We start from the raw sequence: 53,534 nt of genomic DNA, 5'->3' as shown, positions 1-53,534 counted from the left end.
AGCGCGTGCGGCAGACCGTCGGCGATCTCGCGCAGATGCAGAACCGGCCGGTGCTGATCGTTTCCATGGATATCCGCCGCTACGTGCGCAAGCTGGTGGAGAGCGACTATGCCGGGCTGCCGGTGCTGTCCTACCAGGAGCTGACCCAGCAGATCAACATCCAGCCGCTTGGCAGGATCGTGTTGTGAGCGCCGATCCGCTGATTCCCTGGTTTCTCGCCCGCGGCCTGGTGGTGCGTCCGCACTGCCTGCGCGACACCTCGATCGCGCTCGGCTGGCAGGTCCTGACCCATGGCTGCGAACTGGCCTGGCGCTGCGACGGCGAGCGGGTCTGGATCGTGATGTTGCGTCGGCGGCAGGCGCGCAGCGGATTGGCCAATCCATTCGCCGCGCTGTACCTGCTGGCGGAGGCCACGCTCGATACGCTGGGGCCGCGCCAGCGTCTCTACGGCAAGGTCCTGGCGCTGGCCGGCAGCCCGCTGCCTGGCGAGCGCATGGCGCGCTTCTATCGCCGCTGGACCGGCGCCGCCGAGCCCGCCGACGGCTGGTTCGAGCTGGAGGCCGGGCGGGTGGTGACGCAGCGAAGCCTGCGAAAACGACAAAAACCCGACCGTGCCTGACAGGCTCCGGCGACGTCGATCCCTACCATGGGCGACATGAACGAATACACCGAAGACACCCTGCGGGCGACCGTCCAGGCCGCCGAACTGGCGATTCGCGACAGTGAGGAACGCGGCCGCCTGCTGGCGGAAATGTGGCAAGGCCTGGGGCTTGCCGCGGACGCCGGCGAGCTGCTGTTCCAGGCGCCGGAGCGAGAGCTGGCGCGAGCCGCCGAAGAGGAGCTGCTGGCCGAACTGCGGCGCATGCGCAGTTCCCAGCCGACGCAGGGCGAGCAGGGTACCCGGCCGCGGCGTCCGACGCCGATGCGTGGCTTGTTGATCTGAGGAATCACGATGGAAGTCAGAAACTTTAATGCCAGTCGCGAGCTGTTCCTGGACGAACTCCTGGCCGCGCCGGCGGCGCCTGCCAGTGCCGAGCAGGAGGAACTGCTGGCCTTGTTGCGCAGCGAGCGGATCGTGCTGGCCCACGCCGGCCAGCCGCTGAGCGAGGCGCAAGTGCTCAAGGCGCTCGCCTGGTTGCTCGCGGCCAATCCGTCCGCGCCTCCGGGGCAGGGCCTCGAGGTACTCCGCGAAGTCCTGCAGGCACGTCGGCAGCCCGGTGCGCAGTGGGATCTGCGCGAGTTCCTGGTGTCGGCCTATTTCAGCCTGCACGGCCGTCTCGACGAGGATGTCATCGGTGTCTACAAGGATGTCCTGCAGACCCAGGACGGCAAGCGCAAGGCGCTGCTCGACGAGCTCAAGGCGCTGACCGCGGAGTTGAAGGTCTACAGCGTGATCCAGTCGCAGATCAACGCCGCGCTGTCGGCCAAGCAGGGCATCAGGATCGACGCTGGCGGTATCGATCTGGTCGACCCCACGCTCTATGGCTATGCCGTCGGCGATCCCAGGTGGAAGGACAGCCCCGAGTATGCGCTGCTGAGCAATCTGGATACCTTCAGCGGCAAGCTGTCGATCAAGGATTTTCTCAGCGGCTCGCCGAAGCAGAGCGGGGAACTCAAGGGCCTCAGGGATGAGTACCCCTTCGAGAAGGACAACAACCCGGTCGGCAATTTCGCCACCACGGTGAGCGACCGCTCGCGTCCGCTGAACGACAAGGTCAACGAGAAGACCACCCTGCTCAACGACACCAGCTCCCGCTACAACTCGGCGGTCGAGGCGCTCAACCGCTTCATCCAGAAATACGACAGCGTCCTGCGCGACATTCTCAGCGCGATCTAGAGGTATCCATGAACCAGCAAGCGACCCCTTCCGACACCGACCAGCAACAGGCGCTGGAGGCCTTCCTGCGCGACGGCGGCACCCTGGCGATGCTTCGCGGACTCAGCGAGGACACCCTGGAGCAGCTCTATGCGCTGGGCTTCAACCAGTACCAGGCGGGCAAGTGGGACGACGCGCAGAAGATCTTCCAGGCACTGTGCATGCTCGACCACTACGACGCCCGCTACTTTCTCGGCCTGGGCGCCTGCCGCCAGTCCCTCGGTCTCTATGAACAGGCCCTGCAGAGCTACAGCTACGGCGCGCTGATGGACATCAACGAGCCGCGCTTTCCCTTCCATGCCGCCGAGTGCCACCTGCAACTGGGTGATCTCGACGGAGCCGAGAGTGGCTTCTACTCGGCCCGGGCCCTGGCCGCGGCACAGCCGGCGCACGAGGCCCTGGCCGCGCGTGCCGGCGCCATGTTGGAAGCCGTAACCGCGAGAAAGGATCGAACATATGAATCCGATAACGCTTGAACGCGCCGGACTGCCCTACGGGGTGGCCGACGCCGGGGATATCCCGGCGCTCGGCAGGCCGGTCGCGAGGGATGTCGAGAGTCTGCGGGTGGAGCGCCTGGCGGCGCCGGCCGCGGCTTCCGCGAGCGGTACGGGGGTGGCGCTGACGCCGCCGTCCGCAGCCAGCCAGCAGCGCCTGGAGGTCGCCAACCGTGCGGAGATCGCCAGCCTGGTGCAAGCAGTGGGCGAGGATGCCGGACTGGCGCGGCAGGTTGTGCTGGCCGGCGCTTCGACGCTGTTGTCCGCCGGCCTGATGTCGCCGCAGGCGTTCGAGATCGAGCTGGCGAAAATCACCGGCGAAGTCGAGAACCAGCAGAAGAAACTCAAGCTGACCGAAATCGAGCAGGCGCGAAAGCAGAACCTGCAGAAGATGGAAGACAACCAGCAGAAGATCAGGGAATCGGAAGAAGCCGCGAAAGAAGCCCAGAAGTCCGGTCTGGCAGCCAAAATCTTTGGTTGGATCAGTGCAATAGCTTCGATCATCGTCGGCGCAATCATGGTGGCAACCGGCGTCGGCGCGGCCGCGGGTGCACTGATGATCGCGGGCGGTGTCATGGGAGTGGTCTCCCAGTCGGTACAGCAGGCAGCCGCGGACGGATTGATCAGCAAGGAAGTGATGGAAAAGCTCGGCCCGGCACTGATGGGTATCGAGATCGCCGTCGCGCTGCTGGCGGCGGTGGTCAGCTTCGGCGGCTCAGCGGTCGGCGGGCTGGCCAAGCTGGGCGCGAAGATCGGCGGCAAGGCGGCCGAGATGACCGCCAGCCTGGCGAGCAAGGTCGCCGACCTGGGCGGCAAGTTCGGCAGCTTGGCCGGCCAATCGCTGTCGCACTCGCTGAAACTCGGCGTGCAGGTTTCCGACCTGACCCTGGACGTCGCCAACGGCGCGGCCCAGGCCACTCATTCGGGATTCCAGGCGAAGGCCGCGAACCGCCAGGCCGACGTGCAGGAATCGCGTGCCGACCTGACCACCCTGCAGGGCGTGATCGAGCGCCTGAAGGAAGAGCTGAGCCGCATGCTGGAAGCATTCCAGGAAATCATGGAGCGGATCTTCGCCATGCTCCAGGCCAAGGGTGAAACCCTGCACAACCTGTCCAGCCGACCGGCAGCGATCTGAGGAGGCGTCACATGATCGATACGCAATATTCCCTGGCGGCTACCCAGGCCGCGATCCCCTCCGAGCCGATCGCTCCCGGCGCCGCCGGGCGTTCCGTCGGCACGCCGCAAGCGGCTGCGGAGCTGGCGCAGGCGCCGGCCACGCGGGCTGACCGGGTCGAACTGAACGCTCCGCGCCAGGCGCTCGACCCGGTGCGCATGGAAGCGGCCGGCAGCGAGCTGGACAGCAGCGTCGAGCTTCTGCTGATTCTCTTCCGCATCGCGCAGAAGGCGCGCGAGCTGGGCGTGCTCCAGCGCGACAACGAGAACCAGGCGATCATCCACGCGCAGAAGGCGCAGGTGGACGAGATGCGCAGCGGCGCCACGCTGATGATCGCCATGGCGGTGATCGCCGGCGTTGGCGCGTTGGCCTCGGCGGTGGTCGGCAGTCTCGGCGCGTTGAAGAACGGCAAGGCCATCAGCCAGGAGAAGACCCTGCAGAAGAACATCGATGGGCGCAACGAACTGATCGACGCGAAGATGCAGGCGCTTGGCAAGACCTCCGACGAGGATCGCAAGATCGTCGGCAAGGTCTGGGCGGCGGACCAGGCGCAGGACAGTGTGGCGTTGCGCGCGGCGGGCCGTGCCTTCGAGAGCCGCAACGGCGCCCTGCAGGTGGCCAACACGGTGATCCAGTCCTTCGTCCAGATGGCCAACGCCTCGGTCCAGGTGCGCCAGGGCGAGTCGCAGGCGAGCGCCCGGGAAGAGGAGGTCAACGCCACCATCGGGCAGAGCCAGAAGCAGAAGGTCGAGGACCAGATGAGCTTCGATGCCGGCTTCATGAAGGACGTCCTGCAGCTCATCCAGCAGTATACCCAGAGCCATAACCAGGCCTGGCGTGCGGCGGCCGGAGTGGTCTGAGCCGTCTCCGCGCGGGAGGAAAAAGGCCACAGCGATGTGGCTTTTTTCTTAAAAGAAAAGTCTCTCAGTGACAAAAGCGATGCATAGCCCGGTGCTAGCATGCGCTGAGCTTTAGGAGGCGCCCCCATGGATTTAACGAGCAAGGTCAACCGACTGCTTGCCGAGTTCGCAGGCCGTATCGGTTTGCCTTCCCTGTCCCTCGACGAAGAGGGCATGGCGAGCCTGCTGTTCGACGAACAGGTGGGCGTCACCCTGTTGCTGCTCGCCGAGCGCGAGCGTCTGTTGCTGGAGGCCGACGTGGCGGGCATCGATGTGCTGGGCGAGGGGATCTTTCGCCAGCTCGCCAGCTTCAACCGCCATTGGCACCGTTTCGACCTGCATTTCGGCTTCGACGAGTTGACCGGCAAGGTCCAGTTGTATGCGCAGATTCTCGCGGCGCAACTGACCCTCGAATGCTTCGAGGCGACCCTGGCCAACCTGCTCGACCACGCCGAGTTCTGGCAACGCCTGCTGCCGTGCGACAGCGATCGCGAGGCGGTCGCTGCGGTCGGCATGAGGGTTTGATCGGTCCCATGAAAATCGAATCGATTCCGCCGGTGCAGCCGTCCCAAGACGCAGGAGCCGAGGCGGTGGGGCATTTCGAGGGGCGTTCGGTGACCCGCGCGGCCGTTCGCGGCGACGACCGTTCCAGCGTGGCCGGGCTGGCGCGCTGGCTGGCGCGCAACGTGGCTGGCGATCCGCGCAGCGAGCAGGCCTTGCAGCGCCTCGCCGACGGCGACGGCACGCCGCTGGAGGCGCGCACGGTCCGGCGCAGGTGAGGTGCTGGATGCTGTTGCCGCTGGCGTTGCTGCTCGGCGGTTGCGTCAGCCAGCCCGCGCCGATGTCGCCGAAGGTGACGATGGGTGGTTCGGTGGGCGGCGTTTCCCTGCAGGCGCGCCAGGCGCAACTCAGGCTGCGCCTGTATGTCGTCGTTCAGGGAAGGATGCAAACGATTGCCGAGCGGCGCTACCGGGTGTCCGGGTTGCCGTTGCGCTATGCCTTCGATCTGGAGGTCGACAGGTTGGAGGGCGAGGCGTTGTACCTGCGCACCGAGCTTTCCTGGGTGGGCGTCGCGGCGGTCCAGGCGAGCGCCTGGCAGCGGGTGGCGGCGGGCGTCGATGAGCGGGTCCGGCTGGTTCGGCGCGACTGTTTTCCGAATTGTACGGCCGCTCGCCCGGAAGAAAGATCTGGCAACGATTGATACATTGCCTGTTGTTTCGGAAAGTGCAGGTGGAGATTAAAGAAGTACAAGTCTCGTTCGTTGTCAGGGAAGGCCTCGAATAATAAAACTGGTACTTTTGTTCCGCTTCGAAAGGATGCTGGATTAATTGACGGAAGCTGATTCGCTCTGCGAATCAGCGCACGTCGGATAATCCTGATTATTATAAAATCGACTCCGTGCTCATGGCTTTGAAAATCAATAAAACGGAGCGTATTCATGCCTCTCCGCTCGGCGGGGCATTCAAGGTACGACGGGAAGTGTTGGGGTTCTTATAATATGCAAGGAGCCAAATCTCTTGGCCGAAAGCAGATAACGTCTTGTCATTGGAACATTCCAACTTTCGAATACAGGGTAAACAAGGAAGAGGGCGTATATGTTCTGCTCGAGGGCGAACTGACCGTCCAGGACATCGATTCCACTTTTTGCCTGGCGCCTGGCGAGTTGCTTTTCGTTCGCCGTGGAAGCTATGTGGTAAGTACCAAGGGAAAGGACAGCCGAATACTCTGGATTCCATTATCTGCCCAGTTTCTACAAGGCTTCGTCCAGCGCTTCGGCGCGCTGTTGAGCGAAGTCGAGCGTTGCGAGGAGCCCGTGCCGGGCATCATCGCGTTCGCTGCCACGCCCCTGCTGGCCGGTTGCGTCAAGGGGCTGAAGGAATTGCTTGTGCATGAGCATCCGCCGATGCTCGCCTGCCTGAAGATCGAGGAGTTGCTGATGCTCTTCGCGTTCAGTCCGCAGGGACCGCTGCTGATGTCGGTCCTGCGGCAACTGAGCAACCGGCATGTCGAGCGTCTGCAGCTATTCATGGAGAAGCACTACCTCAACGAGTGGAAGCTGTCCGACTTCTCCCGCGAGTTCGGCATGGGGCTGACCACCTTCAAGGAGCTGTTCGGCAGTGTCTACGGGGTTTCGCCGCGCGCCTGGATCAGCGAGCGGAGAATCCTCTATGCCCATCAGTTGCTGCTCAACAGCGACATGAGCATCGTCGACATCGCCATGGAGGCGGGCTTTTCCAGTCAGTCCTATTTCACCCAGAGCTATCGCCGCCGTTTCGGCTGCACACCGAGCCGCTCGCGGCAGGGGAAGGACGAATGCCGGGCTAAAAATAACTGACGTTTTTTGAAAGCCCGGTAGCGGCTGCATGAGTAGAATCGGCCCAAATTGCAGGCTCTGACGAGCGCGCAATGTAGTGAGGAAGCCAAGGCAGAGAATGGAGCAGGAAGACGATAAGCAGTACTCCCGAGAAGCGGTGTTCGCCGGCAGGCGGGTATCCGTGGTGGGCTCGGACGCCCGCTCGCGGGGTCGGGTGCCGGGTTACGCATCGAGCAGTTTGTATCGTGAGTCCGGAATCATCAGTGCGCGGCAACTGGCGTTGCTGCAGCGGATGCTGCCGCGCCTGCGGCTGGAGCAACTGTTCCGCTGCGAATGGTTGCAGCAGCGCCTGGCGCGCGGCCTGGCACTGGGGCGCGAAGAGGTGCGGCAGATTCTCCTCTGCGCGGCGCAGGACGACGATGGCTGGTGCGCCGAACTGGGCGATCGGGTCAACCTCGCCGTGCCGCAGTCGATGATCGATTGGGTCCTGCTGCCGGTCTATGGCTGGTGGGAAAGCCTGCTCGACCAGGCGATCCCCGGCTGGCGCCTGTCGCTGGTGGAGCTGGAGACCCAGTCCCGGCAACTGCGAATCAAGTCCGAATTCTGGTCCCGCGTGGCCGAGCTGGAGCCGGAGCAGGCCCGCGAGGAACTGGCCAGGGTCGCCAAGTGCCAGGCGCGCACCCAGGAACAGGTGGCCGAACTGGCCGGCAAGCTGGAGACGGCTTCGGCATTGGCGAAGAGCGCCTGGCCGAACTGGCAGCGGGGCATGGCGACGCTGCTCGCCAGCGGCGGGCTGGCCGGCTTCGAGCCGATCCCCGAGGTCCTCGAATGCCTCTGGCAACCTCTCTGCCGGCTGGACGACGACGTCGGCGCGGCGGACGCCGTCCAGGCCTGGCTGCACGAACGCAACCTGTGCCAGGCACAGGATCACTTCTACTGGCAGAGCTGAGCGGCCGGCGAAAGCCGGCCCTACCGAGGAATCATGGATCATCTGTTGAGCGGATTGGCCACTCGCCTGGGCCAAGGGCCCTTTGTTGCCGATCGGACGGGTTCGTACCACCTGCGCATCGACGGACAGAGCGTCCTGTTGCTGCGCCAGGGCGACGACCTGCTGCTGGAAAGCCCGCTGGAGCACGCCCCCCTGGACCCGCAGCGCGACCAGCAGGGGTTGCTGCGGGCTCTGTTGTCGCGGGTCGCCAGTTGGAGCCGGCGCTATCCCCAGGCCATCGTCCTGGATGCGGACGGGCGCCTGCTGTTGCAGGCGCGGCTGGGCCTCGACGGCCTCGATCCCGAGCGACTCGAACGGGCCCTGGCCGCCCAGGTGGGGCTGCTCGAGGCGCTGGCGCCGGAGCTGGAGCCGCTGCCCCGCGGGTTGCCGCCGCAGGTTCCGGTGTGGCGTCCCTGATGCGCCGCCTGCTGATCGGCGGACTGCTGGCGCTGCTGCCTGGCGCGGTCTTGCGCGCGCAGCCGCTGGACTGGCCCAGCCTGCCTTACGACTATGTGGCGCAGGGCGAAAGCCTGCGCGACGTGCTGGCCAACTTCGGCGCCAACTACGATGCCTCGGTGATCGTCAGCGACAAGGTCAACGACCAGGTCAGCGGTCGCTTCGACCTGGAAAGCCCGCAGGCCTTCCTGCAGTTGATGGCCTCCCTCTACAACCTCGGCTGGTACTACGACGGCACCGTGCTGTACGTATTCAAGACCACCGAGATGCAGTCGCGGCTGGTGAGGCTGGAGCAGGTCGGCGAGGCCGAGCTGAAGCGCGCGCTGACCGCCGCCGGCATCTGGGAACCGCGCTTCGGCTGGCGTGCCGACCCTTCCGGGCGGCTGGTGCACGTGTCCGGTCCGGGGCGCTATCTCGAACTGGTCGAGCAGACCGCCCAGGTGCTGGAGCAGCAATACACCCTGCGCAGCGAAAAGACCGGCGACCTCAGCGTGGAGATCTTCCCGCTGCGCTATGCGGTCGCCGAGGACCGCAAGATCGAGTACCGCGACGACGAGATCGAGGCGCCGGGCATCGCCAGCATCCTCTCGCGGGTGCTCAGCGATGCCAACGTGGTTGCGGTGGGCGACGAGCCGGGCAAGCTGCGCCCGGGACCGCAATCGAGCCATGCGGTGGTCCAGGCGGAACCGTCGCTGAACGCGGTGGTGGTGCGCGACCACAAGGACCGGTTGCCCATGTATCGCCGCCTGATCGAAGCCCTCGACCGGCCCTCGGCGCGGATCGAGGTCGGCTTGTCGATCATCGACATCAATGCCGAGAACCTCGCCCAGCTGGGCGTCGACTGGAGCGCCGGGATTCGCCTGGGCAACAACAAGTCGATCCAGATCCGCACCACCGGCCAGGATAGCGAGGAGGGCGGCGGCGCCGGTAACGGGGCGGTCGGCAGCCTGGTGGACAGTCGCGGGCTGGATTTCCTGCTGGCCAAGGTCACCCTGTTGCAGAGCCAGGGGCAGGCGCAGATCGGATCCCGGCCGACCCTGCTGACCCAGGAGAATACCCAGGCGGTGCTCGACCAGAGCGAAACCTACTATGTGCGGGTCACGGGTGAGCGGGTGGCCGAGCTGAAGGCGATCACCTACGGCACCATGCTGAAAATGACGCCGCGAGTGGTGACTCTCGGCGATACGCCGGAGATCAGCCTCAGCCTGCACATCGAGGACGGCAGCCAGAAACCCAACAGCGCCGGCCTGGACAAGATCCCCACGATCAACCGCACGGTGATCGATACCATCGCCCGCGTGGGCCATGGCCAGAGCCTGCTGATCGGCGGCATCTACCGCGACGAACTGAGCCAGAGCCAGCGCAAGGTACCCTGGCTCGGCGACATTCCCTATCTCGGCGCGCTGTTCCGCACTACCGCGGACACCGTGCGCCGCTCGGTGCGGCTGTTCCTCATCGAGCCGCGGCTGATCGACGATGGCGTCGGCCATTACCTGGCGCTGAACAACCGTCGCGACCTGCGCGGCGGCCTGCTTGAAATCGACGAGTTGTCGAACCAGAGCCTGTCGTTGCGCAAGCTGCTCGGTAGCGCCCGCTGCCAGGCGCTGGCGCCGGCCAGGGCCGAACAGGAGCGCTTGCGCCAGGCCGGCCAGGGATCGTTCCTCACGCCCTGCCGGATGGGTGCGCAGGAGGGCTGGCGGGTGACCGACGGCGCCTGTCCCAAGGACGGCGCCTGGTGCGTCGGCGCGGAGCGCGGGAATTAGCATGGCCTGGAAGATCCGCTTCTACAGCGGGCTGAACCAGGGCGCCGAAGTCTCACTCGGAGAGGGCCGGGTGGCGCTTGGCAGCGATCCGTTGCAGGCCGACCTGGTGTTGCTCGACGAGGGCATCGCGGCAGTCCACCTGGTGCTCGAGGTCGATGCCCAGGGCGTGCGCCTGCTGGAGTGGGCGGAGGGCTGCGAGCCTCGCCAGGACGGCCAGGCGCAAGTCGCCGGAGCGATCCTGCAGGCGCTTGCCGGGCAGACCTGCGGCCCGCTGCGCTGGGCATTCTGCGACCCGCAGCGGAGTTTTCCCGAGCGTTTCCCCGAAGTCGAGGCGCAGACCGCGCCAGTGCGCCGCAAGCCGTCCGCCCGTGCCGGCGGGGCCTGGCTGCTCGGCATCAGCCTGGCGCTGGCCCTGTGCCTGCTGGGCATGCTCGTCGAACCCTGGTCGGCCCGCCAGCACGGCATGGCCGGCGAGGAGCCCCTGGCGAGGGTGCGCGCCTACCTGCGCGAGCAGGGCATGAGCGAGGTGGATGTGCAGCGCCAGGGCGACAGTCTCCTGCTCGGCGGCTACCTGGAGGACAACGCACGGCGCCTGGCGCTGCAGCGCTACCTCGATGGCAGCGGCGTGGACTACCGACTGGAAGCACGGAGCATGGAAGACATTCGCCAGGGCGTGGATTTCATCCTGCAGAAATTCGGCTATCGGCAGATCCTCAGCAGCAACGCGGACAAGCCTGGCTGGGTCCGGCTCAACGGCGAACTGGCGGAACAGGACGAACGCTGGGCGCGGATCGACGCATTGCTGGAGTCCGAGGTGCCGGGCCTGCTCGGGGTGGAAAACCAGGTCCGGGTGGCCGGCTCGCACCTGCGCCGCCTCGAGCGCCTGCTGGCGGACGCCGGCCTCGACCGGCAACTGAGTTTCCGCGAGCGCGGCGAGCGCATCGAGTTGAGCGGTACGCTCGACGAGGTCCAGCTCAGCGCCTTCTACCGCCTGCAGCGCGAGTTCCAGCAGGAGTTCGGCAACCGCCCGAGCCTGGAGCTGCTCAGTCGCGGCAAGCGCGCCAGCGGCGACGAACTGGAGTTCACGGTGCGCTCGGTGTCGCTGGGGCGGGTGCCCTATGTAGTGCTCGGCGACGGCCAGAAATACCCGGTGGGCGCCTCGACATCCCGCGGTGTGCGAATCCTCGCCATCGAGCCGGAGTCGATCCTGGTGGCCCGCGGCAAGCAGCGTTTCATCATCAATCTCAAAGGGGAGGTGCTCCATGATGACAGCCTTGGAAACGCGACTGTCGGTCGCTGACGGCACGCATGCCGCAGCGCTCCGGCAGCGTCTGCAGGCGGCGCTGGCGGAGTGTCGCCGGGAACTGGCCAGAGGCGCCGGCCCGGAGCGCTTTCAATTCCTGCAACAGCAGGCCCGGGCCCTCGAAGGCGGTCTCGGCATTCTTTCGCAGCTCACAGAGGACTAAGCATGGCGCAGATATTCAACCCCAACCCGGGGAATACCCTCGATACCGTGGCCAATGCCCTGAAGGAGCAGGCCAACGCAGCGAACAAGGACGTCAACGACGCGATCAAGGCCTTGCAGGGGACCGACAATGCCGACAACCCGGCGCTGCTGGCCGAGCTGCAACACAAGATCAACAAGTGGTCGGTCATCTACAACATCAACTCGACGGTGACCCGGGCGCTGCGCGACCTGATGCAAGGCATCCTGCAGAAGATCTGAACATGGACACTTCACTGATACGCGAATTGGCGGAACTGGCGCTGGCCGGCAGCGGGCAGCACTGCCACGAAGAGGCGCTGTGCATCGCCGAGTGGCTGGAGCGCCTCGGACAGGACGAAGCGGCACGGCTGATCCGGATTTCCAGCCTGGCCAACCAGGGGCGCTATCAGGAGGCCCTGGTCTTCGCCCATGGCAATCCCTGGCCGGCGCTGGAGCCCTGGTTCGCCTTGTGCGAGTGGCACCTGGGGCTGGGCGCCGCGCTGGACCGCAGGCTGGCCGGGCTGGGCGGCAGCAGCGATCCTGCCCTGGCCGACTTCGCCGCCGGCATGCGCGCCCAGGTGCGGACATGAGCCGCATCGACACGCCGCCGGGATTCGCCGTCTATCCGTCGGCCAGTCCAAAGGCGGCGAACCTGCCGGCTGTCGATCAGGTGCTGGCTTTCGAGCAGGCCCTCGGCGGCGAGCCGCCGGCGGCCGGACGCCGCCTGGCCGGGTTGGAGAACGGCGCTCTCGGCGAGCGCCTGCTGCAGCGCTTTGCCCAGCCGCTGCAAGGGTTGGAGGCGGACCGCCTGGAGCTGAAGGCGATGCTCCGCGCGGAACTGCCGCTGGGGCGCCAGCAGCAAACCTTTCTCCTCCAGTTGCTCGGTGCAGTCGAGCATGCGCCGGGCGGCGAATACCTGGCGCAACTGGCGCGTCGCGAATTGCAGGTGCTGATCCCGCTCAACGGCATGCTCGACAACCTCGTGCGCAACAGCCACAAACTCGACCTGGAGTCATGATGGATATCTCTCGGATGGGCGCCCAGGCGCAGATCACCAGTCTCGAAGAACTCTCCGGCGGCCCGGCCGGCGCGGCCCACGTCGCCGAGTTCGAACGGGCGATGGGCGGTGCCGGCAGCCTGGGCGGCGACCTGCTCAGCGAACTGGGGCAGATCAGGGAGCGTTTCAGCCAGGCCAAGCAGGAGTTGCAGGTGGAGCTGTCGACGCCCGGCGACGATCCCAACAGCCTGATGCAGATGCAGTGGTCGCTGATGCGCATCACCATGCAGGAAGAGCTGATCGCCAAGACCGTCGGGCGCATGAGCCAGAACGTCGAAACCCTGATGAAGACCCAATGAGGCGAACGGTGAAAGGTCTGTCGCGCATGGCGCTCCTGGCGCTGGTCCTGGCGTTGGGCGGGTGCAAGGTCGAACTCTATACCGGGATCAGCCAGAAGGAAGGCAACGAGATGCTGGCGCTGTTGCGTTCGGAGGGCGTTTCCGCGGACAAGCAGGCGGACAAGGATGGCACCGTGCGCCTGCTGGTGGAGGAGTCGGATATCGCCGAGGCGGTGGAGGTGCTCAAGCGCAAGGGCTATCCGCGGGAGAACTTCTCCACGCTGAAGGATGTGTTTCCCAAGGACGGGCTGATTTCCTCGCCCATCGAAGAGCGCGCGCGGCTCAACTACGCCAAGGCCCAGGAGATTTCCCATACCCTTTCCGAGATCGATGGCGTGCTGGTGGCGCGGGTCCATGTGGTGCTGCCCGAGGAGCGCGACGGACTGGGCAGGAAGTCCTCGCCGGCATCGGCCTCGGTGTTCATCAAGCACGCCGCCGACGTGCAACTGGATGCCTACGTGCCGCAGATCAAGCAACTGGTGAACAACGGCATCGAAGGCCTCAGCTACGACCGCATCAGCGTGGTGCTGGTGCCGTCGGCCGGGGTCCGCCAGGTCCCGCTGGCGCCACGCTTCGAGAGTGTCTTCTCGATCCAGGTGGCGGAGCACTCGCGCGGACGCCTGCTCGGTCTGTTCGGCCTGCTGCTGGCGTTGCTGCTGGCGAGCAACCTGGCGCAGTTCTTCTGGCACCGGCAACGGGGCTGAGCGGCGCGATGCCATTGACGGCCTACCAGCTGCGCTTCTGCCCGGCCCGCTACATCCACGAGTCGCACCTGCCCGCGGTATTGCTGCGGTTGCTGCCGGCGCTGCCGGACTGGCGGCGACAGAGCGTTCTCAACGCCTGGCTGCTGGAGCAGCTGGAACTGGACTGCGCGTTCCGCATGCCCGCGCAACTGGGCGGGCTGGCCCTTTACCCGCAGGCGGCGCTGGAACGGACCCTGGGCTGGCTCGGCGCGCTGCTGCACGGCCAGGCCTTGCGGCAGGTGCTGGACGGTGCGCGGGTACGGCGCATCCGCGCGCAGATCGGCGAACAGGGCCAGCGTTTCTGCCTGGAGCAGCTCGACCTGCTCATCGGTCGCTGGCCGCCCGGCTGGCAGCGGGCCTTGCCGGAAAACCCGGAAGACGGCTATTTCCGGCGCTGCGGCCTGGCTTTCTGGCTGGCCGCCTGTAGCGATGCCGACTGCGGTTTCTCGCGGCGCCTGCGCCTGCGCCTGGAGGCCATGCCGGCCCCGGCGGACTTGACCTTCGACGAACAACGGCGATCCCTGGCGCGGACCCTGTGCCTGAAGGTCGCCCGACAAGCGAGCGATGAATGCTTCCATTTGTTGAACTAGACGCCAGTCGCGTGCGGCTGGCACCCGGGCAGGCCCTGTTGCGCGCCCGCGACTACCAGGACTACCTCAGCGCCAACCGCCTGGTGGAAGCGGCACGCGAGCGTGCCGCCGAAATCGAGCGCGAGGCCCACGAGGTTTACCAGGAGCAGAAGCGCCTGGGCTGGGAGGCCGGACTGGAGGAGGCGCGTCTGCGCCAGGCCGGGCTGATCCAGGAAACGCTACTGCGCTGCAATCGCTACTACCGGCAGGTCGATCGCCAGCTTGGCGAGGTGGTGCTGCAGGCGGTGCGCAAGGTGTTGCGCCACTACGACGCTGTCGAGCTGACCCTGGCGGCCACGCGCGAGGCACTGGCATTGGTGAGCAACCAGAAGCAGGTGATCCTGCACGTCCAGCCGGAACAGCTGGTCGCGGTGCGCGAGCAGGTCGCCCGGGTGCTCAAGGATTTCCCCGAGGTGGGCTACCTGGAAGTGGTCGGCGATGCGCGGCTGGACCAGGGCGGTTGCATCCTGGAAACCGAGATCGGGATCATCGACGCATCGCTCGACAGCCAGTTGGCGGCGTTGCAGGCCGCATTGACGGAGGGCGTGGCGCGGAGCGGCGAGGAGGAAGGGGACGCCGGTTGAGGGAACCAGGTGCCGCCCCCGGCCCGGGCGTTGGCTCCGGGCCGAGGGCTGAGGCGCTGCCGTTCGCCCGCGGCGGCGACGCTGGCGGTGCGGTCGGCGCCTTCAGAGCAGGGTGAAGCTGCGGCTTTCGGTTTGCGCCGAATCCAGGCCGACGAAGACCTTGAACTCGCCCGGCTCGGCCGTGTGCCTGAGCTGGCTGTCGTAGAACTTCAGGTCTGCCTCGCCGAGGCGGAAGACGATCTCCCGCGATTCGCCGGGCTCCAGCATCACCTTGCGGAACCCGCGCAGTTCCTTCACCGGACGGCTGAGGCTGGCGACCGGGTCCTGCAGGTAAAGCTGGACCACCGTGGCGCCGGCGCGCTTGCCGCTGTTGCTGAGCGTGACCCGCGCTTCCAGGGTAGCGCCGCGGGCCAGCCGTTCGCTGGACAGGCGCAGGGGCGAGAGACTGAACTCGGTGTAGCTGAGGCCGTAGCCGAACGGGTAGAGCGGGCCGTTGGCTTCGTCGAAATAGCGCGAGGTGTATTTGCCGGGGTTGTCGTGGTCCATCGGCCGGCCGGTGTTCAGGTGGTTGTAGTAGACCGGTACCTGGCCCACCGAGCGCGGGAAGGACATGGTCAGCTTGCCGCTGGGGTTGTGCTCGCCGAACAGCACGTCGGCGATGGCGTTGCCGCCTTCGGTGCCACTGAACCAGGTTTCCAGGATCGCGTCGGCGTTTTCCTGCTCCCAGCCCAGCGACAGCGGTCGGCCGTTCATCAGCACCAGCACCAGCGGCTTGCCGGTGGCCTTCAGTGCCTTCAGCAGCCGCCGCTGGCTGGCCGGGATGCGCAGGTCGGTGCGACTGGAGGCCTCGTGGGCCATGCCCTGCGATTCGCCGACCACGGCGACCACCAGGTCGGCGTCGCGCGCGGTGCGCAAGGCCTCCTCGAGCATCGCCTCGGCGGAGCGCGGATCGACCTCGACTTCCGGGTTGTAGCTGTTCAGGTAGTCGAGGATCGCCTGGTCGCCACTGACGTTGGCACCCTTGGCGTAGAGCAGGGTGGCACGCTCGCCGACGGCATTGGCCAGGCCCTGGTAGACGGTTACCGCCTGGCGTGGCACGCCGGCTGCCGACCAACTGCCGATGACGTCGCGCTGGCTCTTGGCCAGGGGGCCGATCACGGCGATCCGCCCCTGTTTCTTCAGCGGCAGCAGACCGTCGCGGTTCTTCAGCAGGACCAGTCCTTCGCGAGCCACCTCGCGGGCGGCCTGGCGGTGCAGGCGGCTCTCGGCGTTGGTGTCGAACGGCGGGTCGTCCGGCTTGCCCAGGCGCCGGTAGGGATCGGCGAACAGGCCGAGGTCGTACTTCGCCGCCAGCACGTCGCGGCAGGCGCGATCGATGTCGGCCTGGTCGATCTCGCCGACCGCCAGCAGCTTCGGCAGCCAGGTCGAGTAGAGATCGTCGTTCATGTTCATGTCGACACCGGCCTGGATCGCCAGGCGCGTGGCGTCCCGCTCGTTGCCGGCGAGGCCGTGCTTGATCAGTTCCTTCACCGCGCCATGGTCGCTGATGGTCAGCCCCTTGAAGCCCCACTGCTGGCGCAGCAGGTCGGTCAGCAGCCAGCGGTTGGCGGTGGCGGGCACGCCGTTGATGGTGTTCAGCGAGACCATCACCGCGCCGGCGCCGGCGTCCACCGCGGCCTTGTAGGGCGGCAGGTAGTCCTGGAACATGCGCGGCAGGCTCATGTCCACGGTGTTGTAGTCGCGGCCGCCTTCGGCCGCGCCGTACAGGGCGAAGTGCTTGACCGCCGCCATGATGCTGTCCGGAGCGGCCAGGTTGGAGCCCTGGTAGGCACGGACCATCACGCCGGACAGCAGCGAGGTCAGGTAGGTATCTTCGCCGAAGCCTTCCGAGACCCGCCCCCAGCGCGCGTCGCGGGTGATGTCGACCATCGGCGAGAAGCTCATGTCGAGCCCGTCGGCGCTGGCTTCGAGGGCGGAGATCCGCGCGCTGCGGGCGACCACCTCGGGGTCCCAGCTGGCGGCGAGGCCGAGGCTGATGGGAAAGATGGTGCGGTGGCCGTGGGCCACGTCGTAGGCATGGAACAGCGGGATCTTCAGGCGGCTATGGCGGACCTGGTCCTGCATGGCGCGAATGTCCGGGCGGGTCACGGTATTGAAGATGGCGCCGACCTTGCCGGCGCGGATGTCCGCCATCAGTGCTTCCTTGGGATGGTCGGCGCCGACGCTGACCAGGCGTAGCTGGCCGATCTTTTCCGCGTTGCTCATGCGAGCCATCAGGCTGGCGATGAAACGCTCCTTGTCGGTAGCCGGTGGATTGCCGGATTCGCCCTGGCCAGCCGCCAGTGCCGGGCTCCCGCTCAGCCCGATGAGAAGCCCCAGTACACACAGCCTGTTCATGCATGTTTTCTCGTTATTGGATAGACGCTCGTCGTGGCGGCGTGACATGTCGCGGCATGCCGCCCGGCGGGCGCGACATAAGGTGTTCGCAGCGCGGGCGGAAGTCAACGAGACGGCGATGGGCGAATCTGCCGCTTCTGACAGGTCCCGTGGCGCGCCGCTGGCGGCGCTCAGGCGACGCTGGCGAGCAACTGCTCGGCCGGCATCGGCCTGCCGAGCAGGAAGCCTTGCAGCGAATTGCAGCCGAGGCGGGTCAGGAACTCCTGCTGGGCCTCGGTTTCCACGCCCTCGGCGACGATCTTCAGGTTCAGCGTGCGGCCGAGGGCGACGATCGCCGAGACGATCGCGGCGTCGTCGCTGTCGTGGGCCAGCTCGTTGATGAAGCCACGGTCGATCTTTAGTTCGCTCGCCGGCAGGCGCTTGAGATAGAGCAGGCTGGAGTAGCCGGTGCCGAAGTCGTCGATGGATATGCCGACGCCCATCGCCGACAACTGCTCGAGGATCACCAGGCTGGCATCGGCATCGCGCATGGCGGTCGATTCGGTCACCTCGAGGATCAGGTGGCTGGGCTCCAGGCTGTGGCGCAGGAGTGCGTTGCGCACCGAGTCGACCAGGCCGGCATGGGCGAACTGCAGGGCCGAAAGGTTCACCGCGATGTTCCACTCCGCATGCCCGCCGTCCAGCCAGAGGCGCATCTGCCGGCAGGCTTCGTCGAGCACCCACTCGCCGATCTGCACGATCAGGCCGGTTTTTTCCGCCAGCGGCAGGAACTGGTCGGGGGGGATCAGTCCGTGTTGCGGATGCTCCCAGCGCAGCAGCGCTTCCACGCCGACCATCGGTCCGTTCGGCGCCAGTACCTTGGGTTGGTAGTGCAAGACCAACTGCCGGCGCTCCAGGGCCTGGCGCAGGTCATGGAGCAGTTGCAACTGCTCCTGGGCGTTGGCGTTCATCGAACTCTCGAAGAAGCAGTAGCCGTTCCGTCCCTGGTCCTTGGCGTGATACATCGCCGCGTCGGCATTGATCATCAGCTCGTGGCGGGTCTGCCCGTCGCCGGGGTAGAGCGCGATGCCGATGCTCGCCGAGATCCGCACCTCATGGCGGGATATCTGGTACGGCTGGCTGATCCGCTTCACCAGCTTCTCGGCCAGGGTCGCGGCGTCGGCGGGCTCGCGGGCCTCGATCAGCAGGACGAACTCGTCGCCGCCGAGGCGGGCGATGGTGTCCTGGGCGCGAACGTTGGCGCGGATACGCTCGGCGACTTCGATCAGCAACAGGTCGCCGAGGTGATGGCCGTAGGCATCGTTGACCGCCTTGAAGCCGTCCAGGTCCATGAACAGCACGGCGAACCGGCGATCGTCGCGGATCGCCTGCTGGATCGCCTGCTCCAGGCGGTCGTCGAGGAGCATGCGGTTGGGCAGCTTGGTCAGGTTGTCGTGCAAGGCCAACTGGATCAGCTCGCGGTTGGCTCGCGCGAGGGAGGTGGCGAGCACCGAGGTACGTGCCTCCAGGCGCGAGTCCAGCACCGAGACGATCAGGGCGATGGCGATCACCGCCAGGGTGATCACGATGACCAGCACCGCCAGCCAGCCGTTGTCGATGCCTCGGCCGGCGGCGCCGCAGAAGCTGCCCAGGGGGAACTGCGCGGCGGCCATCCCGGTGTAGTGCATGCCGACGATGGCGCAGCCCATCACCAGGGCGGCGCCGGCCCGGACCAGGACGATGCGCCGGCTGCCATGGCGCAGGCGGAAGGCGATCCACAGCGCGGCGCCGGAGGCGATCACCGCGATCAGGATGGAGAGGCCGAGCCACAGCGGGTCGTAGACGATCCCCGGCATCATCAGCAGGGCGGCCATCCCGGTGTAGTGCATGGCGGCGATGCCGCTGCCCATCAGCAGGGCGCCCAGCGCCAGGCGTTGCCAGGGGAGTTCCGCCTGGCACACCAGCCAGAGGGCGAAGGCCGAACTGCCGACGGCCAGTAGCAGCGACAGCAGGGTCAGGCCCAGGTCGTAGCCGAGCGGGATCGGCAGGCTGAAGGCGAGCATGCCGACGAAATGCATCGACCAGATGCCGAAGCCCATGGCGAAAGCGCCGCCGATCAGCCAGGAGAGCGCCTCGCGGCCTTTCGCCAGGGTCACCCGGCCGGCCATGTCGAGAGCGGTGTAGGACGCCAGGATGGCCACAATCAGGGAAAAGGCGACAAGAACCTGGTTGTAGCTGCTGATAAGCATGAAAGCGTCCGAACGGGATAGCGGGAGAGAAGTGGTTGATATCAACCTGATATTATTGCACGAGTCGCTTTCGCCAATGCCATCGGGCAGGACCAACGGTCGCCGGCGCAGGCGGAATCTTGCTCAACGGCCGGGCCTTTTGTACAGCGCTTTGTCTGCCGCCGGTCGCCGCCCGCCGGGGCAGGCGGCGGAAAGCTCGGCAGCGCTGGCAGGTTGACGCTACCCTGAAAGAAGCCATGGTCGTCCGATCCTCCTCTGGCCTGATCACAAAACTCTCATGATCGCCGACGATGGCTTCAGCTGAATGGGGAATCGGTGAATTTTCTGAATGTCTCGACAGGAGGTGCGTCTCATGGAAAAGCCCTTCTCGGATGATGTCAGCGTGAATGTCCTGCGTCGCATGAAAGAAGGCGGCTTCGACTTCGCGCGCATCCATCCCATCGACTTCTTCGCCATCTTTCCCAGTGAGCGGGAGGCCCGCCAGGCAGCGGGCCAGTTTCGCGGCGAGTCGCTCAGGGCCCAGGTCGTCGCTCGCGACGATGGCTCCTGGAACCTGCAGGTCAGCAAGGTGATGTATGCCACCCATGCCGCCATCGGTGCCTTCGAACACGACCTGGAGGAAGTCGTGGTGCCGCTGGGCGGCGTGCTGGACGGGTGGGGCGTGACCCAGGAGGTCACTTCGCTGCGTCCGTGACGGCGGCGGGACCCCGGCCGCGATCCCGGGCCGGGGCTCCTGCGTCGGGCTTTCCTTCCTCGAAGGCTTTCCTTCAGACTGGGGAAGGAGGTAAGCCATGAGCGATATTCTGATCCTGACCCATGCCGAGTTCTGTCCGCCAGGCCATCTGGGTGCCGTGCTGGCGGAGCGCGGCCTGGACTTCCGCGTGATCCGCGCCGACCTCGGCGAACTCGCTGGTCTCGACGCCGAACGCCCGCGAGCGGTGGCGATCATGGGTGGGCCGATGAGCGTCAACGACGACCTGCCCTGGTTGCGCGACGAACTGGCGCTGCTGCGTCGCTTCATCGAGCGGCGCATCCCGCTGATCGGCCATTGCCTCGGCGGCCAGTTGCTGGCCCGCGCCCTGGGCGCGACGGTGCGGCACCAGCCCTACACCGAAATGGGCTGGCAGCCCATGCAGCGGGAAAGCCGCGACAGTCCATGGCTGGCCGGGCTGCCGGAGCGCTTCTCGATCTTCCAGTGGCACGGCGATGCCTTCGACCTGCCGCAGGGTGCCGAGCGCCTGCTGTCCAGCCCGTGGTGCGAGAACCAGGGGTTTTCCTGGGGTGGTCACGTACTCGGCCTGCAAGGCCATCCGGAAATGACCGAGGAACTGGTGCGGCGCTGGATCGCCGGCTGGCCGCACCTGCTCGATCCCTCCCAGCCCAGCCAGCAATCCGCCGAGGACATGCTGGCCGGGTTGCCTGCCAAGGTTGCCGGGCTGAATCGGGTGGCCGAGGGTTTCTACCGTCATTGGCTGTCGCTGATCGATTGACCTTCCCGGCCGTGGGCGCCTCCCTGGCACTACCGCCGGTCCGCTTTATCGCTCGTTCGAGCGAGACGGCTGTCTGCATGGAAGGGAGGGGAGAAGCCGTCTCCCTTCCGGGTCTGTTCTAGACTTATAGGTCCCACAGGTCGCTTCGCGATCGGCAGGTCGATGCCGGTCCGTGGCCGCGGGGCGCGCATGCCGTCGAACGGGGCGCCCTTCCTCTCCCTGTGGGCAGGATGCACCAGACTGGGGCGAACCCGCCGCGCCGACCCTGCGAATCGCCGACGAGCCGTGATCCGCGCGCTGGCACGGGCTTTGCGAGTTCCCCATCGTTCGTGACGACAAGGAGTCCGGCATGGCACGCATGTTTTACGACGAGATGCACGATGCTGGCGGCGAATGCCGCTCGCATTATCGGGAATTCGCTCGCTGGCTGGCCGACACCCCTGAAGAGCAATTGCTGCAACGCCGGCGCGAAGCCGACCTGCTGTTCCACCGCGCCGGCATCACCTTCACCCTGTACGGCGACGAGCAGGGCACCGAGCGCCTGATCCCCTTCGACACCATCCCGCGCAGCATTCCCGCGGCGGAGTGGGCGCACATCGAGGCCGGCTGCATCCAGCGCGTCCAGGCGCTGAACCTGTTCCTCGCCGATCTCTACCACGAACAGCGCATCCTCAAGGCCGGCGTGATTCCTGCCGAGCAGGTCCTGGCCAACGACCAGTACCAACTGGCGATGCAGGGACTGGACCTGCCGGGCAACGTCTACGCGCACATTGCCGGGGTCGACCTGGTCCGCGACGGCAGCGGCAACTACTACGTGCTGGAGGACAACCTGCGCACGCCCAGCGGTGTTTCCTACATGCTGGAAAACCGCAAGATGATGATGCGCCTGTTCCCCGAGCTGTTCGTCCGCCAGCGCGTGGCGCCGATCGACCACTACCCGGACCTGCTGCTCGACACCCTCAAGCGGGCCAGTGACGTCGAATCGCCGAGCGTGGTGGTATTGACGCCGGGACGTTTCAACAGCGCCTACTTCGAACACGCCTTCCTCGCCCGCGAGATGGGCGTGGAACTGGTCGAAGGCGCCGATCTGTTCGTCCGCGACGAGCGGGTCTACATGCGCACGACGGCCGGACCGCAACCGGTGGACGTGATCTACCGAAGGATCGACGACGCCTTCCTCGACCCGCTGGCGTTCAACCCGGATTCGCTGCTCGGCGTGCCCGGCCTGCTGGCCGCCTACCGGGCCGGCAACCTGGTGCTGGCCAACGCGATCGGTACCGGGGTGGCCGACGACAAGTCGATCTACCCCTACGTGCCGGACATGATCCGCTTCTACCTCGGCGAAGACCCGCTGCTGCACAACGTGCCGACCTGGCAATGTCGCAAGCCGAAGGAACTGGCGCACGTCCTGGCGCACCTGCCGGAGCTGGTGGTGAAGGAGACCCAGGGTTCCGGCGGCTACGGCATGCTGGTCGGACCGGCGGCCAGCCGGGAGGAAATCGAGCTGTTCCGCGAGCGCCTGAAGGCTCGCCCGGAGGCCTATATCGCGCAACCGACGCTGTCCCTGTCGACCTGTCCGACTTTCGTCGAGAGCGGCGTCGCGCCACGCCATATCGACCTGCGGCCGTTCGTCCTGTCGGCGCCGGATCGGGTTCGCCTGGTGCCTGGCGGGCTGACCCGGGTGGCGTTGCGCGAAGGCTCGCTGGTGGTCAATTCGTCCCAGGGCGGCGGCACCAAGGACACCTGGGTGGTGGAGGAATAAGCATGCTCAGCCGGACCGCTTCCGACCTGTACTGGATGTCGCGCTACCTGGAGCGCGCGGAGAACCTTGCCCGCATGCTCGACGTCAGCTACTCGCTGTCGCTGTTGCCGCAGGACCGCAACGGCGGCGGCCTGGACGAACTGGCCATGCCGCTGCTGATCACCGGCACCCTCGACGCCTACCTGGAGCGCCACGGCGAACTGGCCGCCGAGCGCCTGCTGAGTTTCTTCGCCCTCGACCCGGACAACCCGGCGAGCATCTACAGCTGCCTGGCCGCAGCGCGCGCCAGTGCCCATGCGGTACGCGGGCGGATCACCCTGGACATGTGGGAGAACATCAACGCCACCTGGCTGGAAATGCGCGGCATCGCCGCCGAGGGCATCCTGCGCTATGGCATCAGTCGTTTCTGCGAATGGGTGAAGGACCGCTCGCACCTGTTCCGCGGCGCGACCTTCGCCACCAGCATGCGCAACGATGCGTTCCGCTTCATCCGTCTCGGAACCTTCATCGAACGCGCCGACAATACCTTGCGCCTGCTCGATGCGCGCTACCAGACCCAGGGCGAGGCGGCGCTCGCCGGGGCGGACGAGGGCACCGCGCGCGGCTACTACCAGTGGAGCGCGCTGCTGCGGGCGCTATCCGCCTTCGAGGGCTACACCGAGCTGTACCGCGCTTCGCCCAACGCGCGCAACATCGCCGAATTGCTGCTGTTGCGCGAGGACGTGCCGCGTTCGCTGCTGTCCTGCATCGAGGAACTGAGCGAGATCCTTTCCGGCCTGCCCGGCGTCAACGGCCGGCCGGCGCAGCGCCTGGCCGCCGAGCTGGAGGCGCGGGTGCGCTACACCGGCATCGACGAGGTGCTGGAGCAGGGCCTGCATACCTGGATCACCGACTACATCCTGCTGGTTCGCCAGTTGGCCAACGCCATTCACAGCTCCTACCTGGAGGCCGCATGAGACTCTCGATCACCCACGACACCACCTATCGCTACGAAGACCGGGTGCGCGCCAGCATCCAGTACCTGCGCCTGACCCCGCAGGACAGCGAGCGCCAACACGTGGTCGATTGGCGCCTGGACCTGCCGCGCCCGGCGCGGCCGCTGCGCGATCCGTACGGCAACATCCTGCACGTCCTGACCCTGGACGAACCGCATGAGTCGGTCCTGATCGCCGCCCACGGCCTGGTCGAGATCGACGAGGAGCGCGAGGTGGAGCACTATCGCCAGTCGCCGTTGCCGTTCCTGCGCAGCACCCGCCTGACCGGCGCCGATGCCGAGATGCGCGCCTTCGCCGAACGCGCCATGGGCGGCCGCAAGGATCGCGGCGGCCTGCTCGACCTGATGCATGCGCTGCACGAGCATATCCTCTACCAGCCGGGGGCGACCCGCGTCGACAGCACCGCCATCGAGGCCTTCGGCGCACGCGCCGGGGTCTGCCAGGACCATGCCCATGCCTTCCTCGCCTGCATCCGCAGCCAGGGTGTACCGGGGCGCTATGTCTCCGGCTACCTCTACACCGAGGACGACACGCACCTGGCCAGCCATGCCTGGGCCGAGGCCTGGCTCGGCGACGGCTGGTACAGCTTCGACGTGACCAACCGGCTCGGCCGTCCGGAGCGCCATCTCAAGCTGGCCGTCGGCCTCGACTACCTGGATGCCTGCCCGGTGCGCGGCTTGCGCCGTGGCGGCGGTTGCGAGCAGATGCATGCGCGGGTGCTGGTCAGCGCGCCGCTGCTGCAGGTGCAGCAACAGTGACGATCCATTGCGCGCCTGGCGTTATCGGCGATTGCCTTTACGCTTGAGGGGCGGGGACGGACGGAATAAGGAAGATTCGAGATGACCTACTGTGTCGCGATGCACCTGGCCGACGGCTTGGTGTTCGCCTCCGATTCGCGGACCAACGCCGGGATCGACCATATCGCCACCTTCCGCAAGCTGTTCACCTTCGGCACGCCCGGCGAGCGCCTGCTGGTGGTGCAGACGGCCGGCAACCTGGCGACCTCGCAATCGGTGATCAACCTGCTGCAGCAGCGCATCCGCCGGGACGGCGCCAGCCTGCTCAACGTGCCCTCGGTCTACGACGCCACGGCGCTGATCGCCGAGACCACCCGCGAGGTGATGGCCCGCGACGGCGGCAATCTGGCCGGCAATACCGACCTGAGCTGTTCCTTCCTGGTCGGCGGGCAGATCGCCGGCGGACCGCCGGCGCTGTACAGCATCTATCCCCAGGGCAACTTCATCCAGGCCACGCCGGACACGCCTTTCCTGCAACTGGGCGAAAGCAAGTACGGCAAGCCGATCCTCGACCGCAACCTGACTTTCGACACGCCGCTGGAGCAGGCCCTGCGCTGCGCGCTGGTGTCGTTCGACTCGACCATCCGCAGCAACCTCTCGGTGGGCATGCCGCTGGACCTGCTGGTCTACCACCGCGACAGCCTGATCCTGCCGGAGGGCTACCGGGTCACCGAGGACGACGCCTATTTCAGCGCCATCCGCCGCCAGTGGAGCGCCGGCCTGCACGACTTGCTGGAGCGCCTGCCGTCGCCGCCCTCGGCGTACAACATCTGACGCCGCTTCAGCCGGCCGCGCCCGCTTTGCGGCCGGCCATGTGGCGCAGGTAGCCGATCAGCTGGCGCAACTCCTGGTCGTCGATCACCCGTTCCGGGAACGCCGGCATTTTCGCCTGTGGCCATTGCCGCAGCGCCTGCGGGTCGCGGATGTAGCGGGCGAGGAATTGCGGCTGGAAGTACTCGGTGGGGTTGTACGGCAGGTTCAGGTCCGGGCCGAACTGGGCGTCGCCGGCACCGTTGAGACGGTGGCAGGCCAGGCAGTTCTTCTGGAACACGGCGAAGCCGGCGCGCACTTCCGCGCTGGCGTCGGCGGCCGGCAGCAGGGCCGGGAAGCGTTCGGCCAGAGGGGGCTGATAGCGGATGCGGACGACCTGGAAGGGCCATTGCTCCGGACCGATGCGTTTTTCCTCGGGTTTGCTCCAGACCAGATAGAACGGCCCGGCGGACGGCTTGCCGGCGCCCAGCGGCGGCCAGGGGCGCTGCGGATCCTCTATCGCCAGCCAGGCTTGCGAGCCCTGTTCGGCGAGCAGCGGGGCGGCCGGCAACTCGGCGGCGAAGCCGTCGCTGGCCACGGCCTGCAAATGGTCTTCGGGATGCACGCCTTTCAACAAGGCCGCCAGTGGCACGGCGCGGTAGCGCATGTTCCGGCGGTAGGCGACGTCGGCCGGGATGTCCAGGTCGCGGGCCTGCGGATGCCTGAGCAGTTCTTCGCTGCTCCAGGTCTGCGTGCCCCCCGGCAGTTCCAGGCGGAGCTCGGCGGCCCAGGCGGCAGCCACAGGGAAGAGCAGGGCACCTAGCAACGCCAGGCGCGGGAGAGTGACAGGCATGCGGGTTCCTCGTGCATCCGCCGGTTATGACATGGAGCGAGAGATTGGCACGGAACGGGGGCCTCGCGGTAGCATGCGGGCCATTGCATAGCTGGCTAACCAAGGGGTTCTCGTGCTCGCCGAGTTGTTCGCCGTGATGGCGCCCGTGCTGTTCGGCGCCGGTGTCGGTTATGTCTGGGTCCGTCTCGGACACGCCTATCCGACCGAGTTCGTTTCGCGCATCGTGTTCAACATCGGTTCGCCATGCCTGATCCTCGCCACCCTGGCGCATACCCGGGTGGACCTGCACAGCTTCGGCCGGATGGCCCTGGCCAGCGCGCTGATCTGCGTCTGCATGGCTGCGCTGGGCTGGGCGGCGGCGCGCCTCGGGCGCCAGGAGTGGCAGGTGCTGGTGCCGGCCTACAGCTTCCCGAATGTCGGCAACATGGGCCTGCCGGTGTGCCTGTATGCGTTCGGCGAGGCGGGGATGACCCTGGCGGTGGCGTTCTACCTGATCATGTCGATCGGCAACTTCAGCCTCGGCGTGTTCTGGATGAGCGGCGAGCGCTCCTGGCGTTCGCTGCTGGGCAATCCGATCCTGCTCAGCGTGCTGCTGGCCTTGTTGTTGATGGGGCTCGACCTGCAACTGCCGCGCTGGATGGCGAATACCGTCGACCTGATGGCCGGGCTGACCATTCCGCTGATGCTGATCACCCTCGGCGTGTCCCTGGCCAGCATCCGTCCGCGGCAACTGGGCAATGGCTTCTTCTATGGCGGCCTGCGTCTTCTGCTGGGCGCGCTGGTGGGCTGGTCGGTGGCGCTGGCGTTGCAATTGCCGCCGCTGGCGCAGGGGGTGCTGGTGGTGCAATCGTCGATGCCGGTGGCGGTGTTCAACTATCTCTACGCCTTGCGCGGCAATCGTTCGCCGGATCAGGTCGCCAGCCTGGTGCTGTGTTCGACCCTGCTGTCGTTCGCCTTCATTCCGCTGCTGCTGACCTGGTGGCTGCCTGCGCTGCGCTGACCGCGAGGCGGTGCGCAGCGTGCAGGCAGCAGGTGCCCTAGCGGATCAGACTGTTAAGGTTGGGAAGGATCAGGATGACTGTGGTGGCGAAGACGATGAGGCTCGCTTGCCGCCATCTTTTTGGCTGCTCGTTCAACATGGCCTGTCTGCCTTTCTTGTTGTCGGGTGGCTGCCTGCTCCGCGCTACGGCCCGGCGGAACGGCTTGCCACGCAGTGGCGTACTCTTCGGTCGGCCCGGCATCCCCGGCGTCGACCTCCCTTTCGAACGCTTGCATGAATCAGTCTAAGCCCCGGCCTGCGCGGGCTTAGACCACTTGGATACAAGCTGCTCCGGTCTAGACATATTCCCTCTATATGACAGCGTGGTGACGGCTCTGGCGTGCGTCTCGACCGTTCGTCCGGTGTCCGGGTTTCCGGTCGAAAGATGGCATGGTGCTATCTTCCCGGCGTTGCAGGCTGAGCTGGGCGGTCAATCAGCCTGAGCGGTTCGGTCATTGTCCCGCCGGCGAGCCTGTTTAAGGTAGGCGGAGGCCCGCTCGGCCGGACGAGAACAGGATAAGAGAGACCGCCATGACCGACGCATTCATTTACGACGCCGTGCGTACTCCCCGCGGCAAGGGCAAGAAGGATGGCGCGCTGCACAGCGTCAAGCCGGTGAACCTGATGGCCGGGCTGTTGCGCGCGGTCCAGCGGCGCAACGACCTGGATACCGCCCAGGTCGACGATATCGTGCTCGGCTGCGTGACGCCGGTGGGCGACCAGGGCGCCGATATCGCCAAGACCGCGGCGCTGGTGGCCGACTGGGACGAACAGGTTGCCGGCGTGCAGATCAACCGTTTCTGCGCCTCCGGCCTGGAGGCGGTGAACCTGGGGGCGATGAAGGTACGCTCCGGTTTCGAGGACCTGGTCCTGGTCGGCGGCGTCGAGTCCATGTCACGCGTGCCGATGGGCTCCGACGGCGGCGCCTGGGCACTGGACCCGGAAACCAACCTGCACACCAGCTTCGTCCCGCAAGGGATCGGCGCCGACCTGATCGCCACCCTGGAAGGCTTCAGTCGCGCCGATGTCGATGCCTTCGCCCTGCGCTCCCAGCAGAAGGCTGCCAAGGCCCGCGCCGAAGGGCTGTTCGGCAAGTCGCTGGTGCCGGTCGCCGACCAGAACGGCATCGTCCTGCTCGACCACGATGAGTTCATTCGCGCCGACTCCACCCTGGAAGGGCTCGCCGCGCTCAAACCGAGTTTCGAGATGATGGGGCAGATGGGCTTCGACGCCACCGCGCTGCGCAAGTACAGCCAGGTCGAGCGCATCGAGCACGTGCATACGCCGGGCAACAGCTCGGGGATCGTCGACGGCGCCAGCGCCATGCTCATCGGCTCCGAGGCCAAGGGCCGCGAACTGGGCCTGAAGGCGCGGGCGCGGATCGTCGCTACCGCGGTGACCTCCACCGACCCCACCATCATGCTTACCGGCCCCGCGCCGGCGACCCGCAAGGCCCTGGCCAAGGCCGGCCTGAAGGTGGAAGACATCGACCTGTTCGAAGTCAACGAGGCGTTCGCTTCGGTGGTGATGAAATTCATGAAGGACATGGGCGTGGCGGAAAGCAAGGTCAACGTCAACGGCGGCGCCATCGCCATGGGCCACCCGCTCGGCGCCACCGGCTGCATCATCCTCGGCACGCTGCTCGACGAACTGGAGCGGCGCAACCTGCGCTACGGCCTGGCCACCCTCTGCGTGGGCGGCGGCATGGGTATCGCCACCATCATCGAGCGCGTGTGAAGGGAGAACCGGAATGACTGACGCTATCCGTTACGAAAAAGGCCAGGACAACGTCGTCGTCCTGACCATGGACATGCCCGGGCAGAGCGCCAACACCATGAACGGTGTCTACCGCGAGGCGATGGCGAAGACCATCGCACGGCTGGAGACGGAGAAAGAGGGGATCGCCGGCGTGGTGCTGACCTCGGCGAAGAAGACCTTCTTCGCCGGCGGCGATCTCAACGAGCTGATCAAGGTCACCAAGGCCGACGCCCCGGCCTTCTACCAGGGCATCCTCGAACTCAAGGGCCAACTGCGGCGCCTGGAGACCCTCGGCAAGCCGGTGGTCGCCGCGATCAACGGCGCTGCGCTGGGCGGCGGCTGGGAGATCTGCCTGGCCTGCCACCACCGCATCGCCCTGGACAATCCCGGCGTGCAGCTCGGCCTGCCGGAGGTGACTCTCGGCCTGTTGCCGGGCGGCGGCGGGATCGTGCGCATGGTGCGCCTGCTTGGCCTGGAGAAAGCCCTGCCGTACCTCGCCGAAGGCAAGAAGGTGCGTCCGGCGGAAGCGCTCAAGGCCGGGCTGATCCACGAACTGGCCGACAGCCCCGAGGAAATGCTGGAGAAGGCCCGCGCCTGGATCCTCGCCAACCCGGCGGCGAAGCAGCCCTGGGACAGCGCCGGCTACAAGATTCCCGGCGGTACGCCTGCCAGTCCCAACGTGGCGCAGATGCTGGCCATCGCACCGTCGGTGCTGCGCGACAAGACCAAGGGTTGCTTCCCGGCGCCCGAGAAGATCATGTGCGCGGCAGTGGAGGGCGCCCAGGTCGATTTCGACACCGCGCAACTGATCGAGGCGCGCTATTTCACCGAGCTGACCACCGGCCAGGTGGCGAAGAACATGATCGGCACCTTCTGGTTCCAGCTCAACGAGATCAACGCCGGCAAGTCGCGGCCGCAGGGGTATCCGGTGCGGGCGACGAAAAAGGTCGGCGTGCTCGGCGCCGGGATGATGGGCGCGGGCATCGCCTACGTATCGGCGGCGGCCGGCATCGAGGTGGTGCTCAAGGACGTCTCGCTGGAAGCGGCGGAGAAGGGCAAGGCTTATTCGGCCAGGCTGCTGGACAAGAAAGTTGCGCGCGGGCACCTGTCCGCCGAGAAGCGCGACGCCTTCCTCGCGCGGATCGTGCCGAGCGTCAGCGAAGCCGACTTCGAAGGCTGCGACCTGATCATCGAGGCGGTCTTCGAGGACCGCGCGCTGAAAGGCAAGGTCACCGCCGAGGCCGAGAGGCATGCCCTGGCCGATGCGGTGGTGGCGTCCAATACCTCGACCCTGCCGATCACCGGGCTGGCCCAGGCGGTGGCGCGGCCGGAGAAGTTCATCGGCCTGCACTTCTTCAGCCCGGTGGACAAGATGCCGCTGGTGGAGATCATCCGCGGCGAAAAGACCAGCGACGAAACCCTGGCGCGCGGCTTCGACTACGTGCTGCAGATCAAGAAAACGCCGATCGTGGTCAACGACAGCCGCGGCTTCTTCACCTCGCGGGTATTCGGCACCTTCACCAACGAAGGCATCGCCATGCTCGGCGAAGGCGTGAGCGCCGCGATGATCGACAACCAGGCGCGCCAGGCTGGGATGCCGGTGGGGCCGCTGGCGATTTCCGACGAAGTCTCGCTGAGCCTGATGACCCACATCCGCAACCAGACCGCCCGCGACCTCGAGGCCGAGGGCAAGGCTCTGCCGACGCACCCCGCGTTCGCCGTGATCGACCTGATGGTCAATGAGTACAAGCGCCCGGGCAAGGCGGCCGGCGCCGGTTTCTACGACTACCCGGCGAACGGCAGGAAACATCTCTGGGCGGAACTCAAGAGCCGCTTCGAGAAGCCCGATGCGCAAATATCCGCCGAGGACGTACGCGACCGCCTGCTGTTCATCCAGGCCATCGAGACCGTGCGTTGCGTGGAGGAGGGGGTATTGCACTCCACCGCCGACGCGAACATCGGCTCGATCTTCGGTATCGGTTTCGCCGCCTGGAGCGGGGGCGCCTTGCAGTTCATCAACCAGTACGGCCTGAAGGACTTCATCGCCCGCGCCCAATACCTGGTCGAACAGTACGGCGAGCGCTTCGAGCCGCCGGCGCTGTTGCTGGAGAAGGCGGCGAAGGGCGAGCTGTTCTGAGTCCTGACGTCGCATGGAGAGCCGGCCTTCGGGCCGGCTTTCTCGTGGTCGCGTACCGCGGCGGATGACGCCACCCCGGTATGCCCAGGTTCTTGCCAGCCAGGCCGCCACGGGTAGGGCGAATAGCTCCATGGGCGCTATCCGCCGATATGCCGAGGTTCGGCGGATAACCGCGATGCGGTTATGCGCCCTACGCCGCGCGTCGGTACAGGCCCTTGCCTCCAAGCCGCCATTGGTAGGGCGAATAGCGCCACAGGCGCTATCCGCCGATATACCGAGATTCGGCGGATAACCGCGATGCGGTTATGCGCCCTACGCCGTGCGTCGGTACGGGCCAGCCTCCATGCTTGCCTCCAGGCTGCCACGGGCGCTTCCGCCGATGTGCCTACGCGGGACCTGGGTGTTCCTCGCCGGGGTAGCGCAGCAGGTCGATCACGGCGCTCAACGCCGCCGGGTGGTTGCGGCGGTTCGGATAATAGAGATGGAAACCGGGAAAGGGGGCGCACCAATCCGCCAGGACCCGTTCCAGGCGGCCGGCGGCGAGGTGCTCGGCGACTTCCTCCTCGATGGCGAAGGCAATCCCGACATCGGCCAGCGCCGCCTGTAGCATCAGGCGCGGGTCGTCGAGGACCAGCGGTCCGCTCACGGCCACCGAAAGCGCTTTCGTGCCCTTGCTGAATTGCCATTTGTACAGCTCTCCGGAAGACACCTTGCGCCAGCCGATGCAACGGTGGCCGAGCAGTTCCTCCGGGCTACCCGGCCTGCCTTGCCGTCGGAAGTAGGCCGGGGTCGCGACGATGGCCAAGCGCAGGTCCGGGCCGACCCGCACGGCGCGCATGCCGTGCTGGAGGTCTTCGCCGAGGCGGATGCCGGCGTCGAAACCGGCTTCGACGATATTGGCGAAACCTTCGTCCGCCACCACTTCCAGGGTGATGCCGGGATAGTCGCGGGCCAGTTCGCCGAAACGTGGCGCGAGGACGAGACCGATGGCGTTTCGCGGTGCGTTGATTCGTACCAGGCCGTGAGGCGTTTCGCGAAAGCGGTTAAGGCTGTCCAGCGCGGCGGCGATGTCTTCGAACGCCGGGTCCAGGTGCGCCAGCAGGTGCTCGCCGGCCTCGGTCGGCGAGACGTTGCGAGTGGTGCGGTTGAGCAGGCGGATGCCGAGCTGGGTTTCCAGTTCGCGCAGGGTGTGGCTGAGCGTCGGCGGGGTTACGCCCAGGGTGGCGGCGGCGCGGCGGAAACTGCGTTCGCGAGCGATGGCGACGAAGGCGGCGAGACCGGCGAGATCGGGCTTTTTCATTGGATTATTAAGATAACTCGATCAATGAAAGAGATTTTTCCAGGATAGTTAGCTATTCGGCAGCAATATAGCATCGTCGGGAAACCTGGCTCATGAACAGGCTGGGCCGGGGAAACCGCTCTTTTCAGAGCCTTCCGACGAGGTCGTACGATGCAGCATGTCCGTCTTGGCAATAGCGGCCTGAAAGTCTCCCGACTCTGCCTGGGGTGCATGACCTATGGCGATCCGGCGTGGCGTCCGTGGGTGCTGGACGAGGAACGGGCGCGTCCGTTCATTCGCGAGGCGCTGGAAGCCGGGATCGACTTCTTCGACAGTGCCGATATCTATTCCACCGGCGAGAGCGAGCGGATCCTCGGGCGCGCGCTCAGGGACTTCGCGCAGCGCGAGGACCTGGTAATCGCCACCAAGGCGTTCTTTCCCATGAGCGACAGGCCCAACGCCTGCGGCTTGTCGCGCAAGCACCTGCTTGCCAGCGTGGATGCCTCGCTGCGGCGGTTGGGTACGGACTACCTGGATCTCTTCGTGATCCATCGCTTCGATCCGGACACCCCGATCGAGGAAACCTGCGAAACCCTAGACAGCCTGGTGCGCGTCGGCAAGGTCCGTTACCTCGGCGCCTCGTCGATGCCGGCCTGGCGCTTCATGAAGATGCTCGCCTTCCAGCGCCACCACGGCCTGGCGCAATTCATCTCGATGCAGAGCCAGTACAACCTGATCGTTCGCGAGGACGAGGAGGACCTCGTGCCGCTGTGCCGGGAAGAGGGGATCGCGTTGACGCCCTGGTCGCCGCTGGCGCGTGGGCTGCTGGCCGGAGCGCGAAGCGCCGGCACGCTGCGGACCCGGACGGACGAACAGGCCCCGCGCTGGTACGGCGGCAGGGAGGAGGTCGAGTCGACCCTCGGCGCGTTGGAGAAACTCGCCGCTGCCCGCGGGCTTCCACCGGCGCAACTCGCCCTGGCCTGGCTGCTTGGCCGGAACGGTGTCGCCGCGCCGATCGTCGGCCTGTCCAGGCCGCATCACCTCGAGGATGCCCTCGCGGCGCTGACGCTGGACCTCGCCGAAGAGGAGTGCGCCACGCTGGAGGCGCCGCTCACGGCGCGCGCCCGGACCCCGCGCTGGTAGGGCGCACATCGACGGAGAAAGCATGATGAGACGACAGGCTTCCGTGTTGCTGCTGGTATCCATGGTATCGGCGACCGTCTTGCCGGTTTTCGCCCGTGCGCCGGGCGAGCGCGAGCCGTCCTGCGCCGCGACGAGCATCGTCCTGCCAGCGGGGGCCCGGTATCCCAACGGCATCGCCCATACCGCCGATGGAACGCTGTACGTCGGTCTGGTCACCAGCGGGCGCATCCTGCGCAAGCCTCCCGGGGGCGAGTGGGAAACCTTCTTCGCCGGCAGCCCGGCGATCTTCGCTGCCACCGCGCTGCGGCTGGACGAGCCGCGTGGCCTGCTCTGGGGCAATTCGCCGGACTTCCTACCCGCTGGCCGGCGCCGGCCGCATGGGGTGTTCGCCCTGGATCTCGCGAGCGGTGCCGTGCGCCGATATCTGACCCTGCCCGGCGACGGGATGGGTAACGATCTCGCGGTGGCGCCGGACGGAACGGTCTACCTGAGCGAAACCCGGGATGGCAGCCTGATGCGGCTGCGGCCCGGGGAACCGGCGTTCCAGGTGTTGCTGCGCGACAGCCGCCTGGCCGGCCCCGGCGGGCTGGGCGCGGCGGGCATCGTCCGGGTGGACGACGACACCCTGCTGGTCGGCAGCTTCGGTAGCGGGGCGATCCATGTCGTCGAAGGGGTCGCCACGTGTCCGCGGCTGCGCGAGATGGAGCTGCCCCGAACGCTGGAGAATCCGGATGGCATGGCGCTGGCTCCGGACGGCTCGCTGATCGTGCTGGAGAACGCCATCCGCAGCGGCGCCGGCAAGGTGCTGCGGATCGCCGAGCCGCTCGCTCCAGGGCGGCGCGGCATCGAAGTGATACGCGAGGGCCTGGAGTCGCCGGTCAACCTGACCGTCACCGGACAGGGTTGCGCCTATGTCAGCGAGTCCCGCATTCGCCACCGCCTGTTGCCGGGGCGCGAGGGCGAGGTGCCGGCGCGTTTCCTGATCCACCGGCTGCCCCTGGACGCGGCCGGGGGCCGTTGATCGGCCGCTCAGGCGTTGGCGAAACGACCTTCCAGATAGGCGATGATCTCGCTGGATTCGTACATCCAGCGCACCTGGCCGTTTTCCTCGATGCGCAGACACGGCACCTTGACCTTGCCGCCGCCTTCCAGCAAAGCCTGGCGGGCCTGCGGATCGTTCATGGCGTCCTTGAGTTGCATCGGCAGGTTCAGCCGGTGCATGGCGCGGCGTGTCTTCACGCAGAACGGACAGGCGCGGAACTGGTAGAGCGACAGGTTCCGCAGCGCCCGCTCGACCTCGGCCTGAGCCTCGGCGCTGCGCTGCAGCTTGCGGGGGCGGCTGACGAAGTCGGCGAGGATAATCGCCTGACCCAGTCCGTTACGTACTGCCTTGAGCAACATGGCGTGTGCCTCGCGGGAAAACCGCCAGTTTACGTGGCGGTTCCGGGCATGGGGAGTCCTTCCGTCTCCTGTGCAGATTTCTTTACGGCTGGGCGTCTCGGGAATCTTTCTGCCGGCTGCTTGTTTTTTGGCGAATCGTCCGGATATTCCTTTCGAGGCCAGGGCGACGGTTCCCTTGCCCGCGCTCCTGTGTTAATTAAATCAAACGAAAACGACAATAACCCCACTTCTTCAGAGAGTCTTTATGTCGCTCCGCATCTGTATCCTGGAAACCGATATCCTTCGTCCCGAGCTGATCGAGCGCTACGAAGGCTACGGCCGGATGTTCCAGCAACTGTTCGCCAAGCAACCGATCGCCGCCGAATTCGTCATCTACAACGTGGTGGAGGGGCGCTATCCGGCGGACGACGAGCGCTTCGACGCCTACCTGGTGACCGGCAGCAAGGCCGACTCCTTCGGTCCCGACCCGTGGATCCAGACCCTGAAGACCTTCCTCCTGGACCGCTACGAGCGCGGCGACAAGCTCCTCGGCGTGTGTTTCGGCCACCAGTTGCTGGCCCTGCTGCTCGGTGGCAAGGCCGAGCGCGCCAGCCAGGGCTGGGGCATGGGCATCCACCAGTACCAGTTGAACGAACGGGCCGACTGGATGAGCCCGGCGCTGCCGGACCTGACCCTGTTGATCAGCCACCAGGACCAGGTCACCCGGCTGCCGGAAAACGCGCGGGTGATCGCTTCCAGCGACTTCTGTCCCTATGCCGCCTACGCCATCGGCGACCAGGTGCTGTGCTTCCAGGGGCATCCCGAGTTCGTCCACGACTATTCCCGCGAACTGCTCGAACTGCGCCAGCAGCACCTGGGCGAGGAACTCTATCGCAAGGGGGTCGATAGCCTGGCGAGGGATCACCAGGGCACCGTCGTCGCCGAATGGATGATGCGTTTCGTCGCGCGCCAGCCGACCGGCGCCTGAGCCGGCCCCGCGCCATGCGAGCGCCGCCAGCCTCCCGGGGTTGGCGGCGTTTTCGTTTCAGGCCGGGCAGTCGAGGATGAAGCGCTCCGGGATCCAGCGCTGCGGGCGTGCCGGCGGGGTGCCGCTCTGCAGCTTCAGCGCCAGGTTGGCCGCCAGCGCGCGGACCATCGCCTGGTTGCATTCGATGGTGCGCGCCAGTGCGCCTGCCGAGCCTTGGGAGAGGCCGAGTAGCGAGTAGCCATTGGTCAATATCGCCAGGGCGGCGACGATCCAGAATTTCCGTGTTTGCCTTCTCATGCTGTTTCCCGGGAAAGAAGCCGGCGTTCAACCGGCGCGTCGACTGTTCAACCCCGAGAGCAGGCCTGGCAGGGCCTGGCCGATCTGGTTGGAGAAGGTCGTGGCGGTGTCGTTGTCCGGTGTGGCGTTCCTGGCGCTTTCGGCGCCGGCGACGAGGCTCAGCACGACCAGCATGAGGATGGCGTACAGACCCAGGGTGGCCAGGGCGGTGTTGCGGGCGTAATGGCGTGGGCTGCGACGTTTCATGGCGGCTTCCGTGATCGATACCTCGGATGGGCATAGGATCGCGGAGAAGAATTCGATTGGATAACGAATTGTCGCGCTATTAACTATCGACAGAAATGATGCTTTGGCCGAACGACCGGTACGGGTTGCGGGGCCCGGGTTCGGGCCCGATGGATCAGGACGAAGTCGGCGCGAGCAGGCGATCGACCACCTGCCGGGCTCGCTCGAAGGAGGGGTAGCCGCTGCGCGCGACCGGCAGCTCGGCGTAGGCCTGGCGATAGGTCTCGGCCTTGGGAATATCGGCGCGCGGCAACAGGAAGGGCTCGGCGTAGATCTTGTAGAGCATCGCGTTGGCCAGCGGGTAGCGTCGCTCGGCGGAACGTTCGAGGAGGCGGGTGATGCGCTCGCAATCGCTGGCCTGGCCGTCGCGGCGAGCGATCAGCACGGCCTGGTAGAAGTCCGCCTCGCCGCTGCGGTCGTCGCGCGCTGCGCGCTCCAGCAGGGCCTGGGCCAGCGGCAGGCGATCGCGGTCGTTGGCGACGATGATCAGTTTCGCCTGCAGCATGTCGTTCTCGTACAGCAGTTTTTCCCTGTCGCTGTCCTGGCGGCAGGTGGCGCAGCTTGCCAACAGCGGGATCAGGCAAAGTGCAATCCATTTCGGCATGGCGGTTGTTTCCTTGTCATGGATGAGACGGCACGAGGCTGGAATCCAATGGAGAGGCGAGGCGCCTCCAAGGTTCCCTCGCATGCAGTCTAGTCGGCCCGTAGCGGATGGGACCGGCCGTTCTTGATACGCATCAACTGGCGCCGGCGGGCAAGGCGTACGGTGAAAGATGCAGGGCGGCGCACGAAGCGCCTGTCCCGAAGCCAAGAAGGAAACGCTCATGATTCGTGAAGTTGAAGGTGACATTCTGCTTTCCGGGGCCCAGGTGATCGCCCACGGCATCGCGCCCCAGGACCATTTCGACAGCGGCCTGGCCCTCGCCTTGCGCGAACGCTGGCCGTCGATGGTTCGCGACTACCGGCATGCCGCCCATGCCAGGGCGCCCGAGCCGGGCGGCATCTGGGTCTGGGCCGGGGTCGACGAGCAGGGCAAGACCCAGTGCATCGTCAACCTGATCACCCAGGGCATGCTGCACAGCGGTCGTAGCGCCAAGCCGGGCAAGGCGAGCCTGGAGGATGTCGGCCATGCCCTGCGCGAGCTGGCCCGCTATGTGCGCAGCGAAGGGGTGAGCAGCCTGGCTCTGCCCTGCGTGGCGACGGGAGTGGGCGGGCTGGACTGGTCCGAGGTCAAGCCGCTGGTGGTTCGCCACCTGGGCGACCTGGAGATCCCGGTGATTCTCTACGAGGTCTATCGCAAGGGCGTGGCGGCCGAGGAAAAGCTGGCCTGAACGAAAAGCCCGGCGTGAGCCGGGCTTTTCAGGGTTGCGGGGAGAAGAAGAACGTTCCTGGCAGGCGGCGTTCAACCCTGCGCATCGGTGTCGCTCGCGGTTGGCGCCGTGGCCTGTTGCTGCTGGGCCTGCTCGATGGCGTGCTGGTTCAGTTGGACCATGCGGTTTTCCATCAGGCTGGATTCGTCGGCGAAGCTGGCTTGCACTGCGAGGGTGGTAGCCATGCCGAGGAGAATGGCGGCGAAGACATTGCGTTTCATGATGACCTCCGGTTTTCCTTGGGAATGTCATCAGGATAATTCGTAATAATTTTTTAAAAATAGCAGTTCTGGAGAGTTACCTTTGCGTAATAAGTAATTATTGGGCGCAAAAAAGCCCGGTATCAACCGGGCTTTCGCTGGAGCGGGCCTTAGCCCAGGTGCTTCTTGTCCAGCTCGATCGCCTGGTCGAGGGTTTCCAGCAGTGCCTTGCGCACCTTGAGCTTGGTATTGCGGTGCGCGGTCATGTTGAGTTTCTTCAACTGCTGGGCCGCCGCACGCGCGCTTTCCTGCAACTGGTCGGCGCTGACCAGGGTGTCGAGGAAGCCGGCATCCACCGCAGCGGCCGGACTGAACATCTCGGCATTGATGACCGAGCGGGTGAACGCCGACTTGCGCAGGCGATCGCGGGCCAGTTCGATGCCGACATGGTGCATGGTCATGCCGATGGCGACTTCGTTCAGGCCGATCTGGAACGGCCCGTCGACGCCGATCCGGTAGTCGGCCGAGAGCAGCAGGAAGGCGCCCTTGGCTACCGCGTGCCCGGGGCAGGCGACGATCACCGGGTAGGGATGGGAGAGCAAGCGGCGAGCCAGGGTCGAGCCGGCGGCGACCAGGTTGACGGCATTCTCCGGGCCGGAGGTCATGACCTTCAGGTCGTAGCCACCGGAGAGGATGCCCGGCTGGCCAGTGACGATGACCACGGCCTTGTCCTGCAAGGCCTGGTCGAGAGCCTGGTTGAAGGCGTCGATCACCGCCGGGGAGATGGCGTTCACCTTGCCGTTGTTGAGGGTCAGGGTGGCGATGCCGTCTTCGAACTGGTAGCTGATCAACTCGCTCATGGCAGGATTCCTTTTGGTGGAGTGGCGCAGACCTTACTGATGGCCGCCGTCGGCGTAAAGCGCTTTGGCTGACCCGCGGGTCATGCGCGATTGCGCTTGCGCGGCCTCCCGGCCAGGGCTCCAGCGACGCCTGCGCGTTCCTGCCAGAAGAAACGGTTGAGTCTGACCGGGGAAGACAGCAATATGGGCCCTATCGTTAGTCCGGCCTTGCATGCGGTGCAGGCCAGCCGTTTCGAGGATGTCCGCCAGGCGCGATCCGCCACCGGGACGAGAACGGACGAAGGTCTCCGGCGGTCCGCTGGAGGCCGGTACGCGGGGGCGTCCTCGCGAGGAACCTATCAATCAGGCGCGGGTCGGGTTACGAACCCGTTGAGGAGATCCAAAGTGAGCGAGTCCCTGTCCATCCATCATGACGTGGGCGGCCATCAATTCGAGACGACGGTGGATGGCCATCGTGCCTATCTGGCCTATATGGACCTGGGCAAGCAGACGCTGGATATCTACCGGACCTTCGTACCGGATTCGCTGCGTGGTCGCGGTATCGCCGCTGCGTTGACCGAGCACGCCCTGCAGTACGCCGACCGCATGGGCTACAGCGTGATCCCGTCCTGCTCCTACGTGGAGCGTTACATCGAGCGCCGTCAGCGTCAGGCCGATCCGGCCGCCTGAGCAGGCGCGCAATGAAAAACGCCGGGCATCAGCCCGGCGTTTTCGTTTCCGCCTCGCTCAGCCGCGCTGGCGTTTCGGCAGCACGTCCTTGAGCTTGGCGTGCATGCTGCGGATGCTCTTCTCGGTGGTCGCCCAGTCGATGCAGGCGTCGGTGATGGAGACGCCGTACTGAAGTTGGTCGAGATCCTTCGGAATCGGCTGGCTGCCCCAGCCCAGGTGGCTTTCCACCATCAGGCCGACGATCGAGTTGTTGCCTTCGACGATCTGGTTGCTGACGTTGTCCATCACCAGCGGTTGCAGGGCCGGGTCCTTGTTGGAGTTGGCGTGGCTGCAGTCGACCATGATGTTCAGCGGGATTTTCGCCTTGTTCAGGTCCTGCTCGCAGAGCGCGACGCTGACCGAATCGTAGTTCGGCTTGCCGTTGCCGCCGCGCAACACCACGTGACCGTAGCGGTTGCCCTTGGTGGTCACGATGGACACGCCGCCCTGCTGGTTGATGCCGAGGAAGCGATGCGGGCTGGAGACCGACTGCAGGGCATTGATCGCCACGGTCAGGCTGCCATCGGTGCCGTTCTTGAAGCCGACCGCGGAAGACAGGCCGGAGGCCATCTCGCGGTGAGTCTGCGATTCGGTGGTACGGGCGCCGATCGCCGACCAACTGATCAGGTCCTGCAGGTACTGCGGGGAAATCGGGTCGAGCGCTTCGGTGGCGGTGGGCAAGCCTTTCTCGGCAAGGTCGCGGAGCAGTTGGCGGCCGATGTGCAGGCCATCCTGGATCTTGAACGAGTCGTCCAGGTACGGATCGTTGATCAGGCCTTTCCAGCCCACCGTGGTACGCGGCTTCTCGAAGTACACGCGCATCACCAGGAACAGCGTATCCGCCACTTCGGCCGCGAGCGCCTTGAGGCGGTCGGCGTATTCGTGGGCGGCCTTGATGTCGTGGATGGAGCAGGGGCCGATCACCACGAACAGACGGTGGTCCTTGCCATCCAGGATGTCGCGCACCACCTGGCGACCCTGGGCCACGGTCTGCAGGGCCTTGTCGGTCAGGGGAATTTCACGCTTGAGCTGCTCCGGCGTGATCAGGGTCTCGTTGGAGGCAACGTTAAGGTCGTCGATCTGTAAATCAGCCATCGTGGTACTCAATCAGGTCACGGGCGCCGGCCGCCGGGAGGCCCCCTGCGAAAGGGCGCAGGCATGAAGTTCGCAAACGGGGAGACGAACCTTAACGTGTCGGGCCGGGCCTAGACAATGGGCGGGATGCGGTTCGCCGGTGTTTTCCCCGCTCTGCGCACGTTTTCTTCGTTGCTCCGGGCCAAGGCTGCCAGCGGAGTTGCAGGCGAGGCCGCCGCGGACGATATTGTGCAGGTGCTGCGGAGGGGCGCGCCTTGCCTGGATCCGCTGGCCGAGGAGGGCGCCAGCGCTATCGCAGGAGCCGAAGCATACGGATGATGGCCGGGATCCATTTCTTCCTTTCTATCGAGGTCAGCAGCGTGCCGTCCCTGGAACTCACCGATCTGGACGCCGACCGGCAGTTGCTTGCCCTGGAAGGGGTTTCGCTGTTGGTATTCACCAGCGAAGGCTGCGCGTCGTGCCGCTGGGCCCGGCGCCATCTCCCCGCGATGGAGCTGCCCATCGAGCGCCTGTGCTGGGTGGACGCCGGCCGCAATGGCGGCCTGGTGGAACGCTACGGCGTCTTTCACCTGCCGGCCCTGTTCATGGTCCGTGATGGCCGCTTCCATGGCGCACTGAACGTTCCGCTGCACCAGGAAGCCTTGCGGGGTGCGGTGCTGGCGGGGTCGACCGCTTTACCTGAGGAGTTGCCCTGATGGATTTCAAGCAGCAACGGATCGGCGTCATCGGTACGGGAGCCATCGGCGGCTTCTATGGACTGATGCTGGCGCATGCCGGTCACGACGTGCATTTTCTCCTGCGCAGCGAGTTCGAGGCGGTCAATCGCGCCGGACTCAGCCTGAATAGTGCGGTGCATGGCTCCCGGCGCCTGGCGCCGGTCCAGGCCTACCATTCGGCGCAGGACATGCCGCCCTGCGACTGGTTGCTGGTGGGCGCCAAGACCACCGGCAATGACGAACTGGCACCCCTGATCCGCGCAGCGGCGGCGCCGGGAGCCAAGGTTCTGCTGCTGCAGAACGGTCTGGGCGTGGAGGAGCGGCTGCGGCCGTTGCTGCCGGAAAGCCTGCATCTGCTGGGCGGCCTCTGCTTCATCTGTGTGCATCGCGGCGAACCGGGCGTGATCGAGCACCAGGCCTACGGCGGAGTGAATCTCGGCTATCATTCCGGACCGGCCGACGAGCGACGCCGGCGCGAGATCGTCGAGGAGGGCGCCGCGCTGTTCCGCGAGTCCGGGCTGGAGTCCACGGCGATGCCCGACCTGGAGCAGGCGCGCTGGCAGAAGCTGGTCTGGAACATCCCCTACAACGGACTGTCGGTATTGCTGAAGAGCAGCACCGCGCCGCTGATGGCCAACGCGGACAGTCGGTCGCTGATCGAGGCGATCATGGAGGAAGTCATCGGTGCTGCCGGCGCCTGCGGCTTCATCCTGCCTGAGGGCTATGCGGACCAACTGCTGGCGGCGACCGAGCGGATGCCCGACTATCGGCCGAGCATGTACCACGACTTCGCCCATGGGCGGCCACTGGAGCTGGCGGCGATCTATGCCGCGCCCCTGGCCCGCGCTGCTGCTGCGGGCTACCGGATGCCCAGGGTCGAGGCGCTGCACCAGGCGTTGCGCTTCCTCGAAGCACAACCGCGCTGAAGGGCCGAGCGCGGCGACCAGCCGGCGCCGCGCTCGCAGGGAGAAAAGGGATTTACCCCAACGGGCCGGAAAAAGCCCGAAACAGCAGGGAACGCTAGGAGAATGGATGCTTGCTGCTAATCTGCTAATGAGGCCCGCCGCGCAGGCTGTCGAGGAGGCCGCATGATTCGTTCGATTCTCTACGCCACCGATCTGGGGCTCTATGCTCCCTATGTCCTGCAACACGCCCTGTCGCTGACCCGCGCCTACAACGCCGAGCTCTATGTCGTCCATGTGGTGGAGCCCCTCGGGCTGTTCGCCGAGTCGGTCCTGCAGACCTACCTTGACACCGAGCGTCTCCAGGACCTGCGGGCGCAAGGGCTGGACAACGTCATGGAAAGCATCGAGAAGCGGGTCCTGGAAGGGTTTCGCGATGAACTCGGCGAGTTGCCCCAGGATGCGGCGCTGGTCAAGAGCGTGCGGGTGGTGCAGGGCGACCCGCCGCAGATGATCCTCGATGAGGCGGAAAAGCTGGCCGTGGACCTGATCGTCGCCGGCAGCCATAGCCACGGCACCCAGCTCGACACGCCGCTGGGCCGGACTGCCGCGCGTCTGGTGCAACTGGCGGAGGTACCGGTGTACCTGGTGCCGATGTTGCAGCACCGTAGTCGCGACCTGTAGGCCAGCGGTCGGCTGGTGAAAAAGCGTGCAAAATCAAAAAAAACGTCTAATTTTATTCCTCAAACCATTAATATGGTTATATACCTTCGGTTCTTGATCGCCGGTCGCGACAACCTTTTCGAGGAATCTCCATGAAGCTTCAGCAATTGCGCTATATCTGGGAGGTTGCGCACCACGACCTCAACGTCTCCGCCACGGCGCAGAGCCTCTATACTTCGCAGCCGGGCATCAGCAAGCAGATCCGCCTGCTGGAGGACGAACTGGGCGTCGAGGTGTTCGCTCGCAGCGGCAAGCACCTGACCCGGGTGACGCCGGCGGGGGAGCGGATCATCCATACCGCCGGCGAGATCCTGCGCAAGGTCGAGAGCATCAAGCAGATCGCCCAGGAATTCTCCAACGAGAAGAAGGGCACGCTGTCCATCGCCACTACCCACACCCAGGCGCGCTATGCGCTGCCCAACGTGATCAGCGGCTTCATCAAGCAGTACCCGGACGTCTCCCTGCACATGCACCAGGGCACGCCGATGCAGATCGCCGAAATGGCGGCCGACGGCACCGTCGACTTCGCCATCGCCACCGAGGCGCTGGAGTTGTTCGGCGACCTGATCATGATGCCCTGCTACCGCTGGAATCGCTGCGTCATCGTGCCCCACGGGCATCCGCTGACCAAGCTGCCGAAACTGACCCTGGAAGCCCTGGCCGAGCAGCCGATCGTCACCTACGTGTTCGGCTTCACCGGCCGTTCCAAGCTCGACGAAGCCTTCAGCCAGCGCGGACTGGTGCCCAAGGTGGTATTCACCGCGGCCGATGCCGACGTGATCAAGACCTACGTGCGGTTGGGCCTGGGGGTCGGCATCGTGGCGCACATGGCGGTCGATCCGAAGCTCGACAACGACCTGGTGATCCTCGACGCCAGCCACCTGTTCGAGTCCAGCGTGACCAAGATCGGCTTCCGCCGCGGCACCTTCCTGCGCGGCTTCATGTGCGACTTCATCGAGAAATTCGCTCCGCACCTGACCCGCGAGCTGCTGGCCAAGGCCGTGCAATGCCACAACAAGGCCGAGCTGGACGAGTTGTTCGACGGCATCGAACTGCCGGTCTACTGATCGCCTCGGCCCATGAAAAAGCCCGGCCTGGTGCCGGGCTTTTTCATGGCTGGCCCTCAGAGCATGTCGAGATTGTCGCGTCCGGCCAGCCTGGCCAGCGCTTCGCGATCGGCGTCCGCGGCCTGCTCGGCTCGCGGTTCGAGGACTTCATGGAGGAAGCTCATGAACACGGTGTAGACCTGTTCGCGCCCGTCGTCGTGGCGAACCACGAAGAACGGCGCGGTCTCTACGCCATATTGGGCGGCGACCATCCAGCCTGCGCTGTTCGGGTCGCGTTCGTCGGCCACCAGGGTGCGGTGGATGCGCGGCAGGTAGCCGCCTTGTTCCAGGCGTTGCCGGACTTCCTTGCACTTGCGGCAGTCCTCGCCGTTGGCGAGGACTTTCTTGACCATGGTGATGCGCATGCTGGGTCTCCGCTCGGGGTTCGACCCGCACTTTACCCCGATTGCATACGCTCTATCGACGGTTTCAGGCCTTGCTGATCAGGTTGCCGGCGTGCAGCCCGCACTCCTTGTGGGTGGCTTCCTCCCACCACCAGCGGCCCTCGCGCTCGTGCTGGTTGGGCAGCACCGGACGGGTGCAGGGTTCGCAGCCGATGCTGATATAGCCGCGTTCGTGCAGGCTGTTGTAGGGCAGTTCGAGCATGCGGATATAGCCCCAGACTTCCTCGCTGGTCATGGACGACAGCGGGTTGAACTTGTACAGCGGCTTTTCCGGCGTGGAAAAGGCACCGTCGATTTCCAGCACCGCCACCTGGCTGCGCGTGCCGGGGCTCTGGTCGCGGCGTTGGCCGGTGGCCCAGGCGCGCACGCCGGCGAGCTTGCGCTTGAGCGGTTCGATCTTGCGGATGCCGCAGCACTCGCCGTGGCCGTCCCGGTAGAAGCTGAACAGGCCCTTTTCCTTCACCAGGGGTTCGAGCAGGCGCGGGTCGGGGGAAAGCACGTCGATGGCGATGCCGTAGTGTTCGCGGACCTGGTCGATGAAACGATAGGTTTCCGGGTGCAGGCGACCGGTGTCGAGGCTGAACACCTTCACGTTGCGGTTGAGCTTCCAGGCCATGTCTACCAGGACGACGTCCTCGGCGCCGCTGAAGGAGATCCACAGCTCGTCGCCGAAGTGCTCGAAGGCGGCTTTCAGGATGTCCTGGGGGGATTTGTCGGCAAGGCTGGAGGCGAGGGCGGGAAGGTCGAAAGGCTGGCTCATCGGGCTGGGGTCCTGGTGCTGGGCGGCGCTGTTGCGCTCTGTGGCGGGAATGGTAGCAAAGGGCGGCATATGGCCCTAAATAACCATTTACCCCTGTCGACCTTGATTCCAGGAATAAGCCGGCGTTGCCTTGCCCTCGGCGAGGGGCTAGAGTGCCGCGTCCGTCGTCACCCCATCGTTCAGAAAATTACGAGGAGAGTCCTGTGGAAATTGCCTGTCTTGACCTGGAAGGCGTGCTGGTTCCGGAAATCTGGATCGCGTTCGCGGAAAAAACCGGTATCGACGCCTTGAAGGCGACCACCCGGGACATTCCGGACTACGACGTGCTGATGAAGCAGCGCCTGCGCATCCTCGACGAACATGGCCTGAAGCTGGGCGACATCCAGGAGGTGATCGCCACCCTGAAGCCGCTGGAGGGGGCGGTGGAGTTCGTCGACTGGCTGCGCGAGCGCTTCCAGGTGGTGATCCTCTCCGACACCTTCTACGAGTTCTCCCAGCCGCTGATGCGCCAGCTGGGCTTCCCGACCCTGTTGTGCCACAAGCTGGAGATCGACGACAGCGACCGCGTGGTCGGCTATCAATTGCGCCAGAAGGATCCCAAGCGGCAGTCGGTGATCGCCTTCAAGAGCCTCTACTACCGGGTGATCGCCGCAGGCGACTCCTACAACGACACCACCATGCTTTCCGAGGCCCACGCCGGCATCCTGTTCCATGCCCCGGAAAACGTGATCCGCGAGTTTCCCCAGTTCCCCGCGGTGCATACCTACGAAGACCTCAAGCGCGAGTTCCTCAAGGCTTCCAGCCGTTCGCTGAGCCTGTAGCCGCGCCGCCCATGAAAGAGCCCGCGGAACGCGGGCTCTTTTCTATTCCGGGGACGCTGTCCCGGCCATTCCTTCCAGGGTTTCCAGCAGCACCCGGACCTTGTCCAGGGTTTCCTGATACTCGTCCTCCCAGTGCGAGTCGGCGACGATGCCGCCGCCGCCCCAGCAACTGACCTGGCCGTCCCTGACCAGCAGGGTGCGGATGGCGATCGAGCTGTCCATCTCGCCGCGCACGTCGAGGTAGAACAGGCTGCCGCAGTAGATGCCGCGTCGGCTCGGTTCCAGCTCGTCGATGATCTGCATGGCGCGAATCTTCGGCGCGCCGGTGATCGAGCCGCCGGGGAAGCTGCCTTCCAGCAGGTCGAGGGCGTCCTTGCCCGGCGCCAGTTCGCCGGTGACGCTGCTCACCAGGTGATGCACGTTGGGATAGCTTTCCAGGGCGAACAGCTCCGGTACCCGTACGCTGCCAGGTTGGCAACTGCGTCCGATGTCGTTGCGCAGCAGGTCGACGATCATCAGGTTTTCCGCGCGGTCCTTGGGGCTGGCCAGCAGCGACGCCGCCAGCGCCATGTCCTCCTCGGGGGTCTTGCCGCGCGGGCGGGTGCCCTTGATCGGCCGGGTTTCCACCTTGCCCTTGCCGAGCTTGAGGAAGCGCTCCGGCGACAGGCTGAGGATCGCGCCGTCGGCCAGTCGCAGGTAGCCGGAGAACGGCGTCGGGCAGGCCTCGCGCAGGGCGCGATAGGCCGGCCACGGCGAGCCGCTGCAAGCGGCCTGGAAGCGCTGGCTATAGTTCACCTGGTAGCAGTCGCCTGCCTGGATGTAGTCCTGGATGCGGCGGATCGCCTGCCGATAGTCGGATGCGCTGATGCTCCGTCGGAATTTTCCCAGAAGCTTGAAGTTGCCGGCCGTGCCTTGCGTTTCCTCGCTGAACAGGGCGATCAGGCGCTGGCGTTCGCGCTCGTCCAATCGCGGGTGGAATACCAGTTGGCTGGTGCCGGCCTGGTGGTCGCTGATCAGCGCCCAGGCATACAGGCCGACGGAGGCCAGCGGCAGGCCCAGGTCATCGCGGGCGTGTTCGCCGATGCGCTCGATGCGCCGACCCAGGTCGTAGGATAAATAGCCCAGCAGACCGCCGGCGAAGGGCAGTTCGTACGGCGCTGGCAGCTGCGCGGGGCCCAGGCTTCCGGCCGCTTCGCGTAGGCGGGCGAAGAAACGGTTGGCCGATTCGTCGGGCAGCGGCGCCAGTTCTGCCAATGGCCAGGCGCTCATAAGGTCATAGCGTCCACGGGTAGCGATGGGGCGACCCGAGTCGAGCATCACCGCACCGGGCGCCTCATGGATGATGGCAAAGAGACAGCCTGGGTCGCTATGGTAGGGCAGGGGGTGAACATGACAACTGGGCATGGAAAGTGGGGGTAGTGGGACAGTCAGGAATTCTAGTTCGCCGGAATCGTCGATCCTAGAGCCATTTCTTCAGTTTACGTAAGAAGGGTGATCTGCTAATTATGGAAATATCCCACGGAGATTTGGCTCCGTACCACAATGATAATGACACAGGGATACAGGCCGTGGATGCAGTACAGGATCCAGCAGCCGGCAGCCTTTCGCGCTCCAGAATAGTGCCGCCTCAGGTGCCAGCCGAATATTCTCTTCGCCCCGCGATCCGCAACCTGCTGGATCGCAATCCCCATTCACGCGTTCTGATGTTTTCCGCACCTGCCGGCTTCGGCAAGACCTGTGCGCTCGCCGCCCTGGCCAGGGAGCGCACTGTAGCAGACCAGGCGGTGGCCTGGCTGTCGCTGGCCGAAGAAGACGACGACCCCGCCCGTTTCTGCCGGCAGCTCATCGAGGCGCTGGGCGAAGCCGTGCCGCAGCTTGGCGACGACGCCCAGACCTACCTGCAGAACACCATGCGGGTCCCGGTGGTGGCGGTGATCGAAAGCCTGCTCGGCGATCTCGATCGCTATGCGCGGCCGTTGCTGCTGGTGCTGGACGACCTGCACCTGGTTAGCAACCCGGACATCTTCACCGGCCTCAACCGCCTGGTGCAGTACGCACCGCCCGGGCTGGTCCTGGCCCTGGGCACGCGTTCGCAGCCGGCGCTGAGCCTGGCTACCTGGCGGGCCAAGGGGCTGTTGCTGGAAATCGGCCTCGAGGAGCTGCGCCTCGGCTTCGAGGAAACCCGCGAATACCTCGAGCGCAGCGGTCTCTATCTGGACGAGCCCTGCCTGAAGGCGCTCTATGGCCAGACCGAAGGCTGGGTGGTGGGCGTGCATCTCGTCAGCCTGTGGCTGCGCCAGCAACCGCAGGTGCAGGAAATGGCCCTGCTCGACGGCGACAAGCAGGCGGTCAGCGCCTATCTGCTGGCGGCGGTCTTCGAACGCTTGCCTGGCGACCTGCAGGAAGCGCTGCTGGCCCTTGGCGTTGCCAGCCAATTGAGCGGCGACCTGGCCAACGCCCTGACCGGGCGCCAGGACGGCCAGGCGCTGCTGGAGCGCCTGGAGTCCATGCAGTTGTTCCTCCTGCCGCTGGATCGCGAACGCCAGTGGTATCGCTTCCACCTGCTGTTCGCCGACTTCCTCCGCAACCGCCTGCGCGACTCCGATCCGGACCGTTTCAAGCAACTGCATTTCAACGCCAGCCTGTGGTTCACCAACCACCACATGCCGACGTTCGCCATCGAGCATGCCTGTGCGGCGGAAGACCCGGAGATGATCGCCGCGCTGGTCGACGGATGCGGACTGGAGCTGATCAACCGCGGCCAGCTCAGCCTGATCTACCGTTGGCGCAAGCATGTGCCGGACGAAATCGCCGAGCGCTATCCGATCCTGGTCCTTACCGATGTCTGGTCGCGGGCCAGCGACCTCAGCCTGGGCGAGGCCAACCGGATCATCGACGAACTGCTGGCGCGCTGGGGGGAGAGCCGCGGCGACGGGCCGATGGGCGACCAGTACCTCTCCGCGCTGGCGGTGAAGGCGGTGGTGGCGTTGCAGAAGGACGATCTGGAACTGTGCATCGCCCTGGCTCGCCGGGTCGAGGTCCAACTCGGGCAGAACGCTGCCTTCCTCGAAGTGGCGGTGTTGATCACCGCCGCGCTGGCCCAGGTGGTCCGTGGCCAGGGCGACCAGGCGCGGCGCCTGCTGGGGCTGGCGCAGCAGCGCAATCATTTCCTCGAAGGGCGCTACCTGGACATGCAACTGGCCAACGTCGAGGTGATCCTCGCACTCGAGCAGGGCCAGGTGAAGCAGGCGCAACTGCTCATCGAGCGGCTCCGCCAGCGTGCCCGGCCGCTGTTCGAGAAGTCCAGGAGCGCGCTGGCGCTGCCGACCATCACCGAGGCCCTGACCGCCTACTACAGGATCGAGCTGGACGGGCTGGAAGAGCGCCTGGGCTGGGCGCTCGGGCATGTGGATGTGATCAATCCGATCGATTTCTATGCCCAGGGACAGATCTGCCTGGCGCGCACCCAGCGCCTGCTGGGACGGCCGAAGGAGGCGCTGGCCAGCCTGGCGGCGATGCAGGCCCTGGCCTCGCGCAATCAGTCGTGGCGCTTCTTCGCCCAGGCCATGGCCGAAGAGATCAACCTGATCCTCCAGGACAGCGGCCCCGACCGCCTGAAGCGCGCCGAGCAGCGGTTGAAGAGCGTGGACTGGAACAAGATGGCGGCACACTACCGCAACATGGCCTTCAACCCGGTCAACTGGTCGCTGGGCGTGAGCCGCGTGCGCCTGTTGCAGGGGCGAGGACATTTCAGCGAGGCGCTGCACGAGATCACTCAGTTGCGCGGCACCTTGCAGCCCGGTTGGCACGGCCTGCAGCGCCTGCGCCTGGATATCCTGGCGGCGCTCAGCTATCAGCGCCTGGGCTACCAGGAACGGGCCAACAGCCTGCTCGGCGAATGCCTGATCAATGCCGAACGGGAAGGGGTGCGCAGCCTCTTCATCGAGGAAGGCGACGGCATTCGCCAGTTGCTCCAGCAACTCGAATCCACCGAGCGCCAGCCGGCGCTACAGACCTTCATTCGCGGCCTGCTCGGCATCTGGCCCGGGCAGGGCGTGCGCAAGCCCCAGGATGCGCTCGAGGAAGGCCTGACGGAGCGCGAGCGCGAAGTGGTCTGCCTGGCCGCACAGGGCCTATCCAACGAAGAAATCGGCCAGCGCCTGTCGCTGGCCCTGGGGACCGTCAAATGGCATCTGCACAACATCTACGAAAAGCTCAAGGTGCGCAATCGCACCCAGGCGATCCGGCGAGCCCGCGAGCTGAGCCTGCTCTGACCATGGGCCATCGCGACGGGGTTCCCGCCAGCACCATCCCGCTGTTGCAGACCAAGTTGTTCCCGCCAGGCGCCGGAGGGCTGCCGCTGTTGCCCCGCCAGGCGCTGATCGACCGCCTGTACGAGGCCCGCGGGCGACGCGCGATGGTGCTCAGCGCGCCGGCCGGCTTCGGCAAGAGCACCATCCTCTGCCAGTTGCGCCTGCGCCTGCTGGAGCAGGGCGCGGCGGTGGCATGGTTGTCCTGCGACGAGACCGACAGCGAACCGCAGCGTCTGATCCAGTACCTGCTGGCGAGCATCCAGCGAGTGGTCCCGGCATTCGGCGGCAATACCGCCAATCTGCTCGGCACCGACGTCGCGGTGCCGCTGGAGGGTATCCTGGATGCCTTCCTCGCCGACCTGCGTCGCCTGGAAGGCCCCTTGTACCTGTTCCTCGACGATTTCCACCGCATCCGCCACGCCGCCTTGCCGCATGGGGTTCGCTACCTGATCGAGAACCTGCCCGATCACGTGCGGGTGGTGGCCTCGACCCGCTTCCGCCCGCGCTTCCTGGTCGACGAGCCGACCCTCAAGCCCTGGACCTTCTGCCTGAGTGCGGAAGACCTGCGACTTTCGCGCGAGGAGAGCGATGCGTTTCTCCTCGACCTCAAGGGGCTGGAGCTGGGCGAGCGCGAGCTGAAGCTGCTGTTCAAGCGCACCGAAGGCTGGATCACGGCGTTGCACCTGGCGGCCCTGGCCCTCAGTCGCAATACCGACCGGGAAGGTTTCCTCCGCGGGCTCTCCGGGACCGAGCGGAACATCGCCGACTACCTGGCGGAAGACGTGCTGGCCAGCCTGCCCGCCGACCTGCAGCTGTTCCTCGACCAGACCTCGGTGCTCGACGAGTTCAATGCGGAACTGTGCAATGCGCTGACCGGACGTCGCGACGGCCTGGACATGCTCATGCGCCTGCAGAACGAGCAGTTGTTCGTCATCGCCCTGGACGACCAGCGCGAATGGTTCCGCTACCACCATCTGTTCGCCGAGTTCCTCCAGGGGCGGCTGTCCCGGCATGCCGATCCGACCCCGTTGCTGCATGCGGCGGCGCGCTGGTGCGAGGGGCGCGACCTGGCCGACCGGGCGATCAAATACGCCCTTCGCGCCCGCGACTACCTGTTCGCCGCCGAGTTGCTGGAGCGCCAGGGCGCGCGCCTGATCGCCGGTAACCGGGTGTACGGCATCCTCGGCATGCTCAACGGCATTCCCGCCGAGGTGATCCGCGAGCATCCGGTGTTCCAGATCTTCTACGCCTGGCAACTGGCGTTCGAGCAACGCTTCGCCGAGGCCGAGGCGTTGATCGAGGAGGTCAGCCACCGCCTCTTGCAGGGGCGCGGCAAGGTCATGCACTTCGGGCTCGGCGAGTTGCTCGCCGCCGCCCAGGTGCTCAAGGCCCTGGTGTTGCTCTACCAGGACAAGCTCGAAGCCTGCCTGAAGGTCGCCCGTCACTGGCTGTCCATGGTCCCGAGCAACCAGCCGGTGTTCCGCGCCAGCCTGCTCTGCGTGCAGGCTTCGGCGCATGCGCTGCTCGGCGACTACGCCGAGGCCGCCGGCGCCATCGGTTCCGCGCGGGAGGACCTGAAAGTCGCCGACAGCGAGTACCTGCAGGTGGTGACCAGCCTGATCGAATCTCTGATCTGCAAGGAGAGTGGCGACCTGGAGCGGGGCAGGGCGATCGCCGAGTCGGCGCGCAACCGGGTCGAGCAGGTATTCGGCCGGCGCAGCCGGGTCGGCGGCCCCTTGTCGCTGGCCTATGCCGACCTGCTCTACGAGCAGGACCGGCATGCCGGCGTGCTCGCCGAACTACCGCTGGCGACGGTCTGGCGGGATGTCGCGACGCCGGTGGAACTGCTCAGTCGCGGCCAGTTGGTCATGGCCAAGGCGCGCTTCTTCTCCGGTGCCGCCGAGCAGGGGCTGGCGCAACTCGACGAATGGCTGAGCGGTCTGCTCTCGCCCGGCTACGAGCGTGTCTATGCTCACGCCATGAGCTGCAAGGTGCAGTTCCTGCTGTGGCTGCGCCGTCCGAACGAGGCCGAAAGGGTCTGCCTGCAACTGGAGCGGCATCTTGCCGGGCTCTCCGGCGAGCGGCACGCCGACGCACAGACCGCCCTGGTCCTGGCGGAGGCTCGGCTGGCATTGTCCGAGCGTCACGCGGAACGCGCGCAGAGCAAGCTGGAAAGCTGTCTGGCCGGCTACTCTTCCGCTTACCAGAGGGATCGGCGGCTGCGTTTGTCCTTGTTACTTTCTGTGGCGTATTGGCAGAAAGGTAACAGCGAAAAAGCCATCGGCCTGTTCCTCGCCACGCTCGAGGAAGCCTGGAATCTCGGCTACCGCCGGCTGTTCCAGGACGACGCGTTGTGGCTGTTGCCGATGTGGGAAAGCTGGAGGGAAGCGGAACCCAAGCGTGCCGCGGCCTGGCAGGGGCTGGCCGACCTGCTCCGCGAGCAGTGCCGGAAGCTCTCCGTAGATCCGGAAAGTTTCGATGAAAATCAGGATGTTAGCCATCGCGAGCGGGAAATCCTGCGGCTGGTGGCGGCGGGCTTGTCGAACCGCGATATCGCGCAGGCGGTGCACCTGTCGGAAGCCACCATCAAGTGGCACCTGCACAACCTGTTCGCCAAGCTGGGTGTGAAGAGCAGAACGCAAGCCGTACTAAAGGGTAAAAGCCTGGGACTGCTGAGCGAGGCGTGAGCGGCAGCCGCCATCGCTCCATCCCTTGGATGGGCTGGCGGCGGAAGGGGTGGCCCAGTAGCTTGGAATCCAGGACGAGAGAGCATGAGGCTCTACCGAATCCATGTCCGGGACGCCTAGGGAAGCAGTACCGGACCTGGAGACCGGCGAGATGCCGGTCGATCTGCCGGGGACAGGATGCAAACGGCAGTGCCCTGGGGCAAACCACACCTGAACACTGGAGAAATAACAATGAAAAAGCACCTGTTCCTCGCAACTGCTGTTCTGGCTGCTCCCTTGCTGGCGCATGCCGACCTGAAAGCCATGGACGATGGCGCGCTGTCCGACGTGACCGGCCAGGCAGGCATCAGCATTTCCGGTACTTTCCAGGGCTCCGTCGGGGCCGTGACCTACACCGATACCGACACCAACGGCGGCTCCCTGCGGCTGGAGAACATCAGCCTGCCGGCGCTGACCATCGACGATACCAAGCCGCTGACCATCGACGTCG

At 66.0% G+C, this 53,534-nt stretch carries 59 protein-coding genes (2 of these 59 only partly in view); 45 read left to right on the top strand and 14 right to left on the bottom strand.

The window, feature by feature from the left end; all coding sequences use genetic code 11:
• The 23 genes from pcrD to pscL form a co-directional block, all read left to right on the top strand.
• A protein-coding gene (gene pcrD / locus AC4OR5_RS16420) for a SctV family type III secretion system export apparatus subunit PcrD (protein WP_058160691.1) crosses the window boundary here: on the top strand, positions 1-188 show its end. 1,933 nt of this gene lie to the left of the window's left edge; only the last 188 of its 2,121 coding nucleotides appear in the window; its start codon lies off the left edge, out of view; its stop codon occupies positions 186-188.
• Positions 185-619, top strand: coding sequence for an LcrR family type III secretion system chaperone PcrR (gene pcrR / locus AC4OR5_RS16415; protein ID WP_058160689.1), 435 nt, complete (start codon positions 185-187; stop codon positions 617-619). The genes pcrD and pcrR overlap by 4 nt, the downstream gene beginning before the upstream one ends.
• Positions 620-646: 27 nt before the next feature.
• Positions 647-943 carry an LcrG family type III secretion system chaperone PcrG gene (gene pcrG / locus AC4OR5_RS16410; RefSeq protein WP_003100790.1) on the top strand — a complete coding sequence of 99 codons (297 nt, stop codon included), beginning with the start codon at positions 647-649 and terminating at the stop codon, positions 941-943.
• A gap of 9 nt (positions 944-952) precedes the next feature.
• Positions 953-1,837 carry a type III secretion system needle tip protein PcrV gene (gene pcrV / locus AC4OR5_RS16405; RefSeq protein ID WP_034015647.1) on the top strand — a complete coding sequence of 295 codons (885 nt, stop codon included), beginning with the start codon at positions 953-955 and terminating at the stop codon, positions 1,835-1,837.
• A gap of 8 nt (positions 1,838-1,845) precedes the next feature.
• On the top strand, positions 1,846-2,352 hold the full coding sequence (pcrH, locus tag AC4OR5_RS16400) for a SycD/LcrH family type III secretion system chaperone PcrH (protein WP_003087708.1): 507 nt from the start codon (positions 1,846-1,848) through the stop codon (positions 2,350-2,352).
• Positions 2,333-3,505 (top strand): type III secretion system translocon subunit PopB, encoded by a 1,173-nt coding sequence (gene popB, locus AC4OR5_RS16395; protein ID WP_003087710.1) that lies wholly within the window; start codon positions 2,333-2,335, stop codon positions 3,503-3,505. The genes pcrH and popB overlap by 20 nt, the downstream gene beginning before the upstream one ends.
• Before the next feature lie 11 nt (positions 3,506-3,516).
• Positions 3,517-4,404, top strand: a complete 888-nt coding sequence (gene popD, locus AC4OR5_RS16390; RefSeq protein ID WP_023095814.1) for a type III secretion system translocon subunit PopD — start codon at positions 3,517-3,519, stop codon at positions 4,402-4,404.
• A gap of 126 nt (positions 4,405-4,530) precedes the next feature.
• Positions 4,531-4,968 carry a type III secretion system regulatory chaperone ExsC gene (gene exsC / locus AC4OR5_RS16385; RefSeq protein WP_003100769.1) on the top strand — a complete coding sequence of 146 codons (438 nt, stop codon included), beginning with the start codon at positions 4,531-4,533 and terminating at the stop codon, positions 4,966-4,968.
• An 8-nt stretch (positions 4,969-4,976) separates the two neighbouring features.
• Positions 4,977-5,222, top strand: a complete 246-nt coding sequence (exsE, locus tag AC4OR5_RS16380; RefSeq protein WP_003109506.1) for a T3SS regulon translocated regulator ExsE — start codon at positions 4,977-4,979, stop codon at positions 5,220-5,222.
• Positions 5,223-5,230: 8 nt separating this feature from the next.
• A complete protein-coding gene (gene exsB, locus AC4OR5_RS16375; protein WP_058160687.1) occupies positions 5,231-5,644 on the top strand; it encodes a YscW family type III secretion system pilotin ExsB in 414 nt (137 codons plus the stop codon).
• 297 nt (positions 5,645-5,941) lie between these two features.
• Positions 5,942-6,778 (top strand): T3SS regulon transcriptional activator ExsA, encoded by an 837-nt coding sequence (gene exsA, locus AC4OR5_RS16370; protein WP_031285634.1) that lies wholly within the window; start codon positions 5,942-5,944, stop codon positions 6,776-6,778.
• Positions 6,779-6,875: 97 nt separating this feature from the next.
• A complete protein-coding gene (gene exsD, locus AC4OR5_RS16365; protein WP_003109509.1) occupies positions 6,876-7,706 on the top strand; it encodes a T3SS regulon anti-activator ExsD in 831 nt (276 codons plus the stop codon).
• A gap of 33 nt (positions 7,707-7,739) precedes the next feature.
• On the top strand, positions 7,740-8,162 hold the full coding sequence (pscB, locus tag AC4OR5_RS16360; protein ID WP_003109510.1) for a YscB family type III secretion system chaperone PscB: 423 nt from the start codon (positions 7,740-7,742) through the stop codon (positions 8,160-8,162).
• Positions 8,162-9,964, top strand: coding sequence for a SctC family type III secretion system outer membrane ring subunit PscC (gene pscC, locus AC4OR5_RS16355; protein ID WP_003109511.1), 1,803 nt, complete (start codon positions 8,162-8,164; stop codon positions 9,962-9,964). The genes pscB and pscC overlap by 1 nt, the downstream gene beginning before the upstream one ends.
• 1 nt (position 9,965) lies before the next feature.
• Positions 9,966-11,264, top strand: coding sequence for a SctD family type III secretion system inner membrane ring subunit PscD (gene pscD, locus AC4OR5_RS16350; RefSeq protein WP_003132859.1), 1,299 nt, complete (start codon positions 9,966-9,968; stop codon positions 11,262-11,264).
• Positions 11,227-11,430 carry a YscE family type III secretion system co-chaperone PscE gene (pscE, locus tag AC4OR5_RS16345; protein ID WP_003100751.1) on the top strand — a complete coding sequence of 68 codons (204 nt, stop codon included), beginning with the start codon at positions 11,227-11,229 and terminating at the stop codon, positions 11,428-11,430. The genes pscD and pscE overlap by 38 nt, the downstream gene beginning before the upstream one ends.
• Positions 11,431-11,432: 2 nt before the next feature.
• Complete coding sequence (gene pscF / locus AC4OR5_RS16340) at positions 11,433-11,690, top strand: type III secretion system needle filament protein PscF (RefSeq protein ID WP_003087729.1); 258 nt, start codon at positions 11,433-11,435, stop codon at positions 11,688-11,690.
• Positions 11,691-11,692: 2 nt separating this feature from the next.
• A complete protein-coding gene (pscG, locus tag AC4OR5_RS16335) occupies positions 11,693-12,040 on the top strand; it encodes a YscG family type III secretion system chaperone PscG (protein ID WP_003109513.1) in 348 nt (115 codons plus the stop codon).
• Entirely contained in the window at positions 12,037-12,468 is a 432-nt protein-coding gene (gene pscH / locus AC4OR5_RS16330; protein ID WP_003100725.1) for a YopR family T3SS polymerization control protein PscH, read from the top strand. Before pscG ends, pscH begins: the two co-directional genes overlap by 4 nt.
• Positions 12,468-12,806, top strand: a complete 339-nt coding sequence (pscI, locus tag AC4OR5_RS16325; protein ID WP_003120330.1) for a SctI family type III secretion system inner rod subunit PscI — start codon at positions 12,468-12,470, stop codon at positions 12,804-12,806. Before pscH ends, pscI begins: the two co-directional genes overlap by 1 nt.
• On the top strand, positions 12,803-13,549 hold the full coding sequence (gene pscJ / locus AC4OR5_RS16320; RefSeq protein ID WP_003120329.1) for a SctJ family type III secretion inner membrane ring lipoprotein Psc: 747 nt from the start codon (positions 12,803-12,805) through the stop codon (positions 13,547-13,549). The genes pscI and pscJ overlap by 4 nt, the downstream gene beginning before the upstream one ends.
• 8 nt (positions 13,550-13,557) lie before the next feature.
• Positions 13,558-14,178, top strand: a complete 621-nt coding sequence (gene pscK / locus AC4OR5_RS16315; protein WP_023435719.1) for a SctK family type III secretion system sorting platform protein PscK — start codon at positions 13,558-13,560, stop codon at positions 14,176-14,178.
• Positions 14,157-14,801: a SctL family type III secretion system stator protein PscL gene (gene pscL / locus AC4OR5_RS16310; RefSeq protein ID WP_003087735.1), complete on the top strand. Its 645-nt coding sequence runs from the start codon at positions 14,157-14,159 to the stop codon at positions 14,799-14,801. Before pscK ends, pscL begins: the two co-directional genes overlap by 22 nt.
• 102 nt (positions 14,802-14,903) lie before the next feature.
• On the opposite strand, the gene bglX is transcribed toward pscL, so the two are convergent.
• Together bglX and mucR are read right to left on the bottom strand one after the other, a co-directional pair.
• Positions 14,904-17,198 carry a beta-glucosidase BglX gene (gene bglX / locus AC4OR5_RS16305; protein WP_058160685.1) on the bottom strand — a complete coding sequence of 765 codons (2,295 nt, stop codon included), beginning with the start codon at positions 17,196-17,198 and terminating at the stop codon, positions 14,904-14,906.
• Between the two features lie 170 nt (positions 17,199-17,368).
• Positions 17,369-19,426, bottom strand: a complete 2,058-nt coding sequence (gene mucR / locus AC4OR5_RS16300) for a bifunctional diguanylate cyclase/cyclic di-GMP phosphodiesterase MucR (RefSeq protein WP_003087737.1) — start codon at positions 19,424-19,426, stop codon at positions 17,369-17,371.
• Between the two features lie 352 nt (positions 19,427-19,778).
• On the opposite strand from mucR, the gene AC4OR5_RS16295 reads away from it, so the two are divergent.
• The 6 genes from AC4OR5_RS16295 to AC4OR5_RS16270 all read left to right on the top strand — a co-directional run bounded on the left by AC4OR5_RS16295 (position 19,779) and on the right by AC4OR5_RS16270 (position 25,244).
• Positions 19,779-20,120: a ribonuclease E inhibitor RraB gene (locus AC4OR5_RS16295; RefSeq protein ID WP_003087738.1), complete on the top strand. Its 342-nt coding sequence runs from the start codon at positions 19,779-19,781 to the stop codon at positions 20,118-20,120.
• A 97-nt stretch (positions 20,121-20,217) separates the two neighbouring features.
• Positions 20,218-20,916 carry a type 1 glutamine amidotransferase gene (locus AC4OR5_RS16290; RefSeq protein ID WP_023091976.1) on the top strand — a complete coding sequence of 233 codons (699 nt, stop codon included), beginning with the start codon at positions 20,218-20,220 and terminating at the stop codon, positions 20,914-20,916.
• 349 nt (positions 20,917-21,265) lie between these two features.
• Entirely contained in the window at positions 21,266-22,678 is a 1,413-nt protein-coding gene (locus AC4OR5_RS16285; RefSeq protein WP_003087741.1) for a circularly permuted type 2 ATP-grasp protein, read from the top strand.
• A 2-nt stretch (positions 22,679-22,680) separates the two neighbouring features.
• Positions 22,681-23,634 carry an alpha-E domain-containing protein gene (locus tag AC4OR5_RS16280; RefSeq protein ID WP_003087742.1) on the top strand — a complete coding sequence of 318 codons (954 nt, stop codon included), beginning with the start codon at positions 22,681-22,683 and terminating at the stop codon, positions 23,632-23,634.
• Positions 23,631-24,431 carry a transglutaminase family protein gene (locus AC4OR5_RS16275; protein ID WP_058160683.1) on the top strand — a complete coding sequence of 267 codons (801 nt, stop codon included), beginning with the start codon at positions 23,631-23,633 and terminating at the stop codon, positions 24,429-24,431. The genes AC4OR5_RS16280 and AC4OR5_RS16275 overlap by 4 nt, the downstream gene beginning before the upstream one ends.
• Positions 24,432-24,512: 81 nt before the next feature.
• Positions 24,513-25,244: a proteasome-type protease gene (locus AC4OR5_RS16270; RefSeq protein WP_003100716.1), complete on the top strand. Its 732-nt coding sequence runs from the start codon at positions 24,513-24,515 to the stop codon at positions 25,242-25,244.
• A gap of 7 nt (positions 25,245-25,251) precedes the next feature.
• On the opposite strand, the gene AC4OR5_RS16265 is transcribed toward AC4OR5_RS16270, so the two are convergent.
• On the bottom strand, positions 25,252-26,073 hold the full coding sequence (locus tag AC4OR5_RS16265) for a cytochrome c (protein ID WP_003087745.1): 822 nt from the start codon (positions 26,071-26,073) through the stop codon (positions 25,252-25,254).
• 112 nt (positions 26,074-26,185) lie between these two features.
• Here AC4OR5_RS16265 and AC4OR5_RS16260 point away from each other — a divergent pair, with 112 nt between their 5' ends.
• The 3 genes from AC4OR5_RS16260 (at position 26,186) to AC4OR5_RS16250 (ending at position 31,007) form a co-directional block, all read left to right on the top strand.
• On the top strand, positions 26,186-27,073 hold the full coding sequence (locus AC4OR5_RS16260) for an AEC family transporter (RefSeq protein WP_003087746.1): 888 nt from the start codon (positions 26,186-26,188) through the stop codon (positions 27,071-27,073).
• A 570-nt stretch (positions 27,074-27,643) separates the two neighbouring features.
• On the top strand, positions 27,644-28,849 hold the full coding sequence (locus tag AC4OR5_RS16255; RefSeq protein WP_003087747.1) for an acetyl-CoA C-acetyltransferase: 1,206 nt from the start codon (positions 27,644-27,646) through the stop codon (positions 28,847-28,849).
• Between the two features lie 13 nt (positions 28,850-28,862).
• Positions 28,863-31,007 (top strand): 3-hydroxyacyl-CoA dehydrogenase NAD-binding domain-containing protein, encoded by a 2,145-nt coding sequence (locus AC4OR5_RS16250; RefSeq protein WP_058160681.1) that lies wholly within the window; start codon positions 28,863-28,865, stop codon positions 31,005-31,007.
• 385 nt (positions 31,008-31,392) lie between these two features.
• On the opposite strand, the gene AC4OR5_RS16245 is transcribed toward AC4OR5_RS16250, so the two are convergent.
• Entirely contained in the window at positions 31,393-32,307 is a 915-nt protein-coding gene (locus AC4OR5_RS16245) for a LysR family transcriptional regulator (RefSeq protein WP_003087749.1), read from the bottom strand.
• Positions 32,308-32,457: 150 nt separating this feature from the next.
• On the opposite strand from AC4OR5_RS16245, the gene AC4OR5_RS16240 reads away from it, so the two are divergent.
• Positions 32,458-33,429, top strand: a complete 972-nt coding sequence (locus AC4OR5_RS16240; RefSeq protein WP_003113567.1) for an aldo/keto reductase — start codon at positions 32,458-32,460, stop codon at positions 33,427-33,429.
• 22 nt (positions 33,430-33,451) lie between these two features.
• Positions 33,452-34,450: an NHL repeat-containing protein gene (locus AC4OR5_RS16235; protein WP_058160679.1), complete on the top strand. Its 999-nt coding sequence runs from the start codon at positions 33,452-33,454 to the stop codon at positions 34,448-34,450.
• 8 nt (positions 34,451-34,458) lie between these two features.
• Here AC4OR5_RS16235 and AC4OR5_RS16230 read toward each other — a convergent pair whose 3' ends face one another.
• Complete coding sequence (locus tag AC4OR5_RS16230) at positions 34,459-34,830, bottom strand: glutaredoxin family protein (RefSeq protein WP_003087752.1); 372 nt, start codon at positions 34,828-34,830, stop codon at positions 34,459-34,461.
• 244 nt (positions 34,831-35,074) lie between these two features.
• On the opposite strand from AC4OR5_RS16230, the gene AC4OR5_RS16225 reads away from it, so the two are divergent.
• The gene (locus AC4OR5_RS16225) at positions 35,075-35,797 is read left to right on the top strand and encodes an amidotransferase (RefSeq protein WP_003087753.1); all 723 of its coding nucleotides are present in this window, start codon (positions 35,075-35,077) and stop codon (positions 35,795-35,797) included.
• Positions 35,798-35,854: 57 nt separating this feature from the next.
• Here the strand turns inward: AC4OR5_RS16225 and AC4OR5_RS16220 are convergent, their stop codons facing one another.
• The 3 genes from AC4OR5_RS16220 to AC4OR5_RS16210 all read right to left on the bottom strand — a co-directional run bounded on the left by AC4OR5_RS16220 (position 35,855) and on the right by AC4OR5_RS16210 (position 36,983).
• Positions 35,855-36,094 (bottom strand): hypothetical protein, encoded by a 240-nt coding sequence (locus tag AC4OR5_RS16220; RefSeq protein WP_033981231.1) that lies wholly within the window; start codon positions 36,092-36,094, stop codon positions 35,855-35,857.
• A 27-nt stretch (positions 36,095-36,121) separates the two neighbouring features.
• Positions 36,122-36,340 (bottom strand): hypothetical protein, encoded by a 219-nt coding sequence (locus AC4OR5_RS16215; RefSeq protein WP_003098091.1) that lies wholly within the window; start codon positions 36,338-36,340, stop codon positions 36,122-36,124.
• Between the two features lie 154 nt (positions 36,341-36,494).
• Entirely contained in the window at positions 36,495-36,983 is a 489-nt protein-coding gene (locus tag AC4OR5_RS16210) for a hypothetical protein (protein ID WP_003087756.1), read from the bottom strand.
• Positions 36,984-37,203: 220 nt separating this feature from the next.
• Between AC4OR5_RS16210 and AC4OR5_RS16205 the strand changes: the two genes are divergently transcribed.
• Positions 37,204-37,710 carry a macro domain-containing protein gene (locus tag AC4OR5_RS16205; RefSeq protein WP_003087757.1) on the top strand — a complete coding sequence of 169 codons (507 nt, stop codon included), beginning with the start codon at positions 37,204-37,206 and terminating at the stop codon, positions 37,708-37,710.
• 71 nt (positions 37,711-37,781) lie between these two features.
• On the opposite strand, the gene AC4OR5_RS16200 is transcribed toward AC4OR5_RS16205, so the two are convergent.
• Both AC4OR5_RS16200 and AC4OR5_RS16195 read right to left on the bottom strand, forming a co-directional pair.
• Complete coding sequence (locus tag AC4OR5_RS16200; protein WP_003087758.1) at positions 37,782-37,970, bottom strand: hypothetical protein; 189 nt, start codon at positions 37,968-37,970, stop codon at positions 37,782-37,784.
• Positions 37,971-38,119: 149 nt separating this feature from the next.
• Positions 38,120-38,809 carry a crotonase/enoyl-CoA hydratase family protein gene (locus tag AC4OR5_RS16195; RefSeq protein WP_003087759.1) on the bottom strand — a complete coding sequence of 230 codons (690 nt, stop codon included), beginning with the start codon at positions 38,807-38,809 and terminating at the stop codon, positions 38,120-38,122.
• A 384-nt stretch (positions 38,810-39,193) separates the two neighbouring features.
• Between AC4OR5_RS16195 and AC4OR5_RS16190 the strand changes: the two genes are divergently transcribed.
• Complete coding sequence (locus tag AC4OR5_RS16190; RefSeq protein ID WP_003087762.1) at positions 39,194-39,478, top strand: GNAT family N-acetyltransferase; 285 nt, start codon at positions 39,194-39,196, stop codon at positions 39,476-39,478.
• 57 nt (positions 39,479-39,535) lie between these two features.
• Here the strand turns inward: AC4OR5_RS16190 and AC4OR5_RS16185 are convergent, their stop codons facing one another.
• Positions 39,536-40,612, bottom strand: a complete 1,077-nt coding sequence (locus AC4OR5_RS16185; protein WP_003109525.1) for a 3-deoxy-7-phosphoheptulonate synthase — start codon at positions 40,610-40,612, stop codon at positions 39,536-39,538.
• A 317-nt stretch (positions 40,613-40,929) separates the two neighbouring features.
• Between AC4OR5_RS16185 and AC4OR5_RS16180 the strand changes: the two genes are divergently transcribed.
• The 4 genes from AC4OR5_RS16180 to cysB all read left to right on the top strand — a co-directional run bounded on the left by AC4OR5_RS16180 (position 40,930) and on the right by cysB (position 44,020).
• Positions 40,930-41,307, top strand: coding sequence for a thioredoxin family protein (locus AC4OR5_RS16180; RefSeq protein ID WP_003122849.1), 378 nt, complete (start codon positions 40,930-40,932; stop codon positions 41,305-41,307).
• Positions 41,307-42,254 carry a putative 2-dehydropantoate 2-reductase gene (locus tag AC4OR5_RS16175; protein WP_003132841.1) on the top strand — a complete coding sequence of 316 codons (948 nt, stop codon included), beginning with the start codon at positions 41,307-41,309 and terminating at the stop codon, positions 42,252-42,254. Before AC4OR5_RS16180 ends, AC4OR5_RS16175 begins: the two co-directional genes overlap by 1 nt.
• A gap of 162 nt (positions 42,255-42,416) precedes the next feature.
• On the top strand, positions 42,417-42,914 hold the full coding sequence (locus tag AC4OR5_RS16170) for a universal stress protein (protein ID WP_003087770.1): 498 nt from the start codon (positions 42,417-42,419) through the stop codon (positions 42,912-42,914).
• Between the two features lie 131 nt (positions 42,915-43,045).
• Positions 43,046-44,020 (top strand): HTH-type transcriptional regulator CysB, encoded by a 975-nt coding sequence (cysB, locus tag AC4OR5_RS16165; RefSeq protein ID WP_003087775.1) that lies wholly within the window; start codon positions 43,046-43,048, stop codon positions 44,018-44,020.
• Between the two features lie 56 nt (positions 44,021-44,076).
• Here the strand turns inward: cysB and AC4OR5_RS16160 are convergent, their stop codons facing one another.
• Positions 44,077-44,424, bottom strand: coding sequence for a hypothetical protein (locus tag AC4OR5_RS16160; protein WP_003087777.1), 348 nt, complete (start codon positions 44,422-44,424; stop codon positions 44,077-44,079).
• A gap of 64 nt (positions 44,425-44,488) precedes the next feature.
• The gene (locus AC4OR5_RS16155) at positions 44,489-45,292 is read right to left on the bottom strand and encodes a phosphoadenylyl-sulfate reductase (protein WP_003120317.1); all 804 of its coding nucleotides are present in this window, start codon (positions 45,290-45,292) and stop codon (positions 44,489-44,491) included.
• A 134-nt stretch (positions 45,293-45,426) separates the two neighbouring features.
• Between AC4OR5_RS16155 and thrH the strand changes: the two genes are divergently transcribed.
• Positions 45,427-46,044, top strand: coding sequence for a bifunctional phosphoserine phosphatase/homoserine phosphotransferase ThrH (gene thrH, locus AC4OR5_RS16150; protein WP_003098078.1), 618 nt, complete (start codon positions 45,427-45,429; stop codon positions 46,042-46,044).
• 42 nt (positions 46,045-46,086) lie between these two features.
• On the opposite strand, the gene pabB is transcribed toward thrH, so the two are convergent.
• Positions 46,087-47,448, bottom strand: coding sequence for an aminodeoxychorismate synthase component I (gene pabB, locus AC4OR5_RS16145; RefSeq protein ID WP_033942338.1), 1,362 nt, complete (start codon positions 47,446-47,448; stop codon positions 46,087-46,089).
• A 164-nt stretch (positions 47,449-47,612) separates the two neighbouring features.
• On the opposite strand from pabB, the gene AC4OR5_RS16140 reads away from it, so the two are divergent.
• The 3 genes from AC4OR5_RS16140 to AC4OR5_RS16130 all read left to right on the top strand — a co-directional run.
• Positions 47,613-50,318, top strand: a complete 2,706-nt coding sequence (locus AC4OR5_RS16140; protein WP_003120314.1) for a winged helix-turn-helix domain-containing protein — start codon at positions 47,613-47,615, stop codon at positions 50,316-50,318.
• Positions 50,319-50,320: 2 nt separating this feature from the next.
• Positions 50,321-53,044: a winged helix-turn-helix domain-containing protein gene (locus AC4OR5_RS16135; RefSeq protein WP_003087788.1), complete on the top strand. Its 2,724-nt coding sequence runs from the start codon at positions 50,321-50,323 to the stop codon at positions 53,042-53,044.
• Positions 53,045-53,275: 231 nt separating this feature from the next.
• On the top strand, positions 53,276-53,534 hold the 5' portion of the coding sequence (locus AC4OR5_RS16130) for a DUF6160 family protein (RefSeq protein ID WP_003098074.1). Its footprint extends 179 nt past the window's final position; only the first 259 of its 438 coding nucleotides appear in the window; its start codon is at positions 53,276-53,278; the stop codon falls past the right edge of the window.

This window comes from Pseudomonas sp. YA1, from assembly GCF_058680555.1.
The sequence above is the reverse complement of the archived record's forward strand: the minus strand, read 5'-3'. Positions and strand labels throughout refer to the sequence as shown.

What these genes read in the sequence shown, in the direction of transcription:
- pscJ (WP_003120329.1), top strand. Translation starts at nt 12,803, where the DNA reads ATGAGGCGAACGGTGAAAGGTCTGTCGCGCATGGCGCTCCTGGCGCTG.
- AC4OR5_RS16170 (WP_003087770.1), top strand. Translation starts at nt 42,417, where the DNA reads ATGATTCGTTCGATTCTCTACGCCACCGATCTGGGGCTCTATGCTCCC.
- popB (WP_003087710.1), top strand. Translation starts at nt 2,333, where the DNA reads ATGAATCCGATAACGCTTGAACGCGCCGGACTGCCCTACGGGGTGGCC.
- popD (WP_023095814.1), top strand. Translation starts at nt 3,517, where the DNA reads ATGATCGATACGCAATATTCCCTGGCGGCTACCCAGGCCGCGATCCCC.
- AC4OR5_RS16205 (WP_003087757.1), top strand. Translation starts at nt 37,204, where the DNA reads ATGATTCGTGAAGTTGAAGGTGACATTCTGCTTTCCGGGGCCCAGGTG.
- AC4OR5_RS16180 (WP_003122849.1), top strand. Translation starts at nt 40,930, where the DNA reads ATGGCCGGGATCCATTTCTTCCTTTCTATCGAGGTCAGCAGCGTGCCG.
- AC4OR5_RS16240 (WP_003113567.1), top strand. Translation starts at nt 32,458, where the DNA reads ATGCAGCATGTCCGTCTTGGCAATAGCGGCCTGAAAGTCTCCCGACTC.
- exsE (WP_003109506.1), top strand. Translation starts at nt 4,977, where the DNA reads ATGAAAATCGAATCGATTCCGCCGGTGCAGCCGTCCCAAGACGCAGGA.
- AC4OR5_RS16210 (WP_003087756.1), bottom strand. Translation starts at nt 36,983, where the DNA reads ATGCCGAAATGGATTGCACTTTGCCTGATCCCGCTGTTGGCAAGCTGC.
- pscG (WP_003109513.1), top strand. Translation starts at nt 11,693, where the DNA reads ATGGACACTTCACTGATACGCGAATTGGCGGAACTGGCGCTGGCCGGC.
- AC4OR5_RS16270 (WP_003100716.1), top strand. Translation starts at nt 24,513, where the DNA reads ATGACCTACTGTGTCGCGATGCACCTGGCCGACGGCTTGGTGTTCGCC.
- AC4OR5_RS16245 (WP_003087749.1), bottom strand. Translation starts at nt 32,307, where the DNA reads ATGAAAAAGCCCGATCTCGCCGGTCTCGCCGCCTTCGTCGCCATCGCT.
- AC4OR5_RS16250 (WP_058160681.1), top strand. Translation starts at nt 28,863, where the DNA reads ATGACTGACGCTATCCGTTACGAAAAAGGCCAGGACAACGTCGTCGTC.
- AC4OR5_RS16200 (WP_003087758.1), bottom strand. Translation starts at nt 37,970, where the DNA reads ATGAAACGCAATGTCTTCGCCGCCATTCTCCTCGGCATGGCTACCACC.
- exsB (WP_058160687.1), top strand. Translation starts at nt 5,231, where the DNA reads ATGCTGTTGCCGCTGGCGTTGCTGCTCGGCGGTTGCGTCAGCCAGCCC.
- mucR (WP_003087737.1), bottom strand. Translation starts at nt 19,426, where the DNA reads ATGCTTATCAGCAGCTACAACCAGGTTCTTGTCGCCTTTTCCCTGATT.
- AC4OR5_RS16175 (WP_003132841.1), top strand. Translation starts at nt 41,307, where the DNA reads ATGGATTTCAAGCAGCAACGGATCGGCGTCATCGGTACGGGAGCCATC.
- pcrV (WP_034015647.1), top strand. Translation starts at nt 953, where the DNA reads ATGGAAGTCAGAAACTTTAATGCCAGTCGCGAGCTGTTCCTGGACGAA.
- AC4OR5_RS16235 (WP_058160679.1), top strand. Translation starts at nt 33,452, where the DNA reads ATGATGAGACGACAGGCTTCCGTGTTGCTGCTGGTATCCATGGTATCG.
- pscL (WP_003087735.1), top strand. Translation starts at nt 14,157, where the DNA reads ATGCTTCCATTTGTTGAACTAGACGCCAGTCGCGTGCGGCTGGCACCC.
- pscH (WP_003100725.1), top strand. Translation starts at nt 12,037, where the DNA reads ATGAGCCGCATCGACACGCCGCCGGGATTCGCCGTCTATCCGTCGGCC.
- AC4OR5_RS16290 (WP_023091976.1), top strand. Translation starts at nt 20,218, where the DNA reads ATGAGCGATATTCTGATCCTGACCCATGCCGAGTTCTGTCCGCCAGGC.
- pscI (WP_003120330.1), top strand. Translation starts at nt 12,468, where the DNA reads ATGGATATCTCTCGGATGGGCGCCCAGGCGCAGATCACCAGTCTCGAA.
- AC4OR5_RS16285 (WP_003087741.1), top strand. Translation starts at nt 21,266, where the DNA reads ATGGCACGCATGTTTTACGACGAGATGCACGATGCTGGCGGCGAATGC.
- AC4OR5_RS16230 (WP_003087752.1), bottom strand. Translation starts at nt 34,830, where the DNA reads ATGTTGCTCAAGGCAGTACGTAACGGACTGGGTCAGGCGATTATCCTC.
- AC4OR5_RS16295 (WP_003087738.1), top strand. Translation starts at nt 19,779, where the DNA reads ATGGAAAAGCCCTTCTCGGATGATGTCAGCGTGAATGTCCTGCGTCGC.
- AC4OR5_RS16225 (WP_003087753.1), top strand. Translation starts at nt 35,075, where the DNA reads ATGTCGCTCCGCATCTGTATCCTGGAAACCGATATCCTTCGTCCCGAG.
- exsD (WP_003109509.1), top strand. Translation starts at nt 6,876, where the DNA reads ATGGAGCAGGAAGACGATAAGCAGTACTCCCGAGAAGCGGTGTTCGCC.
- pabB (WP_033942338.1), bottom strand. Translation starts at nt 47,448, where the DNA reads ATGCCCAGTTGTCATGTTCACCCCCTGCCCTACCATAGCGACCCAGGC.
- AC4OR5_RS16215 (WP_003098091.1), bottom strand. Translation starts at nt 36,340, where the DNA reads ATGAAACGTCGCAGCCCACGCCATTACGCCCGCAACACCGCCCTGGCC.
- pcrH (WP_003087708.1), top strand. Translation starts at nt 1,846, where the DNA reads ATGAACCAGCAAGCGACCCCTTCCGACACCGACCAGCAACAGGCGCTG.
- pscD (WP_003132859.1), top strand. Translation starts at nt 9,966, where the DNA reads ATGGCCTGGAAGATCCGCTTCTACAGCGGGCTGAACCAGGGCGCCGAA.
- AC4OR5_RS16280 (WP_003087742.1), top strand. Translation starts at nt 22,681, where the DNA reads ATGCTCAGCCGGACCGCTTCCGACCTGTACTGGATGTCGCGCTACCTG.
- AC4OR5_RS16275 (WP_058160683.1), top strand. Translation starts at nt 23,631, where the DNA reads ATGAGACTCTCGATCACCCACGACACCACCTATCGCTACGAAGACCGG.
- AC4OR5_RS16220 (WP_033981231.1), bottom strand. Translation starts at nt 36,094, where the DNA reads ATGAGAAGGCAAACACGGAAATTCTGGATCGTCGCCGCCCTGGCGATA.
- AC4OR5_RS16160 (WP_003087777.1), bottom strand. Translation starts at nt 44,424, where the DNA reads ATGCGCATCACCATGGTCAAGAAAGTCCTCGCCAACGGCGAGGACTGC.
- pscC (WP_003109511.1), top strand. Translation starts at nt 8,162, where the DNA reads ATGCGCCGCCTGCTGATCGGCGGACTGCTGGCGCTGCTGCCTGGCGCG.
- AC4OR5_RS16195 (WP_003087759.1), bottom strand. Translation starts at nt 38,809, where the DNA reads ATGAGCGAGTTGATCAGCTACCAGTTCGAAGACGGCATCGCCACCCTG.
- AC4OR5_RS16255 (WP_003087747.1), top strand. Translation starts at nt 27,644, where the DNA reads ATGACCGACGCATTCATTTACGACGCCGTGCGTACTCCCCGCGGCAAG.
- pscF (WP_003087729.1), top strand. Translation starts at nt 11,433, where the DNA reads ATGGCGCAGATATTCAACCCCAACCCGGGGAATACCCTCGATACCGTG.
- pscK (WP_023435719.1), top strand. Translation starts at nt 13,558, where the DNA reads ATGCCATTGACGGCCTACCAGCTGCGCTTCTGCCCGGCCCGCTACATC.
- pscB (WP_003109510.1), top strand. Translation starts at nt 7,740, where the DNA reads ATGGATCATCTGTTGAGCGGATTGGCCACTCGCCTGGGCCAAGGGCCC.
- AC4OR5_RS16155 (WP_003120317.1), bottom strand. Translation starts at nt 45,292, where the DNA reads ATGCCGCCCTTTGCTACCATTCCCGCCACAGAGCGCAACAGCGCCGCC.
- exsC (WP_003100769.1), top strand. Translation starts at nt 4,531, where the DNA reads ATGGATTTAACGAGCAAGGTCAACCGACTGCTTGCCGAGTTCGCAGGC.
- cysB (WP_003087775.1), top strand. Translation starts at nt 43,046, where the DNA reads ATGAAGCTTCAGCAATTGCGCTATATCTGGGAGGTTGCGCACCACGAC.
- pcrG (WP_003100790.1), top strand. Translation starts at nt 647, where the DNA reads ATGGGCGACATGAACGAATACACCGAAGACACCCTGCGGGCGACCGTC.
- pscE (WP_003100751.1), top strand. Translation starts at nt 11,227, where the DNA reads ATGATGACAGCCTTGGAAACGCGACTGTCGGTCGCTGACGGCACGCAT.
- AC4OR5_RS16135 (WP_003087788.1), top strand. Translation starts at nt 50,321, where the DNA reads ATGGGCCATCGCGACGGGGTTCCCGCCAGCACCATCCCGCTGTTGCAG.
- AC4OR5_RS16185 (WP_003109525.1), bottom strand. Translation starts at nt 40,612, where the DNA reads ATGGCTGATTTACAGATCGACGACCTTAACGTTGCCTCCAACGAGACC.
- bglX (WP_058160685.1), bottom strand. Translation starts at nt 17,198, where the DNA reads ATGAACAGGCTGTGTGTACTGGGGCTTCTCATCGGGCTGAGCGGGAGC.
- exsA (WP_031285634.1), top strand. Translation starts at nt 5,942, where the DNA reads ATGCAAGGAGCCAAATCTCTTGGCCGAAAGCAGATAACGTCTTGTCAT.
- AC4OR5_RS16265 (WP_003087745.1), bottom strand. Translation starts at nt 26,073, where the DNA reads ATGCCTGTCACTCTCCCGCGCCTGGCGTTGCTAGGTGCCCTGCTCTTC.